At 50.5% G+C, this 57,671-nt stretch carries 53 protein-coding genes and 1 pseudogene (1 of these 54 running past the window's edge); 18 read left to right on the top strand and 36 right to left on the bottom strand.

Annotation, left to right across the window (positions count from 1 at the left end; genetic code table 11):
• Positions 1-167, bottom strand: the start of a protein-coding gene (locus tag KI379_RS04130; RefSeq protein ID WP_212982858.1) for a helix-turn-helix domain-containing protein. 2,077 nt of this gene lie to the left of the window's left edge; the window shows 167 of its 2,244 coding nt (coding positions 1-167); its start codon is at positions 165-167; its stop codon lies beyond the left edge, outside the window.
• 160 nt (positions 168-327) lie between these two features.
• Here KI379_RS04130 and KI379_RS04125 point away from each other — a divergent pair, with 160 nt between their 5' ends.
• The 5 genes from KI379_RS04125 to KI379_RS04105 all read left to right on the top strand — a co-directional run bounded on the left by KI379_RS04125 (position 328) and on the right by KI379_RS04105 (position 6,636).
• Positions 328-1,326, top strand: a complete 999-nt coding sequence (locus KI379_RS04125) for a LacI family DNA-binding transcriptional regulator (protein WP_076170338.1) — start codon at positions 328-330, stop codon at positions 1,324-1,326.
• A 119-nt stretch (positions 1,327-1,445) separates the two neighbouring features.
• Positions 1,446-2,855, top strand: coding sequence for a tagaturonate reductase (locus tag KI379_RS04120; protein WP_212982857.1), 1,410 nt, complete (start codon positions 1,446-1,448; stop codon positions 2,853-2,855).
• 11 nt (positions 2,856-2,866) lie between these two features.
• Complete coding sequence (locus KI379_RS04115) at positions 2,867-4,354, top strand: UxaA family hydrolase (RefSeq protein WP_145025062.1); 1,488 nt, start codon at positions 2,867-2,869, stop codon at positions 4,352-4,354.
• Between the two features lie 53 nt (positions 4,355-4,407).
• Positions 4,408-5,829, top strand: a complete 1,422-nt coding sequence (uxaC, locus tag KI379_RS04110) for a glucuronate isomerase (protein ID WP_212982856.1) — start codon at positions 4,408-4,410, stop codon at positions 5,827-5,829.
• A 96-nt stretch (positions 5,830-5,925) separates the two neighbouring features.
• A complete protein-coding gene (locus KI379_RS04105) occupies positions 5,926-6,636 on the top strand; it encodes a rhamnogalacturonan acetylesterase (RefSeq protein WP_212982855.1) in 711 nt (236 codons plus the stop codon).
• 203 nt (positions 6,637-6,839) lie between these two features.
• Here the strand turns inward: KI379_RS04105 and KI379_RS04100 are convergent, their stop codons facing one another.
• The 4 genes from KI379_RS04100 to sigZ all read right to left on the bottom strand — a co-directional run bounded on the left by KI379_RS04100 (position 6,840) and on the right by sigZ (position 11,803).
• Entirely contained in the window at positions 6,840-8,048 is a 1,209-nt protein-coding gene (locus KI379_RS04100) for an MFS transporter (RefSeq protein ID WP_076170343.1), read from the bottom strand.
• An 84-nt stretch (positions 8,049-8,132) separates the two neighbouring features.
• Positions 8,133-8,744, bottom strand: coding sequence for a TetR/AcrR family transcriptional regulator (locus KI379_RS04095; protein WP_089545931.1), 612 nt, complete (start codon positions 8,742-8,744; stop codon positions 8,133-8,135).
• Positions 8,745-8,927: 183 nt separating this feature from the next.
• Entirely contained in the window at positions 8,928-10,910 is a 1,983-nt protein-coding gene (locus KI379_RS04090) for a stalk domain-containing protein (RefSeq protein ID WP_244879186.1), read from the bottom strand.
• 155 nt (positions 10,911-11,065) lie between these two features.
• On the bottom strand, positions 11,066-11,803 hold the full coding sequence (sigZ, locus tag KI379_RS04085) for an RNA polymerase sigma factor SigZ (RefSeq protein WP_089545929.1): 738 nt from the start codon (positions 11,801-11,803) through the stop codon (positions 11,066-11,068).
• Between the two features lie 370 nt (positions 11,804-12,173).
• Between sigZ and KI379_RS04080 the strand changes: the two genes are divergently transcribed.
• Complete coding sequence (locus KI379_RS04080; protein WP_212982854.1) at positions 12,174-13,193, top strand: aldo/keto reductase; 1,020 nt, start codon at positions 12,174-12,176, stop codon at positions 13,191-13,193.
• Positions 13,194-13,420: 227 nt separating this feature from the next.
• Here the strand turns inward: KI379_RS04080 and KI379_RS04075 are convergent, their stop codons facing one another.
• The 3 genes from KI379_RS04075 to KI379_RS04065 form a co-directional block, all read right to left on the bottom strand.
• The gene (locus KI379_RS04075; protein ID WP_212982853.1) at positions 13,421-14,185 is read right to left on the bottom strand and encodes a class I SAM-dependent methyltransferase; all 765 of its coding nucleotides are present in this window, start codon (positions 14,183-14,185) and stop codon (positions 13,421-13,423) included.
• A 352-nt stretch (positions 14,186-14,537) separates the two neighbouring features.
• Positions 14,538-15,761, bottom strand: coding sequence for an amidohydrolase (locus tag KI379_RS04070; RefSeq protein WP_212982852.1), 1,224 nt, complete (start codon positions 15,759-15,761; stop codon positions 14,538-14,540).
• A 104-nt stretch (positions 15,762-15,865) separates the two neighbouring features.
• Positions 15,866-17,089, bottom strand: a complete 1,224-nt coding sequence (locus KI379_RS04065; protein ID WP_212982851.1) for an amidohydrolase — start codon at positions 17,087-17,089, stop codon at positions 15,866-15,868.
• A gap of 161 nt (positions 17,090-17,250) precedes the next feature.
• On the opposite strand from KI379_RS04065, the gene KI379_RS04060 reads away from it, so the two are divergent.
• The gene (locus tag KI379_RS04060) at positions 17,251-18,141 is read left to right on the top strand and encodes a LysR family transcriptional regulator (protein ID WP_212982850.1); all 891 of its coding nucleotides are present in this window, start codon (positions 17,251-17,253) and stop codon (positions 18,139-18,141) included.
• 135 nt (positions 18,142-18,276) lie between these two features.
• Here the strand turns inward: KI379_RS04060 and KI379_RS04055 are convergent, their stop codons facing one another.
• Both KI379_RS04055 and KI379_RS04050 read right to left on the bottom strand, forming a co-directional pair.
• Entirely contained in the window at positions 18,277-18,906 is a 630-nt protein-coding gene (locus KI379_RS04055) for a nitroreductase family protein (RefSeq protein WP_076170352.1), read from the bottom strand.
• A gap of 109 nt (positions 18,907-19,015) precedes the next feature.
• Entirely contained in the window at positions 19,016-19,615 is a 600-nt protein-coding gene (locus tag KI379_RS04050) for a phospholipase D-like domain-containing protein (RefSeq protein ID WP_212982849.1), read from the bottom strand.
• 438 nt (positions 19,616-20,053) lie between these two features.
• Here KI379_RS04050 and KI379_RS04045 point away from each other — a divergent pair, with 438 nt between their 5' ends.
• The 8 genes from KI379_RS04045 (at position 20,054) to KI379_RS04010 (ending at position 27,958) form a co-directional block, all read left to right on the top strand.
• Entirely contained in the window at positions 20,054-20,401 is a 348-nt protein-coding gene (locus KI379_RS04045) for a Na-translocating system protein MpsC family protein (RefSeq protein ID WP_076170354.1), read from the top strand.
• Between the two features lie 364 nt (positions 20,402-20,765).
• Positions 20,766-21,809 (top strand): ABC transporter substrate-binding protein, encoded by a 1,044-nt coding sequence (locus KI379_RS04040; protein ID WP_076170772.1) that lies wholly within the window; start codon positions 20,766-20,768, stop codon positions 21,807-21,809.
• Positions 21,810-21,941: 132 nt separating this feature from the next.
• On the top strand, positions 21,942-22,886 hold the full coding sequence (locus KI379_RS04035; protein WP_089545914.1) for a nucleoside hydrolase: 945 nt from the start codon (positions 21,942-21,944) through the stop codon (positions 22,884-22,886).
• A gap of 15 nt (positions 22,887-22,901) precedes the next feature.
• Entirely contained in the window at positions 22,902-23,723 is an 822-nt protein-coding gene (locus tag KI379_RS04030; protein WP_076170355.1) for an ABC transporter permease, read from the top strand.
• A 4-nt stretch (positions 23,724-23,727) separates the two neighbouring features.
• A complete protein-coding gene (locus KI379_RS04025; RefSeq protein WP_212982848.1) occupies positions 23,728-24,516 on the top strand; it encodes an ABC transporter permease in 789 nt (262 codons plus the stop codon).
• 16 nt (positions 24,517-24,532) lie between these two features.
• Positions 24,533-25,588, top strand: a complete 1,056-nt coding sequence (locus tag KI379_RS04020) for an ABC transporter ATP-binding protein (RefSeq protein ID WP_076170357.1) — start codon at positions 24,533-24,535, stop codon at positions 25,586-25,588.
• Positions 25,589-25,606: 18 nt separating this feature from the next.
• Positions 25,607-27,322 (top strand): adenine deaminase C-terminal domain-containing protein, encoded by a 1,716-nt coding sequence (locus KI379_RS04015; protein ID WP_076170358.1) that lies wholly within the window; start codon positions 25,607-25,609, stop codon positions 27,320-27,322.
• A 348-nt stretch (positions 27,323-27,670) separates the two neighbouring features.
• On the top strand, positions 27,671-27,958 hold the full coding sequence (locus KI379_RS04010) for a hypothetical protein (protein ID WP_212982847.1): 288 nt from the start codon (positions 27,671-27,673) through the stop codon (positions 27,956-27,958).
• Between the two features lie 31 nt (positions 27,959-27,989).
• On the opposite strand, the gene modB is transcribed toward KI379_RS04010, so the two are convergent.
• Positions 27,990-28,703 (bottom strand): molybdate ABC transporter permease subunit, encoded by a 714-nt coding sequence (gene modB, locus KI379_RS04005; RefSeq protein ID WP_212982846.1) that lies wholly within the window; start codon positions 28,701-28,703, stop codon positions 27,990-27,992.
• 3 nt (positions 28,704-28,706) lie between these two features.
• On the bottom strand, positions 28,707-29,549 hold the full coding sequence (gene modA / locus KI379_RS04000) for a molybdate ABC transporter substrate-binding protein (protein WP_244879185.1): 843 nt from the start codon (positions 29,547-29,549) through the stop codon (positions 28,707-28,709).
• A 238-nt stretch (positions 29,550-29,787) separates the two neighbouring features.
• Between modA and KI379_RS03995 the strand changes: the two genes are divergently transcribed.
• The gene (locus KI379_RS03995) at positions 29,788-30,741 is read left to right on the top strand and encodes a helix-turn-helix transcriptional regulator (protein WP_212982844.1); all 954 of its coding nucleotides are present in this window, start codon (positions 29,788-29,790) and stop codon (positions 30,739-30,741) included.
• A gap of 196 nt (positions 30,742-30,937) precedes the next feature.
• On the opposite strand, the gene KI379_RS03990 is transcribed toward KI379_RS03995, so the two are convergent.
• A complete protein-coding gene (locus KI379_RS03990; protein WP_212982843.1) occupies positions 30,938-32,170 on the bottom strand; it encodes an acyl-CoA dehydrogenase family protein in 1,233 nt (410 codons plus the stop codon).
• 351 nt (positions 32,171-32,521) lie between these two features.
• Here KI379_RS03990 and KI379_RS03985 point away from each other — a divergent pair, with 351 nt between their 5' ends.
• Positions 32,522-32,911 (top strand): MerR family transcriptional regulator, encoded by a 390-nt coding sequence (locus KI379_RS03985; RefSeq protein ID WP_212982842.1) that lies wholly within the window; start codon positions 32,522-32,524, stop codon positions 32,909-32,911.
• Between the two features lie 66 nt (positions 32,912-32,977).
• Positions 32,978-33,805: an NAD(P)-dependent oxidoreductase gene (locus KI379_RS03980; RefSeq protein WP_244879184.1), complete on the top strand. Its 828-nt coding sequence runs from the start codon at positions 32,978-32,980 to the stop codon at positions 33,803-33,805.
• A gap of 107 nt (positions 33,806-33,912) precedes the next feature.
• On the opposite strand, the gene KI379_RS03975 is transcribed toward KI379_RS03980, so the two are convergent.
• From KI379_RS03975 to KI379_RS03870, 23 genes and pseudogenes are all read right to left on the bottom strand, one after another.
• Entirely contained in the window at positions 33,913-35,721 is a 1,809-nt protein-coding gene (locus KI379_RS03975; RefSeq protein ID WP_212982841.1) for an ABC transporter ATP-binding protein, read from the bottom strand.
• 13 nt (positions 35,722-35,734) lie between these two features.
• Positions 35,735-36,229, bottom strand: a complete 495-nt coding sequence (locus tag KI379_RS03970) for a lasso peptide biosynthesis B2 protein (protein WP_089545899.1) — start codon at positions 36,227-36,229, stop codon at positions 35,735-35,737.
• The gene (locus KI379_RS03965; RefSeq protein WP_089545898.1) at positions 36,216-36,521 is read right to left on the bottom strand and encodes a lasso peptide biosynthesis PqqD family chaperone; all 306 of its coding nucleotides are present in this window, start codon (positions 36,519-36,521) and stop codon (positions 36,216-36,218) included. The genes KI379_RS03970 and KI379_RS03965 overlap by 14 nt, the downstream gene beginning before the upstream one ends.
• 18 nt (positions 36,522-36,539) lie before the next feature.
• A complete protein-coding gene (gene rfbB / locus KI379_RS03960) occupies positions 36,540-37,577 on the bottom strand; it encodes a dTDP-glucose 4,6-dehydratase (protein ID WP_244879183.1) in 1,038 nt (345 codons plus the stop codon).
• Positions 37,578-37,659: 82 nt separating this feature from the next.
• A complete protein-coding gene (locus KI379_RS03955) occupies positions 37,660-38,994 on the bottom strand; it encodes an O-antigen ligase family protein (protein ID WP_212982839.1) in 1,335 nt (444 codons plus the stop codon).
• 37 nt (positions 38,995-39,031) lie between these two features.
• Positions 39,032-40,201, bottom strand: coding sequence for a nucleotidyltransferase domain-containing protein (locus KI379_RS03950; protein WP_212982838.1), 1,170 nt, complete (start codon positions 40,199-40,201; stop codon positions 39,032-39,034).
• Positions 40,202-40,235: 34 nt separating this feature from the next.
• Entirely contained in the window at positions 40,236-41,573 is a 1,338-nt protein-coding gene (locus KI379_RS03945) for a UDP-glucose dehydrogenase family protein (RefSeq protein ID WP_212982837.1), read from the bottom strand.
• A 30-nt stretch (positions 41,574-41,603) separates the two neighbouring features.
• A complete protein-coding gene (locus KI379_RS03940) occupies positions 41,604-42,698 on the bottom strand; it encodes a glycosyltransferase (RefSeq protein WP_212982836.1) in 1,095 nt (364 codons plus the stop codon).
• Positions 42,699-42,708: 10 nt separating this feature from the next.
• Positions 42,709-44,088, bottom strand: a complete 1,380-nt coding sequence (locus tag KI379_RS03935; RefSeq protein ID WP_212982835.1) for a sugar phosphate nucleotidyltransferase — start codon at positions 44,086-44,088, stop codon at positions 42,709-42,711.
• Between the two features lie 39 nt (positions 44,089-44,127).
• Positions 44,128-45,363 carry a glycosyltransferase family 4 protein gene (locus KI379_RS03930; protein WP_212982834.1) on the bottom strand — a complete coding sequence of 412 codons (1,236 nt, stop codon included), beginning with the start codon at positions 45,361-45,363 and terminating at the stop codon, positions 44,128-44,130.
• A complete protein-coding gene (locus KI379_RS03925; RefSeq protein ID WP_212982833.1) occupies positions 45,360-45,953 on the bottom strand; it encodes a putative colanic acid biosynthesis acetyltransferase in 594 nt (197 codons plus the stop codon). Before KI379_RS03925 ends, KI379_RS03930 begins: the two co-directional genes overlap by 4 nt.
• Complete coding sequence (locus KI379_RS03920) at positions 45,943-47,133, bottom strand: glycosyltransferase (protein WP_212982832.1); 1,191 nt, start codon at positions 47,131-47,133, stop codon at positions 45,943-45,945. Before KI379_RS03920 ends, KI379_RS03925 begins: the two co-directional genes overlap by 11 nt.
• A gap of 11 nt (positions 47,134-47,144) precedes the next feature.
• The gene (locus KI379_RS03915) at positions 47,145-48,278 is read right to left on the bottom strand and encodes a glycosyltransferase family 4 protein (RefSeq protein ID WP_212982831.1); all 1,134 of its coding nucleotides are present in this window, start codon (positions 48,276-48,278) and stop codon (positions 47,145-47,147) included.
• Complete coding sequence (locus KI379_RS03910; RefSeq protein WP_212982830.1) at positions 48,250-49,431, bottom strand: glycosyltransferase family 4 protein; 1,182 nt, start codon at positions 49,429-49,431, stop codon at positions 48,250-48,252. The genes KI379_RS03915 and KI379_RS03910 overlap by 29 nt, the downstream gene beginning before the upstream one ends.
• Positions 49,432-49,458: 27 nt before the next feature.
• The gene (locus tag KI379_RS03905) at positions 49,459-50,601 is read right to left on the bottom strand and encodes a glycosyltransferase (RefSeq protein ID WP_212982829.1); all 1,143 of its coding nucleotides are present in this window, start codon (positions 50,599-50,601) and stop codon (positions 49,459-49,461) included.
• A gap of 55 nt (positions 50,602-50,656) precedes the next feature.
• A complete protein-coding gene (locus KI379_RS03900; protein ID WP_212982828.1) occupies positions 50,657-52,015 on the bottom strand; it encodes an oligosaccharide flippase family protein in 1,359 nt (452 codons plus the stop codon).
• Positions 52,016-52,105: 90 nt separating this feature from the next.
• Positions 52,106-53,098 (bottom strand): GDP-mannose 4,6-dehydratase, encoded by a 993-nt coding sequence (gene gmd / locus KI379_RS03895; RefSeq protein WP_200631859.1) that lies wholly within the window; start codon positions 53,096-53,098, stop codon positions 52,106-52,108.
• Between the two features lie 18 nt (positions 53,099-53,116).
• Positions 53,117-54,058, bottom strand: coding sequence for a GDP-L-fucose synthase (fcl, locus tag KI379_RS03890; protein WP_212982827.1), 942 nt, complete (start codon positions 54,056-54,058; stop codon positions 53,117-53,119).
• 24 nt (positions 54,059-54,082) lie between these two features.
• Positions 54,083-54,781: a sugar transferase gene (locus KI379_RS03885; protein ID WP_089550070.1), complete on the bottom strand. Its 699-nt coding sequence runs from the start codon at positions 54,779-54,781 to the stop codon at positions 54,083-54,085.
• Between the two features lie 17 nt (positions 54,782-54,798).
• The gene (galU, locus tag KI379_RS03880; RefSeq protein ID WP_212982826.1) at positions 54,799-55,689 is read right to left on the bottom strand and encodes a UTP--glucose-1-phosphate uridylyltransferase GalU; all 891 of its coding nucleotides are present in this window, start codon (positions 55,687-55,689) and stop codon (positions 54,799-54,801) included.
• 252 nt (positions 55,690-55,941) lie between these two features.
• Entirely contained in the window at positions 55,942-56,409 is a 468-nt protein-coding gene (locus tag KI379_RS03875; RefSeq protein WP_306433632.1) for a CpsD/CapB family tyrosine-protein kinase, read from the bottom strand.
• A gap of 16 nt (positions 56,410-56,425) precedes the next feature.
• Positions 56,426-56,503 (bottom strand): annotated as a pseudogene (locus KI379_RS34280) (CpsD/CapB family tyrosine-protein kinase); the annotation flags it as partial.
• Positions 56,504-56,612: 109 nt separating this feature from the next.
• The gene (locus KI379_RS03870) at positions 56,613-57,365 is read right to left on the bottom strand and encodes a YveK family protein (protein ID WP_076170381.1); all 753 of its coding nucleotides are present in this window, start codon (positions 57,363-57,365) and stop codon (positions 56,613-56,615) included.
• Positions 57,366-57,671 lie beyond the last annotated feature (306 nt).

The raw sequence follows: 57,671 nt of genomic DNA, 5'->3' as shown, positions 1-57,671 counted from the left end.
AGCGAATTTTTGGTCTGGGTAATAAAGCTCTGCTTGCTGCCCGCCACCCGGTCGATCACCGAGTGGGTCGTATTGATATAAATGTAGCTGCCAAAACTGACGACGAGTCCGATCCCAAGGACCAGAATGGGAATAAACGTTTTATAAAACATGCGGCCTTTTTTCATTGTGATGCTCCTTTAGCCCGTTCTTGTTTCCAATTATAGCGTTTTCATGATTGGGTTGACAATATGATTCACGTGTGCATTTTTCCGGAATCATATTGACTTGAACCCTGTCTGAACTTAAACTGAAACCGTTAACAAATATTTCTTGTCACGAGGTCATATGATTACGATTAAAGACATCGCGCGCGTTGCAGGGGTATCGCATACGACCGTTTCCAGAGCGCTGAACGGCAACCCGCTCATCAAGAAGGAAACCCGCGACCGCATTGAACGCATCGCCGCCGAACTCAACTACATTCCCAATTACAGCGCCAAGAGCCTGGTCATGAAGAAGTCGTACACGATCGGCCTGTTCTTCTCCAGCATCGACCAGGGAACTTCGGCCAGCTTTCTCGTGGACGCCATCAAGGGCATTCATCAGGTGCTCGACGAGAACTACAGCCTTACGGTCCACGGGATCGACAGCATCCGGCACTATGATGCTATAACACCAAGGCGTTTCGACGGCGTGCTCGTCATGAGCCAGAGCGAAGCGGACAATGCTTTCATTTATCACCTGAAGCAGACCGGCATCCCCTTCGTCGTCCTGAACCGCCAGCTGGATGACCCCGGCATTCTGAACGTGGTCGCCAATGACCGCGAAGGCGTCCGGGAAGCGCTGGATTACGGCATTGGCCTCGGCCACCGGAAGATCGCCATCATCGAAGGCAAGGCCGGCTTCAAGTCGACAACGGAGCGGAAGCAGGGATTCATGGACAGTCTGATCGCCCACCGCCTCCCGCTGGTTCCGGACTATTTCACCGCCGGGGACTACGGGGTCGAAAGCGGCTATAACGCCATGATGTCGCTGCTCTCCCTGTCCGATCCCCCGACCCTCGTCTTCTGCTCGAACGACGATATGGCCATCGGCGCGCTGAATGCCTGCTACGCGCGGGGCGTCGCGCTTCCCGGACAGCTGTCGCTGATCGGGTTCGACGATATTTTGTTCTCGCAGTATACGTACCCGCCGTTGACAACGATCCGCAAGCCGATTGCCGATATCAGCAAGCTCGGCACCACCAAGCTGATCGAGCGGCTCGAGCAGCCGGACTCGGCGCCGGAACAGCTGTTTGTCCAGACCGAGCTGATCGTGCGGCAAAGCGTTGCGGCTGTCACCTAGGAGGGACAGCTGTAATGCCCTTGATTTTTTGAAGGCGACAATTCAAACATGATTTTTTTACACCAAAATGTTAACGTGTGCATTATGTCCATCATCTCTAAAGGAGGCATGAAATACGTATGACACCACGTCTTTCCCGCAGCCTGTTTCCCGATCTCCCCGCCCTGCCCGAGCGCATGATCCAGTTTGGCGGCGGCAACTTTATGCGGGCTTTCGTGAACTGGCAGATGCAGCAGATGAATCTGAAGGGATTATTTAACGGAAGTGCCGTCGTCGTGCAGCCGACCCCACACGGCAAGAGCACTGCGCTCATGGAGCAGGACGGCTTATACACCGTGCTGCTTAAAGGGCGGCTTCAAGGACAGCTGGTCAACTCGAGTGAAGTTATCGACACCGTCAGCCGGGTCATCAATCCTTATACGGATTATGAGGCCTACTTGAAACTGGCCGAACAGGACGAACTCGAGTTCATCACCTCCAACACGACCGAAGCCGGCATTGTGTATGAGGCCGGCCTGCGCCGGGAGGACGCTCCGCATTCCAGCTTTCCCGCCAAATTGACGGAGCTGCTCTACAGGCGGTTCCAGCTCGGCAAAGCCGGCTTTATCATCCTCCCCTGCGAGCTGATCGAGGACAGCGGCGAGAAGCTGCGCCGCTTCGTGCTGCAGCATGCCGCCGACTGGCAGCTTGGCGATGCGTTTGCCGCCTGGGTCACGGAAGCCAACACGTTCTGCTCCTGCCTGGTCGACCGCATCGTTCCGGGGTACCCGCGGGATCAGGCGGACGACCTGGAGCAGAAGCTCGGCTATGAAGACCCCTTCATGGTCAGTGCCGAGCCCTATCATCTGTGGGTGATCGAAGGGCCGGCGTGGCTGCGGGAGAAGCTTCCCCTTGCCGAAGCCGGGCTGAACGTCATCGTCACGGATGACCTGTCGCCTTACCGCGAGCGCAAGGTTCACCTTCTCAACGGCCCGCATACGGCTATGGTGCCCCTGGGCCTCCTTGCCGGACTTGAAACGGTCGAGGACGTAATGAAGGATAGCGATTTGGGCCGCTTCGTCGAGGAGCTGATGGAAGACGAAATCCTGCCGGTGCTGAAGCTGCCGCGGGCCGAGCTGCTCGAATACGCGGCGGCTATCCGCGAGCGGTTCAACAACCCGCTGATCCGGCATGAGCTGGCATCGATTTCGCTGAACAGCATTTCGAAATTCACGGCGCGCCTGCTGCCGGTGCTGATCCGTTATCAGCAGGCTCAGGGGAAGCTTCCCCACCTGCTCGTCCTCTCCTTCGCTGCGCTCCTCCTGACCTACCGCGGCGACCAGGTCGCCCGCCGCGATGTGCCGGAAGTGCTGGAGGCATTTGATCGGAACTGGATCGACCTGGAATCGTTCGTTACCGGCATCCTGAAGGAAGAACGGCTGTGGGGCATGGATTTAACGGCAGTTCCGGGTCTTGAAACGCTGCTTGGGGAGCATATCGGCCTGCTGGAACGCGAAGGCGTCCGGGCCTCGCTCCATCAACTGACCTGAGGAGGATTGACATGAAATCATTGATGAAACTGAACCCGCGGGACAGCGTCGCCGTTGCCCTCCGGCCGATTCAGGCCGGGGAACCGCTGGAAGTGGACGGCGTGAAGCTGGAGTCCGCCCAGGAAATTCCGCAGGGCCACAAAATCGCCCTGACGGCGATTCCCCCCGGCGATATGGTGATCAAATACGGGTACCCGATCGGCCATGCGGTGTCCGCGATCGCTCCTGGCGATTGGGTGCATACGCATAATCTCCGGACCAACCTGGACGGTGAGGAAGAATACGAATACCAGCCGGACCTTCATCCGATCTCCTACCCGAACCGGGGCCTCACCTTTGAAGGATACCGGCGGGCCAATGGCAAGGCAGGGATCCGCAACGACCTGTACATCGTCCCGACCGTCGGCTGCGTGAACGGTGTGGCCGAGCTGATCCTGCAGGAATTCAAAGCCGTTCACCCGGACCTCGGTCCCTTTGACAACGTCACGATCCTGAAGCACCCGTACGGCTGCTCACAGCTTGGCGACGACCATCGCCAGACCCGCAGCATCCTGCTGGACGCGGTCCATCATCCCAATGCCGGCGGCGTGCTCGTGTTCGGTCTCGGGTGCGAGAACAACATCGTTACCGAGTTCCGTGAACTGCTCGGAGACTACGACGAGTCCCGCGTCAAATTCCTCGTGGCGCAGGAGGTTGGCGACGAGGTCGAAGCCGGCATGGCCCTGCTCGAAGAGCTGTATGAAGCCGCAAGCCTCGACAAGCGCGAGCCGATCCCGCTCAGCGAGCTGAACGTCGGCCTCAAATGCGGCGGCTCCGACGGCTTCTCCGGCATTACGGCCAACCCGCTGCTCGGCGCCTTCTCCGATTTTCTTATCTCGCAGGGCGGATCCACGATCCTGACCGAGGTGCCGGAAATGTTCGGAGCCGAGCGCATGCTGATGGCCCGTGCCGAGAGCCGCGAGGTCTTCGAGAGCATCACCTCGCTGATCAACGATTTCAAGCAGTATTTTATGTCCTACGGGGAGCCGGTTTACGAGAATCCGTCCCCAGGCAATAAGGCCGGCGGCATCAGCACGCTGGAGGACAAATCGCTCGGCTGTACGCAGAAGGCCGGCACCGCCCCGGTCGTCGACGTGCTGCAGTACGGCGAGAAGCTGCGCAAGAAGGGCCTCAGCCTGCTGCAGGCGCCGGGCAACGATCTGGTAGCGTCTTCCGCACTCGCCGCCGCAGACTGCCAGCTCGTGCTGTTCACGACCGGACGGGGCACACCGTTCGGCAGCTTCGTCCCGACCGTCAAAATCGCCACCAACCATGACCTCTACAACAAGAAAAAGCACTGGATGGATTTTAACGCCGGCTCGCTGCTGGACCGTCCGATGCAGGAAGTGCTGGAGGAATTTATCGCCTACCTGATCCAGGTGGCGAGCGGCCAACAAACGCGGAACGAGCAAAACGACGTACGGGAGCTGGCCATTTTTAAAACCGGGGTTACTCTGTGATGTCACTGGACTAATAAATCTATTTCGATTTTTATCCAAAGGAGCTGTGGACCATGTTCTTGAACGACGATTTTCTGCTGACGACCGATACCGCCCGCAAGCTGTTTCATCAGCATGCCAAAGACATGCCGATCATCGACTATCACTGCCACCTCGACCCCAAGGAAATCTATGACAACCAGAACTTCCGCAACCTGACCGAAGCCTGGCTCGCCGGGGACCATTACAAATGGCGGTTAATGCGGGCGAACGGCATCCCGGAATCCCATATTACCGGCGACGCTTCCGATTACGACAAGTTTCTGGCATGGGCCCGGACTGTCCCGAAAACGGTCGGCAATCCCCTGTACAGCTGGACCCATCTGGAGCTGCGCCGCTTCTTTGGCATTACCGCACTGCTGAACGAAGAATCCGCCCCGCGGATTTGGGAACAGGTGAACGCCAAACTGGCGACCGATGACTTCCGGCGGCGGAACATCATCAAGAATTCGGGCGTCAAGGTCGTCTGCACCACCGATGATCCGGCCGATTCGCTGGAATACCACCAGCTGCTGAAAAAAGAGGACACCGGCTTCCGCGTGTTCCCGGCCTTCCGCCCCGATAAGGCGCTGAACATCGACGCTCCCGGTTTTACCGATTGGCTGGAGCGCCTTGCGCAAGCCGCGGGCCAGCAGGTCACGACGTATGCCGAACTGCTGGATGCTCTGAAGCAGCGGATCGACTTTTTCCATGAGCAGGACTGCCGCCTCTCGGACCATGCGATCGACGTGCTGCGCTATCAGGAGGGCAGCGCCGAAGAGCTGGAGCGGATTTTTACGAAAAGGGTGGCCGGCGAGACGCTCTCCCTGGAGGAAATCACCGTTTACCGCACGGAGCTGCTGAGCGCGCTGATCGGACTGTATCACAGCAAAAACTGGACGATGCAGCTGCATATCCATGCCTTCCGCAACAACAATACGCCGATGTTCAAGCGTCTGGGGCCTGACACCGGGTATGACGCCCTGAACGACCTGCCGCTGGCCGGCCCGCTGTCCCGGCTGCTCGACCGTGCTGAATGCGGCCAGGGCCTGCCGAAGACGATTCTGTATTCGCTCAACCCGAACGACTATCCCGTCCTGCTGACTCTGATGGGCTGCTATCAAAAGGATACGGCCGGCAAATTCCAGCTCGGTTCCGGATGGTGGTACAACGACACGCGCAGCGGCATGCGTCATCAGCTCACCCTGCTCTCCGACAACAGCCTGCTGGCCAACTTCGTCGGCATGCTGACCGACTCCCGCAGCTTCCTTTCCTATACCCGGCACGAATACTTCCGCCGCGTGCTGTGCGAGCTGATCGGCGAGTGGGCCGAGCGCGGGGAAGCGCCTGACGATGAGGCGCTGCTCGGACAAATCGTGGAAGATATCGCCTACGGCAACGCGGAGCGGTATTTCGGCTTCAAGGAGCTCGGCATTCCCGAAGCGCTTCGTTCCTAAGCATAAGCGTGAGGCAATGCTGAGCGATAACCACCCCAAGCCATGCCAGCAGACCACTTTTGGGTCTCTGGTAAAAGAAAGGGAGGACTCCGTTCTATGACCATGACGCTGTATATCGTCGGCGATTCCACGGCCGCCCTGAAGGGCGCCATCGAGAAGCCCATGACCGGCTGGGGCGAATATTTCCAGCAGCACCTGGATCCGGCGATCCGGGTAGACAACCGGGCCATCAACGGGCGCAGCACCCGCTCTTTTATCGCCGAGGGCCGCTGGGCCGCCGTGGAGAACGAGCTTCAGCCTGGCGACTACGTGTTCATCCAGTTCGGCCACAACGATCAGAAGCAGGAAGATCCTTCGCGCTTCGCGGATCCTGCTCCCGGCGGGGAATACCGCGCCAACCTGAAGCGGTTTATCGAATCGGCCCGCTCGCGCGGCGCCATCCCCGTCCTGCTGACTTCCGTCAGCCGCCGCCGGTTCACAGCGGAGGGACTTCCGGATCCCGACGCTGTCGGTCCCTACCCCGAGGCAATGCGCGAAACTGCGCAGGAGGCTGGCGCGCCGCTGCTCGATCTGTTCACGGCTTCCCAGCAGCTGTATCTCCGGATGGGCCAGGAAGAGTCGAAGCATCTGTTTATGCATCTGCCCGCCGGGTCCCATCCCAATTATCCCGATGGGATCGCCGACGACACGCACTTCTCGGACCGGGGTGCCCGGGAAATCGCCGCGCTGGCAGCGGAAGCGATCCGGCAGTGCGAAGCGCTGCCCGGACTGCACCCGCTGCTGCGCAACCTTGCCCCGACAAGCTGATGCGGCGAGTGGCGGCCTGCTCATGGATGGCCGTTGTTTGCCCGCAAGCTTAAAGCCTTTGCGGATTCACAGGGACCATGGCCATGACTTGCGGCTTTATTCCGCTAATAGACGCAAAAAAAATCCTCCGGGCCCATAGGGCTCGGAGGATTTTTCATCATATTCCGGTGTTTATTTATATATCATGCTAACCCGTCCCTGAATTAACGCACCGATCTGGACTCCAGCTCATACTGCGTTTCCCGGGACTTGAAGGACAGCAGGAATCCGAATACCAACACGATGCTCGCGAGAATGTACGGATAATTCACATTCATGTCAAACAGCGCTCCCGCAATGATCGGACCGATAATGTTGCCAAGGCTCGTAAACGCGGAGTTCAGCCCCGCCACATAACCCTGCTCCTCATTGGCAAACTTGGACATCTGCGTCCCGATGGCCGGGCGCAAAATATCCATTGCCAGAAACAGAACGAAGGTCACGGCGACCATAAGCCAGAACGTATGCACAAGCAGCGTGAAAATAATAAAGAGGATCGATACGAAAATGCTGAGCGTGATGACTCTTTTCTCTCCGAACCGGTTCAGGATCCAGCCGAAGATGGTGATCTGCACCACCGCCCCGCAGACCGAGCCGAACGTAATGATAAAGGCGATATCCTTAGGCGTAAAGCCGAATTTATGATCGACAAACAGCCCAAACACCGTCTCGAAATTGGCGAGCCCGAACGAAGCGACAAACACAACGATCAGACTGATAAAATAAGGGGCCCGGTAGGCACCCGCCAGCTGGCGCAGCAATCCGGCCGGTGCCATCTTGGTATCCGATCCGTCGCTGGTCTGCGCGGCCTTCGGCACTTCCCGCAAGAAGAACGCGGTAACCGCCATGGCCAGCAGCCCGCCGACCGCGGCAGCGTAGAAAGGAACTCGAATGCCATATTCGGCAAGATAGCCGCCGATGCCAGGTCCGATGATAAAACCAGTCGTGATGGCAGCGTTGATGAAGCCCATCCCTTTCCCGCGCTCTTCCTCACTTGTGACGTCAGCGGTATAGGCCATGACGGCCGGCATAACCAGAGCCGCACTCACCCCGCCCAGCATTCTCGCCAGGAACAGAAACGGCAGCGTGCTGGAAGCGCCGAACAACCATTCCGACACGGCGAACAGCAGCAGTCCGGCCAGGATGACCTTTTTGCGGCCGATGGAGTCCGACAGCCTGCCGGCGATCGGCGAAAAGACGAGCTGCGTGATGGAAAAGGCCGCGACCAGCAGGCCCAGCACGCTTCCGTTAATGTGCAGCAGATTCATATAACTCGGCATAATTGGAATGATAAGTCCGATGCCCGTAAAAATAATGAAGTTGTTGAGCATGAGGAGCAGAATGGCTCCCCGGTTTCTAACTAGCAGCGACATAAAAAAGCCTCCGTAAGCAAATTCAGCATGTATACTGAACGTTCGTTATGTATTATGGCGTGAGATAACGAAGACCATTCTCCGCTATCGTTCTTTTGCTTGCTTATCCGTCGCCACTCCGTTCAAAAAAACAGTGACGGCATCCCGGTACAGCAGGGTCGTCTTCTCAGGGTTTAATCTGCGCGACAGCTGATTGGCGCCGAAAAAAATCGCCTCCAGCACGGCCGCGAGCCGCTCGGCATCGCCCGGCATGAATTCGCCGCGGTCGATTCCTTCCTGCAGCAGGTTCTGATTAAACGCCAAATGCTTGACCTTCATCTCGGCCATACGGGATTCCACTTCGGATGTCTTTTCTTCGTTATGAAAAAATTCATCGGCTGCCTTCGTGAGCGGATGGTTCAAGTCGTCAGCCGCCAACTGTTCCGCCACGGCATACAGCTTATCGGTAGTGGTCTTATACAAGTGCTCGTTTTGCTCCCAGTTCAGTTCCCATTCGCGGTCCCACTCTTCGAGCAGGTGAAGGAATAATCCTTCTTTGCTCTTGAAGTGATAGTAGATGTTGCCTTTGCTGCTCCCGGTCGCGGCCACGATATCTTCGATCGAAGTCGCCTTATAACCCTTTTGAACAAACAGCGTGCGGGCGGCATCTGCAATCTTCCTCTTGGTCTGTTCGCTTTGCAGCTGCTTCTGGTTCATGACGCTCACTCCAATACATATATATACCGAACGTTCAGTCAGTATTGTAGCACGGCATTTTTTTCATGGCAAGCCGCAGTTTATTTTTCCTGTGACACGATCTAAAAAAACCGGCCACCGGGGTGTACCCGGCGCCGGTTTATGTAAATGGACTGGCGGCTCAAATGATTGCTGATCCAGCCGTTACATGATGATTAATGTAACCTTGCCATCGATGAAAGAGACAACATCGTAATTGGACCAGCCCCAGGTCTCGATCTTCGTTCCGTTCACGGACTGGATATCTTTGGCGGCGGGATTTCCCCAGGACAGCAGCACCTGCTCCTTGGTCATGCCAAGCGTTACATTGCCCGCCTTGATCTGGCTCCAGACGGAAGATGACCATTTATACTTTGTATAGGGATCATATTTCAAAAAGTACGTTGAGTCGGCAAACAACTGCGTCACTTCCGACGTATTCATGGCATAGCTCTTCAGCGTTTTTCCAGCAGCCGATTTGAAAACGACGACAAAGCTTCCGGTGTCCGTGGGAAGAACATCCGTCACCGTGACTTTGGAGAACCGTTCCCAGCCATCAAAGTCGTTCACCCAATACGTTTTCCCGATGAATTTGGCCAGACTGCCCTGCATTGCTTTCTTGATCAAGCCCGCAGTGTCTTGGGAGACGATCGTCATCTTGCCCTGACCGAGTGCAACTTCGGCCTGCCGCCATTTGGCATCCCAGGTGACCTTGGCCCCCAGCGTATCGGCAAGCAGGGAGGCAGGGATGTACGTTTCGCCTTTGTCGATGATTGGCGACGCTTTTAATGTCAGATGACTGCCGTTAAATTGTGCTGCCTGACTGCCGGCCTTAAATGACAGCTTCGCATCTCCGAGAGCAGCGTTCCAATTTCCGCCCGATACCTCAGCCGTACCTCCCAGCGCCTTGAACACCGTCTTGGCTGGAAGATATACGGTTCCACTGACCTGTTTGGCATATTTCAACGGATCGCGGAGGCTGACCGTCACCGTCACGCTGGATGAGACGCTGCCAGAAGTCACCGTCAGTTTCGTCTCGCCTACGCCGGCCGCTTTCAGCTTGCCGTCAGGCTGCACCTTCAGCAGGTAAGGCTTGTCCATGTCGATCTGCGCTTCCTTCAGAGGCACCTTCAGCTTGGCCCCGTTGGTATACGTCTCTTGAATATCGACCTGTACCGTATCGCCAACATACGGCTTCTTATCGGAGACGGACATGGACACCGCCTTCACGGCAGGCACCTCCACCGGCTGGACCTCGCCGTCCTTGCTGATGACCCATGTCCCGTCGGCACGCTGCGCGTAAATGCCTTCGGTCAAGTCATCCTTATACGCATCTACCGCCGTCTTGACCACGTTGGTCAGCCCCTGAACCTGCGTGGTCAGCTTCCAGCGGTTGGAGTATTCTCCCGTCTGCCATACGGTTCCATCCTTGCGAGTCACAATCAGCACATCGGTTGGTTCTGCGGAAACATAAGAAATATGTACCGCATCAGTAGCAACGGTTACCGGGATAACCCGGCCATTGTCGTCAAAGTTCGACATTTGATAGACCACGACTTCTCCACCTGTGTACAGCAGAGCGACGCGGTCGTCATGCACGGCCATCGACTTGACCGATCCGGCATTGTTTACGGTTCCGACTTTTTTGTATTGATCGGTCTTGTACGGATCCTTGAACAACAGCTCTCCGCTCTGGGTCAATGCGGCAAAATCCTTCTCCCCGTAGCCAATCAGCGTTATGTCGCTAAGATTCTTCAGCTTGCTGTCACCGGCCCAGACGGTACCATCGGCCTGAAGCCGGTACGGCCCGGACACCTGCTTGATTCCGCTTTTCCCCTCAACCACATGAGGCTTCATGCCGATATCCCATTCAACCAACCGGCCGTCACGCGTGATACCCAAGCCTTCGTACACGTTCCCCGAAATCTCGTCGACCGAGCCTTTCGTATAGATGGTCCGGTTTCCGTCGACCATGGACCACATCGAGCCGTCACTCATCAGATACGTATTTTTGCCGGCGATGTCTTTAATCTGCAGCTGCTGAGCCCCGTCGGCAGAAGCCGTCTGATGGCCGAAAGCCGGGACGGCACCCATCATCAAGGCGCCCAGCGCAATCGTAGACAGCCTTCTTTTCCATGTTACGTTCAAGTTCATAACCCCTCTTTGTCATATTTAGGCAAATCCTTGTATGATTCGACACCATGGCAAAATATCCCTTCAAATCAAAAAACACGCCACTCATTATTGTGACGTGTTCTTTACAACGAAGGGATTAACAACATTCGCTGACCCACCCAAATACGTTAACGCTCCGCCCGGGTCGAAGCTTTTCGCCGTGCCGGCTTCTTGGCAACCCTTCCATAGACGACCGGCTTGGGCAGGTTCACACGGTAATCGATGATGCTGCCGTACTTGTCTGTTCGGATCGTACAGCAGCTGTTCATCAGCTCCCGCACCATTTCACGGCCCCGCTGGACCCTCGATTTGGCCCCCGAATAGGAAATGCCAAGCCTCTCGCTCAGTTCCTTCTGCGACATCCCTTTCAGTTCGGAGAGCTCAACCGCCTCCCGGTACTTATCCGGCAGGTAAGGAATAACGCCTTTCATCCCGCAGATCGCCTCCTGCGAGTAGTCTTCGCTTTCCTCTTCCGCAACGCTTGGCAGCTGCTCCGGAAGTTCATCCAACCGTCTCTCCTTTCGGAAGTGATCCGTCACCGCATTCCGCGCAATCTGATACAACCAGGCCCGAAGCCGATCCGGGTCCTGCAGTTCCGGCAGGTGCAGGTAAGCCTTCATGAAGACCGTCTGCACGATATCTTCGGTATCGGGGTGGCGATTCGTCCGGCGCGCTACGAAAGCGGAAATCGGCTCGTGATATTGATCCCACAGCATTTCCGGCGTGATCGCCGGCCGGCAGCCATTGGCCTTCCATCCTGCAGCATCCGTGTATCCGGCCTGATCTTCCGTCATCACGGAATGGTTCACGGCTGTGTGTACCTGCTTCGGTTCATATCCCTTTTTCTGTGCTGGTCTATCCTGCATTATGACATCTCCTTCCCCGTAGAACACGGCTTTTTTATATTTATCCTGCGTTTAATATAAATTTTTCAAAAAAATTCCCGCACTTTTGCGTCTTTGATCGGGTTTCCCCGTCTCCATCAATATAACAAAAACATTCATCGACGTACATTCTCAGATGACAGACCGCGTTTAGCGGAACTTTTTCTTGCGAGATCAGGATGTTTAGCCTCAGAGGTTTATCATTTCTAATCTTTTAACAAAAACATCTATCGACGTACATTCTCAGAAGACAGACCGCCTTTAGCGGAAGTTTTTCTTGCGAGATCAGGATGTTTGGCCACTGAAAAGCTTACATTCTGATCTCTTAAAACAAAACCTGGAGGGATAAAAAATGAAATACAATTTGTTGGGAAATACAGGCGTGCTGGTATCGGAGATCGGGCTGGGAGCCATGACGTTTGGCGGCGGCGGACAATGGGGCGTTTTCGGCGGGCTGGGAGAGCAGGACGCTGCACACCTTGTGTGGCAGGCGCTCGACGCGGGGGTCAATTTTTTTGATACCTCCAACATTTATGCCGGCGGACGCTCAGAGGAAATTCTCGGCAAAGCGCTTGGGGCGAAGCGGCAGGACGTCATCATCGCCACCAAGGTGAGGGGGCGTACGGGCAGCGGCCCGAACGACCTCGGCTTGTCCAGACTGCATATTATGCGCCAGGTCGAGGAAAGCCTGAAACGGCTCGGCACGGACTATATTGACCTGTATCAAATCCATAACCCGGACCAGCTGACCGATTGGGAAGAAACGCTGCGGGCGCTGGACGACCTGGTCCGCAGCGGCAAGGTCCGCTACATTGGCTCTTCCAATATGACCGGCTGGGAGCTGATGAAAGCCCGGGGCATTTCCAGGGAACTTGGCCTGCATGCTTTTAAAAGCAGCCAGTCCTACTATTCGCTGGCCGGCCGTGACATCGAAAGGGAGATCATTCCCGTCCTGAAGGATCAGAACATGGGCCTGCTCGTATGGAGCCCGCTTGCCGGCGGCTTCTTGTCGGGAAAATACACCCGCACGCGCACCGGAAATACCGATGACCGGCATACCAAGTTTGCTTTTCCGCCGGTAGATGTGGATAAAGCCTATTCCATCATCGACGTGTTGGAGGACATCGCGAAAACCCGCGAGTCTACCGTGGCCCGCATCGCCCTCGCCTGGGTGCTGAACCAGCCGGCGGTAACCAGCGTAATCGTCGGCGCCAAGCGCCCGGATCAGCTGCAGGATAACCTCGAAGCCAGCGGGATCGTGCTGACAGATGACGAGCTGGCCCGTCTGGATGAGGTGAGCCGGCTGCCGATCGAATATCCGGCGTGGCCCTTTATGGAAGAGGATGATTCGATTATCCGCAAGCACCCTTGAGGCTTTGAGCCGTATGCCATCTAGCTGAGTTTACATGAGTCGGGCACGCGTTCGCGTTCAGCGGGAGACTTTCCTGCAAGCAGAAATGGCTCAGCCTGACTAAGATATTTATTCATTTCTCATGATCTTGGACCGTCTCTAAATATCGCAAAAAGCCGCGGAGCCCTGCGTCTATTAGCTGGGGCATCCGCGGCTTTTGTGCTGTCCGGACCGGGACGAAACTTCCGCTACACTTCACCCCAGAATAATTCCGTTTCGTAATCGAAGCTGATCTTCCCGTCCACCTGGGTCTGCTCAAACAGCTCCTGCAGCCCCTGCTTCATCCGCTCATGGTTCGGCTCGCCCTCGGCCGGCACATAGGAAGACGACATGGCCCTGCCGATCAGCTCTTCCAGATTAAACAGCTGACGGTTGCCAAATACCGCGGTGTGCATGCCTTCATCCCGGAAAAACGGCTGCAGCTGCGCCCCGGAAATGTTTTTGTGGGTCATTTTCTCATAATCTTTGCTGTACAGACGCAGCAGCTGCTCGTATCCCTCCAGAAAAGGCGTGCCGCTCGTGAGCCGGGAGTTCCAGATCAGGACGGCTTTGCCGCCGGGCTTCAGGATCCGGTGAAACTCCGCCTTCGCGGCCGGACGGTCAAACCAATGAAACGATTGGGCGCACACGATGAAATCGACCGCGTCCGCAGGCAACCCGGTATCTTCTGCAGCGCTGGCGTGCGAGCGGTAATTCGGCGACGCGCCAAGCTCTTGCTCAGCCGCTTCCCGCATAGCTGCGTTGGGCTCCACGGCAATAACGTTGCTGCCCCGCTCCAGCAGCAGCTTGGAGAAAATGCCGGTGCCCGCACCGATATCGGCAATCATCGAATCGGCCGTCATGCCGACTACGGAATAGAGGTAATCCACCGCCTCCGCAGGGTAGCTTGGGCGGTACTTGACGTAGTTCTCCACCCGGTTTGAAAATCTTGCCTTGCTGTCACTGCTCATCATGCTTCACGCTCCTTTAGCAACATTAGATCATGCCCTCGCATCGAACCACGAACCTGCATCCTGCTGTACTTTCTCGATGATATGTTTCATAGAATGAAACACAGTTCCATTAATTTCTGTCTTGATTATAGAAAACCCTGCGTATTGTTGCAAGACCTAATTTAGAGAAGCGAAGTCATCTCACCTGTTGGCAGATCCCCTCAAGCGCCAAACCGCAAGCACAAAAATGCCGCCAACCCCTGCATCGCAGAGGCTGACGGCTTTCAAGTTTGTCCCCCGGCCCGCAGAGCCCGGCTGTCTATTGGGCTTCAGTCAGTCCAGCGGCACGGCAAGAGCCGGCCCGACCTACTGCTCAGACCAGCGCTCCGGCCACGATGTTCCCCCGGAACAATGTAGCCACCCGGGGTGATTTGCGGGCGACCGCCTCGGCCGAGCACGACGCGTCGACCAGCGCAAGGCTCGCCTCATCGCCGATCCGCGGCCAAGCCTGGCGGCCTTCGGCATCAAGCGGCGTTACTCCGCCCGTGATGTACTGCAGGCCCTGCGCGAGCGCCTGCTCGTTCACCCAGCCGGAGATTTCGGCCAGACGGCCGGCGCGCTCGAGAATGTCGCCGGTGCCAAACGGCGACCATACGTCAAAGACGTTGTCGCAGCCGACCGACACGGATACGCCCCTGCCTTGCAGCAGGCGTACGGGCGGAAACTTGCGATTCATCGGCACGCTCGTGATGATTCCGATCCCGGCTTCCGCCAGCATGTCTGCGGCCGCTTCGGCCTGCCCGGCGGGAATGTCGCCGAGGCAGAACGCATGGCTGACAGCAACCTTGCCCGCCAGACCGGCATCCCGGGTGAGGCTGGCCAGACGCTTCAGCGTAAACAACCCGAGATGATCCGGGTCGTGCAGATGCAGGTCGATCCCCGCTCCTTCGGAGGCCGCCAGCTCGACCATCGTTCGCAGGGATTGTTCCACATCCCCATCGACCGTTGCCGGATCGACCCCGCCGACGAGCGACGCCCCGCTGCGCAGCGCTTCCCGTACCAGCCTGGCAGACTGCGAGCGCAGGAGCCCCTGCTGCGGAAAAGCGACGATTTCATACGTCAGCTTGCCATCAAACGCCTGCAGCGCCTTCTGCACCTCTTCCATCTGCTTGAGACCGGCCTCTGGGTAAATGTCCACATGGGTCCGGACATGCGTGACGCCGGATCGCAGTGCCGTCTCCAAATACAGGGAGGCCCGCTCGGCGATGGAAACGGCATGCTCCGCATGCAGGCGTTTTTCCTCGTCCAGCCGGTCAAAAATATGCTTTGCTGGCGTAACCGGCCGCCACTTGGAACCGAGCAGCGTCTTGTCCAGATGGCAGTGCTTCTCGATAAAAGAAGGAAGTGCCAGATTCGACTTGGCGTCAAGCCGCGGCAAATCGTCCGTAATCGCCTGATTCGCCGGAATTTTATCCGCGATCTTGCCGTCCCGGATCAGGAGATGGCACAGCTCTGTTTCCGTGCCGGTCACCACGCCGTTGTCGGTATGGAGTCCGCTCTCCAGGCGGACGTTGGTAAGCCAAAGAGCTGATTGCATCGATATCAACATCCTTTCTATTCTATAGATTGAACTAAAAGTTTCACATTGTATTTAGTTCATTCTATGGTGAAAAAAATTCACAAGAGGCTATGCCCTCATTTCTATTTCACGCCGAAAACGGGCTTGCCCCGATGCAGCAGAGCTTTCCGCGCTGCCCGCCTTGCTACGGCTTCCGCCGAGCAGCTGGCGTCCACAAAGACGGCGCTGGCCTCGTCCCCCGGCATCGGCCACACCCGGCGGCCTTCCCCGTCCAGCGGTGTCCGTCCGCCGGTCACAAAGCCGAGGCTGGCGCCAAGCGCCGCCTCACTGCCCCAGCCGAAACGCTCGGCAAGCATTCCGGCCTTCTCCAGGCTGTCCCCTTTGCCGAACGGGGACCAATGATCGGTGATGCTGTCATGCCCCAGCTCCACCCGAACCCCCTGCTTTGCCAGCATCGGGATCGGAATCGTCCGCCCGAGCGGTACGGACGACGTGACCGAGATGCCAAGGTCCGCCAGCCGGGCGGCTACCGCAGCCGCCTCCTCCGGCGGAATGTCCGCCAGCGCCAGTGCGTGGCTGACCGTGACTCTGCCCTGCCATCCGGCCTGCTCGGTCAGATCCGCGAGGCGCTGGATCGTAAACACGCCCAGGTGGCCCGGATCGTGCAGATGCAGGTCGACCCCGGCGTCCGCCTCCACGGCGAGCTCCATCATCGTGTTGAGCGACTTCTCGATGTCGCCGTCCACCGTGGCCGGATCGACACCGCCTGCCAGGGAGGCCCCGCTGCGCAGCGCCTCCCGCACCAGGCCGGCCGCTTGGCTGCGCAGCAGCCCGTGCTGCGGAAACGCCACGATCTCGAAGGTGGCGCGGTCCTTATAGGTCTCGGCCGCACGCAGCGTCGCTTCCAGATTGTTCAGCCCGACAACCGGATCGATGTTGCAGTGGGTGCGAAAATGCGTCGTCCCGGACACAAGCAGCAGCTCGATAAGCCGCTCCGCTCGATGCTGCGCCGTCGGCAGCAGCTTGGGCAGCAGCTTCTCCTCCTCCTCGATCCGGGAAAAGATGCCTTTGGGCGCAGGTCCCGGTGCTTTCCATGGGCCGCCGTAATACGTTTTGTCCAAATGAATATGCATGTCCCGCATCGCCGGAAGCATCAACGCCCCGCCCATGTCCGTGTGGGGGAAGCCGTCCTCCGGCAGCGCATCCGCCGGCCGGATTTCAGCGATGCTCCCCTCGGAAATGCGGATATGGTACAATGCGGTTTCCGTACCGCTGACGGCGTCTCCTTCGTAACGCCAGCCGGTCTCCAGCCGGACATGGGTCAGCCATAATGATGAATGTTCCATCAAGCCCTTCCTCCTTTGGTGGTCCTGTGATAGAAGCGCAGACTTCCCTGCCTCATATCCCGTATGCTAACATGGGATTTGATATATGAAAAATATTTATAATATTTGAAATGCAAAGGTTTTATATATACATTGAACAGAATTGACTGGAGGGATGACCCATGGATATCAGACAGCTGAGGTATTTTACGATCATCGTAGAGGAAAAGCAGATTTCCGCCGCAGCCCGAAGGCTGCACATGTCACAGCCTCCACTGAGCCAGCAGCTAAAAGCACTGGAGGACGAGCTTGGATCGGCTCTTGTGGAGCGGAGCGGCAAACATCTGGAGCTGACCGAAGCGGGCAAGGCACTGTACAGCTACGCCCTGAAGCTGCTGCAGCTGATGGACGAAGCCAAGACCGAAGTTCAGGAGATCGGCAGCGGCTTTAAAGGGGTACTCCGCATCGGCATCAATACCCTGTCGTCGGTGGATCTCCCCGATACGCTGATGCGGTTCAAGGAGAACTATCCGCAGGTCACCTACAAAATCCAGCAGAACGAATCCGCCCAACTGTGCAGCATGGTCAAGAGCAGGGTGCTTGAGCTCGCGATCATCCGCCTTCCGCTTGCGCTGGACGAGTTCTCGGTGCTTCATTTGAATACAGAGCCCTTTTATCTGATGGCATCCAGGCAGCTTATCCCAGAGCCTCTTGCTCCGGAGATCCCGCTTGAGCAGATTCGAAACTACCCCCTAATCCTTCCAAGCACAGAAGGACTAGGCGTCCACTACACCGTCCTGATGGCCTGCGCGAAGCACCGTTTCGAACCCAGGATCATCGCCGAATGCTCGGACATTCCCCTGCTGCTATCTTTAGTGTCCAGCGGCTTCGGGGCGGCGGTCGTCCCTGAGACGATCGTAAAGCTTCATACCCGTCATGATGTTCAGGTTGCGAGAATCGCGGACCCGGACTTAACATCGCCGTATGCCTTGATCTGGCTGAAGGAGCACCACCTGTCCCAGGCGGCGCGGCATTTTATCGACATGATCTCCCCCCCTGCATCAAGGGAATGACAGCGTATAAGCAAAGGATTGCAAACGAAAAAGCCCTCCCGCATATCGGAGAGGGCTTTGGCTTGACACTACGTTATGAATAATTGCATGGACTTACCGTAAAAAACGTTGGAACGGCAGCTGCTTCTTTTTTAATCAGTTAAACCCGTCATATGTCACAAACTCCGCCACCGGCTTCCGGTAGCCGCGCGGTCTCTGTCTGCCCGCATCCTCCTTGCCGATCGTAATCAGCATGGCGGGCACATACCGGTCCGGAATGTTCAGCACCTTCCGCAGCGCTTCCGGATCAAATCCGATCATCGGACAGGTGTCCCAGCCCCGGTCCTTGGCGATCAGCATGAACAGCATCGCGGACAAGCTGGCGTTCCGGATGGCCTCATCCCGCTTGAACGTGTCGCCCCTGCTTTCATACATGTCTGTTACGCTGCTGACCGTCTCCTCAAATTCGCGCTGGTCGATAACGCCAAGGCTGAGCAGCCCTTCGTTGATTGGTCCCACATTGTGATAGGCTTCAAGATCGCCCAATACGGCGATGACGGCCGAGCTCGTTAACACTTTGTACTGCTTGAATGCTGCTTCATGCACCTGTTCCTTCTTCGTTTGATCGATGACGGGAACGTAGTGAGCGTGCTGCAGGTTGAAGGCCGAGGGTGCAAATTTGACGAGGTTGAACATGTCGTCCAGCTCCTGCGGGCTGATGGTTACGCTCGGGTCGAATTTATTGGCGGATCTTCTTGCTTTGACAAGGTCTGTAAAGGACGTCATGCTGTTCGCCTCCGTATGTATAAATTTCCAACTGGCTATGAAGTTATCATATCACACTAACTGTAAAAAAGTAAGTTACAATTCAAAAAAAGTTCTGACCTCTGACATATCACCCGCTCCAGTCCGTGAAACGATCGGCATCGTCCCACAGATGGCTGAACGCTTGCTCAAACTTGGCGGCAACGGCCGCATCCTTGATAATCAGAACGACGTCGTCATTTTCCTGGGCAGAAGACTCCAAATAATTAATCGATCCAGCCTCCACCCGGCATTGATCCGCAATCAGCATTTTCAGATGCATCTTCCCTTCATGCGCATTCACCTTGACCGGAACGCCGGCTTCCCGGATCCGCTTCAGCGCTTTCTTCTGTTTCCCTTTTTCTTCGGCATGCGCCCGGTCCGTAATCAGCCGTACCTGAACCCCGCGGTCCGCCGCATCGATGATGGCCGTCACAACCGGTTCGTAGCTGATGCTGTACACGGCAATATCCAGCGAGGATTTGGCCCCCTTGATGAGCTGTACGATCGCTTTCTCCGGACGTTCGCCTTCGCTCGTGAACAGGGCTTGAACGTCAGCGGCAGAGCCTTCCGTTACTGCACCGTTATGAGCAGAGCTTCCTCGCCCTTGTTGTTCATCCGACGCAGCGGAGCAGCCGGTAACGGCAGCACAGAGCAGAATGGCGGACACGGAGCTGTTGATGACTTTCATCGGATGACCTCCTTCAAAACATGGAAATTTTGGCGTACAGGTAGAATAACATTCTTTTCCATCGATTCAAAATTTCTGAGCAAGCACGGCATACAGCCCGATTTCATCTTTCGAAGAGCATTCTCGGGCCTTACGTTGACAAAAACGGAACCGAAATGAAAAACGGCGGCGCGTCGGTCATCGACAGCGGAAACAGCGGCTGGCCGTATTATCATTGATGCTTTCTTAACTGTATTTTTCGTTTCGGAGCAGCCAACCAAACCTGACATGGGTTGGAAAGTTCGTGAATGGATTCAATTCAAATCATTTATGACATTAATTTATCATCAAAAATCGACAAAACCCGAACGATGGTCTTGCAAAAAACTCTTTTTTTATGTAATATAGACCTATCTGAACTCCTCATCACCAAAATAATCAACCGTTTGTAGGTGACCAATGGTTCATTTAGATTCCAACGAATTCAAGCAGAAGCTGAGTCAGGTATATAATGAAGTTTCCAAGGAGCTGTTCGGCTTTGGTACTTCTTTATTGAAGACAAGCATTCAGTCCGATGCGATTACCTTGTATGCCAGACACCGTCGGTCTCCCCGCTCCACTGTGCTCGAGGGCGAGGTTCCGGCTTTGAAATACGAGGTCGATTTTTACATGTCGATGATTTACAAGAAGAAGCTGAAATCTCGGCTGGAAGAGGAACTGGGACTGAACATCGAGGTTCTCCTTCGGGACTATGATCCCGCCACGCAGTGGGCAGTCACGAACATCATAATGTCACAACCTGAATGATACGGCCCTTTTCTTTTGATTTATCTTAAGGACTGGCCGAACCGTAACAAGAACGGATGCCGCTATTCTTTGTTTACATTGAAAAGCGCTCTAGTTAGAGATTTTCTTCTATCTAGAGTGCTTTTCTTTTTTAGTTTATAGATTTAGTTATAGAATTTGTTTGATTTTTCTTGTGACATGCCAAAATGTCTATTCAAAAGGGGGATATAACAACCGTCCAGTAGGGAAAAACAATCATATACAGCAGAGAAAAAAATTTCCCAGCGGCGGAAGCCCGGCATACGGCCTGCAGCAGAAAAACAAATAAAAAATAAACCATTACAGGAGTGAATCGATTGTGAAGAAACCATGGATTAAGGGACTCATGACTTGTACGCTGGCAGCGCTGGTACTTGCGGGATGCGGAAACGGAGGCAGCGAAGACAGCAGCTCCGGCGGATCTTCCGGCGGTCAGAAGAAGCTGGTCGTCTCGACTTGGGGATTTGCTGAGGATTTCTACAATAAAGAAGTGTATGCCCCATTCGAAAAAGAGCACAATGTGAAAATCGTCCTGGAGACCGGCAACAACGCCGACCGCCTGAGCAAAATTTTGCAGGGCAGCTCCGACGTCGATGTCGTCTATCTGTCGGATTACTACGCACAGCAGGGCATTGAAGCGGGAGCCTTCGAAAAGATCGACCGCAGCCGGCTGAGCAACCTTGACTCGCTCTATGATATCGCCAAAGCACCAAACGGCGAAGAGTATGGTCCGGCCTACACGATTGGCCAATTGGGCATCGCTTATGACCAGAAGGCAGCCGGAACGACGATATCCTCTTGGGCTGACTTGTGGAAGCCGGAGCTGAAAGGCAAAGTGACCATGCCGAGCATTACGTCCACCAGCGGTCCGATGATGGTCGACGCCGCCTCCAAGGTAGCTGGAAGCACGGAATTCAATGAAGACAAGGCATTTGGCAAACTGGCCGAGCTCAATCCGAGCGTCGTGAAATACTACAGCCAGACGTCCGAGTTCATCAACATGTTCACGCAGGGCGAAGCCGCTGCAGGACCGATCATGCAAATGTATCTCGGCGACCTGAAGAAGGCCGACCCGAACGTCGAATTCGTAACGCCGTCGGAAGGTGCGTACGCCATCGTCAATACGCTGAACGTCGTCAAAGGAAGCAAAAACAAAGAACTTGCCGAAGACTTCATCAACTGGCAGCTTAGCCAAGAAGTTCAGGAAAAAGCGGCTAAAGCCAAGGTCGACTCTCCTGCCAACCGCAATGTCAGCCTCAGCGCAGAGGAAGCTGCTGCCGTAACGTACGGCTCCAGCGTCGTTGAGAAGCTGCAAAAGCTGGACATGGCGTTCGTCAACAAAAACCTGAAGAGCTGGACGGACCGTTTCAACCGTGAAGTGACGAAGTAACGCCAAGCCTTTTTTGTAAATATAAGCAGCCTTACGGGGTTATGATTCAGCAGGGGCTGCCCGCCCCTGCTTTTTATTCACCGCTGCCTGGATACAAGGCGGCACATCCTTCATTTTGAAAGGGGAATCCATGTGAAGAAAGCCATCCTGGATGTCGATACCGGCATTGACGACGCGCTCGGAATTATGCTGGCTGTCCGCAGCGGCGAGCTGGACGTGCTCGGGATTTCGACAGTCAACGGCAACGTGTCACTGACGACTGCAACCCTGAACACTTGCAAAATATTGGACTTCATCAAGGCGCCGGCGTCCATCTCGGTCTATCCCGGGGCATCCCGGCCGCTCCTGCGGGACCGTCTCTTTGAGCACCGCGTGCACGGCGAGGACGGATTGGGCGGCGCACTCTTGGACATGCAGCCTGCCGACCGGACCGACCCGGATATGTTCGGGCCCGATTTCATTGTAGAGCAGGCCAAGCGCTATCCCGGCGAAATTACGCTGATCGCTACCGGACCGCTCACGAATGTGGCTCTTGCACTCGCCAAGCATCCGGGCCTGGTCCACGATATCAAGGAGCTGGTCGTCATGGGCGGTGCGGTCCGTACGCACGGCAACATTACGCCGACAGCGGAATACAACATCCATGTCGATCCGGAAGCGGCACGCCTGGTCTTTCAGGCCGGATTCCCGTCCTTGACGCTGGTCGGACTCGACGTGACACGCAAAGCGCTGCTGACCAGCGCGCACATTGATGCGCTCGGCTCCTCGGAGATCGCCGGTTACGTGCGCCAGAGCACATCGGATTACATGGAGCGCTACTATGAGCGCAACGGGGTCCGGGCCTGCGCCATGCACGACCCTTTGGCGGTCGGCGCCGCCATTTGGCCCGAGCTGGTTCGGACGGAGCGTCTATACGTCGATGTGGAGACCCGGAGCGAGCTGTGCGACGGGCAGACGGTGTGCGATTTCCAAAACCGTTTGCAGCGCCAGCCGAACCTGGACGTATGCCTTGATGCCGATTCAGACGCATTTTTGAACCGCTTTATCGCCGTGCTGCGCGGTGGATCCTACCAATAACAGGAGATTACATTCATGAAAAAGCGATACTTGTACCTGCTGCTCGCACCCGGGCTGCTGTTTCTGACCTTGTTCATGATCGTTCCGCTGATCCTCACGGTCGGCTCGACGCTGTTCAAGGACGGGAGCTTCACGTTCGGCATCTACTTACAATTTTTCAAGGACTCGTATTTCCTTGATATTTTGGGAACGACGCTGCTCGTCAGCGTCGCGACCACCCTGCTGTGCATCCTGATCGGATTCCCGGTCGCCTACTATTTGTCCATGATGCCTCCGCGCAAAAAGGGCATTTTGCTGGCGCTGGCGATTTTCCCGCTGCTCACGAGCTCGGTCGTCCGCTCCTTCAGCTGGATGATCATTCTCGGCAAAAACGGTCTGGTCAACAATGTGCTGATCAAGCTGGGGATCATTCACGATCCGCTTAGCATTCTCTATACACCGACGGCGATGATTATCGGTCTGGTCCATCTGTTCCTCCCCTTGATTCTGATTACGCTGGTCGGGGTGCTCGAGTCCATCGACCACGATCTGGTCCGGGCGGCGCAGAGCCTGGGTGCGTCCAAGCTGACGGCTTTCCGTAAAATTGTCATCCCGCTCAGTATACCGGGATTGATCGTCGGCAGCATTCTCGTGTTCGTAGGCAGCCTGACCGCTTACACCACGCCTGCCCTGCTGGGCGGGAAAAAGCGTGTCGTCGCGACCTTCCTGTACCAGAACGCCATTACGCTGAATGACTGGCAGGCGGCTTCGGCCATTGCCACCATCATGATGATCATTACGTTCATCGTCATCGGGCTGATGAATAAAGCAGCGGCCAAATTCAATCCGAAGGGGTAGAACTATGAAGATCAAAAATCCGGGGCTCGCCCTCTTTTCCTTTATCGTTTACTTGTTCCTGCTCGGGCCGCTCCTGATCATCGCGGTGACGTCCTTCGAGCCTGGAACGGTGCTGAAATTTCCGCCGACCGGTTTTTCGCTGAAATGGTACCAGAATATTTTTGACGTGGAGATGTTTATGTCGACCTTCAAAACGTCGATCATCGTCTCGCTGATCGGCAACGTGATTGCGATTCTGCTCGGCGTTCCGGCCGCTTACGCCTTGAACCGGGTGACGTTCCGGGGCAAAGACACGCTGAATGCGGTGTTCCTGTCCCCCCTGCTCATTCCGGGGATCGTGCTGGGCTTTACGCTGCTCAAGTACGTCGTCATCACGTTCCATTTCCCGATTTATACGTCGCTTCTGATCGGCCATACGATCATTATGCTGCCGTTTATTATCCGGGTCATCGGCTCCAGTCTCGCCAACTTCGATTTCGCGGTCGAGGAAGCGGCGCTCAGCCTTGGATCCAGCCGGCTTGCGACCTTTTTCAAAGTCGTCCTGCCGAACATTAAATCCGGCATCATCGCTTCGGTGCTGCTCGCGTTCCTCGAATCGTTCAACAACGTGGATATTTCGCTGTTTATGACCGGTCCGGGCGTCAGCACGCTGCCGATCCAAATGCTGACCTACGTCGAAAACTATTTTGACCCGACCATCGCAGCCATCTCGGTCCTGCTCATGCTGATCACGGCCGTGTTCATGTTCGTCATCGAAAGGCTGCTCGGACTAACCTATTTCACCAAACAATAACGAAAGGCGTGAGACGATGGCACTACTACAACTTGAAAACGTATCGGTCGCCTATGACCAGCAGTATATTCTGAAAGACTTCAACCTTTCCATTGAGAAAGGCCACCTGATCTCCCTGCTGGGTCCCAGCGGCTGCGGCAAAACGACCACCCTTCGGCTCATCGCCGGCTTCCTCGAAGCGACGGACGGAGCCTTCAAATTCAGCGGCAAGGACTATACGCGCGTGCCGATCAACAAGCGGAATTTCGGCTTCGTTTTCCAGAGCTACGCCTTGTTCCCGCATCTGTCCGTATTTGACAACGTCGCCTTCGGACTGCGCCAGCGCAAAGTCAAGGAAGACGAGATCAAGAAGCGGGTCATGAACATGCTGGAGATCGTCAACCTCGGCGGATTTGAAAAAAGATTCCCGCAGGCGCTCTCCGGCGGCCAGAAGCAGCGCGTCGCCATCGCACGGGCCCTCGTCATTGAGCCGGATTTGCTCCTGTTCGATGAGCCGCTCTCTAATCTGGACGCCAACCTCAGGGTAAACATGCGCGTGGAAATCCGCCGCATCCAGCAGGAGCTCGGCATCACGACCGTGTACGTATCCCACGACCAGGAGGAGTGCTTCTCCATTTCGGACCGGGTCGCCGTCATGAACAAAGGGATCATCGAGCAGTTGGATCAGCCGTCGGTCATTTTCCAGTATCCGAAATCCGAATTTGTCGCCCGCTTCATCGGCTTCAACAACTTCATCCATTTTGACGAGCGGGACAGCGAAGGCTCCTTCTTCACCCTGCGCAAGGGAGACTACCACTTTCATGCCGCCAAGGCCGATGGCATGCCTGTCACCATGAAGGGCGCCATCCGCCCCGACGACCTCATTGCCGGTACGCTGCAGGAGATCAATTCCGGCGACAATGTACTGACCGGCAAGGTCAAAGTCAGCACGTATCTTGGACGCAGCTACCAATACGTCGTCGATACGCCGCTGGGCGAATTTACGGTCAACCAGGAAATGCAGCAGCCCTATGCGAACGGGCAGGAAATCCGTCTGTTGTTTCCATCGGATAAGCTCGTTCTTGTCGAATAACCATAGGGGGAACAACGTATGCATGCAGATTTGCTATTTCTTCAAGCCAAGGTGTACAACAGTTACTTTAAGCAGTGGTCTACCAACAACGTCGCCGTCAAGGACGGCAAGTTTTTCTATATCGGCCTGAGAGGCGAAGATACGTTCCAGGCCAAGCAGGTCATTAACGCGGAGGGACTCTATATGGTCCCCGGCTTCATCGATATCCATCTGCACATCGAAAGCACGATGGTGACGCCTGAATCCTTCTCGGCGGGTCTCCTGCGAAACGGCGTCACTACGATCGTACCCGAGCCGCATGAGATGGCCAACGTGTTCGGCCTCGACGGCGTTCTTGAGATGATTAAGGCGAGCCGGAACTGTCCGGTGGACATGTTCTACGCCATTCCAAGCTCGGTCCCGTCCACCTCAATGGAAACGACGGGCGGATCGATCGAAATCGAGGACATGGATGCCCTCCTGTCCACAGGGGACGTCATCTGCCTCGGCGAGATCATGAACTACGTCGACATCATTACCGACCCGGACTGCAAAACGAACCGCATCCTGGAGCATATTCGCTCGCATTATCCTGAGCTCGTCATTGAAGGCCACGTGCCGAAGCTGCTGGATCTGGACCTGCAGCGCGTCATTTATGCCGGCGTCAACTCGGACCATACGCATCAGACGCTGCAGGGTCTGGAGGAGCGGATTGCGGCCGGCATGTTCATTGAAATCCAGGAGAAGTCGATGACGCCGGAAGTGATGGACTACCTGATCCGCCACGACGTTTCCGAGCATTTCTGCTTCGTGACCGATGACGTCATGGCGGATTCGTTCCGCGCCCGCGGCCACCTGAACCAGATCGTCCGCAAGGCCATCGGCATGGGGATGTCTCCGGAGCGGGCGATCTACGCCGCGACCTTCTCCCCGTCCCGCCGCATGCGGATGTACGATCGGGGCTCCATCGCACCGGGCAAAGTCGCCGACTTCCAGCTGATCTCGGATTTGTCCGAGCTGAAGCTGGAATCGGTGTACAAAAACGGCGCGGAGGTGTACTCCGCCGCCAAAGCCTTTGAGCCGCAGTCGAGCGGCTACCGGTTCCCGGAGCACTTCTACCACAGCGTCCAGCTGGACGAGCTGAGCGCCGCCGATTTTGAAGCGGCGGCCGGCGTAGAGGACGGCATCTACCGGTGCCGGGTGATGACGATCCAGGATGGCTCGACCTTTACCAAGGAGAGCCAGGTGGACGTGCCGGCCGCGAATGGCCGGCTGCTGTGGGAGGACAGCGGCTGCGGCATGATCGCCACATTTGAACGGTACGGCAAAGGACGCCAAAAAGCGTTCGGCTTTATCGCAGGCGATACGATCCAGCGCGGCGCCGTGGCGACGACCTACTCCCACGACAACCACAACCTGCTCGTGATCGGTCACAACGTCGAGGACATGGTCCTCGCCGCCAACACCGTCATCCGCCAGCAGGGCGGCTTCTGCGTCACCCTGGACGGCGAGATCAAAGCCAACATGCACCTGCCGGTCGGCGGCATCCTAACCGAGGATCCGCTCGATCTGGCCGCCGAGTCCGTCCAACAGGTTCGCGAGGCGATGGAAGAGCTCGGGTATAAGCACTACAACCCGATCATGTCGATCGCGACGCATTCGCTGCCGGTAAGCCCGTACCTCAAAATCACCGATCACGGACTGATCGACGTCAACGCCGGCAAAGTCGTGCCGCTCATTATTGAGCAGGTGTAAGTTACTGGCCAGGTATAACATTTAACCGTTAGGTTTGGCATTGCCGTAAGGTTTGACCTTTTATAAATAGCCTTGCCATAAATATCACAAAGGGCTGTCCCCGCCATTTTGGCGTGGGGACAGCCCTTTTTTTGTATGACATAATCGATCAAGCACAAGTATACCTATCTTCGCCCTCAAGCCGTTTTATGGGCCAAAATCACATCACTTATTCCAGATTATTTCTATAGGCATATAGCGACCTTATGCTTTACAATATCCTACGGACTTTAGGCGAGATACCGTACAAACATTAGTCTCAGCGTAATCCGCCCGTTTATAATACTGCTACATAGAAGGGAATTGCACATGAAGTGGTGGAAGCTCATACTCGTTGGCCTTATATGGATTGTATCGTTTATGGCGATTAGATCTGGCCTTGCCATTAAACGTGAAAAATATAAAGGCAGTGTTACGGATGTGATGAATGTATGGCCCCTTGCCGATACGATATCAGGAAATATCGCAGCAATAATCTGCAGCTTTATTGCAGGGTTGATCTATAAGCATTTTCCATGGTGGCTGAGAAAAACAGTTCTCTATTTGATATCAGCTATACTGTTTTGCCTGGGGCTGTATATTCTTATCGATGCATGATCAACAAACAGCCCGAAACCAATACTCCTCGTTATCCCCGGCTTTCTCTCGATACCTCTGTGCCCGCTCGCGGCCGCTCCGCTTCCGGTGCTTTCCTTCCGGTCAGCAGCAGCATGACAAAAGACATCGCGACGATCGCCAGCGTCCACGCCCAGGCCATCGGCATGTTGCCGGCGTCAACCGCCACGTAAATGGCCGTCGGGACCGTCTGCGTCTTGCCGGGAATGTTCCCGGCAACCATGAGCGTAGCGCCGAACTCGCCGAGCGCCCTGGCAAATCCGAGCACGAGCGCGGTCAGCAGCGAAGAATAAGTGAGCGGCAGCGTAATGGAACGGAACACCCTCCACTCGCCTGCCCCGTCGGAGCGGGCCGCCTTTTCCAGATCCGGATCAACGGCGGCAAAGCCGTTCTTCATCGTCTGATAGACGAGCGGGAATGCCACGACGATGGTCGCCACAACAGCGGCCCACCAGGAAAAAATAATCGGCGCATCCCACAGCCATTCGATCAGCTGCCCCACCCAACTGCGGCGGCCAAGCAGCATCAGCAGCAGAAATCCCACCACGGTCGGCGGCAGAACCAGAGGCAGCATAAACAGCGTCTCCAAGACGATTTTTCCCGGGAAATGATGCCTTGCCATCCACCAGGCAGCTCCCGTACCCAGGATGATCACGATCAGACTCGAGAGCAGGGCAACCTGTAAGGACAGTCTGACCGGATCCCAAAATGCCTGCCAGTCCATCATCTGTTAACCCTGCTTCGGCACGGAAAATCCGTACTTTTTAAAAATGTCCACGGCCGAATCCGTCTGGAGGTACTCGTAAAAATCCACCGCCTCCTGGCTGTGCTTCGTCGCCTTAACGATTCCGACCGGGTAAACGACCGGCGTATAGGCAGACGGGTCGACAGTAAACGCCACTTTGACCTGATCCGAAGTCAATGCATCCGTTTTATACACAAAACCCGCATCCGCATTGCCAGTTTCCACGTACTGCAGCACCTGCCGCACATCCTTGGCCTGCACCAGCTTCGGCTGGAGTGTGTCCCACAGCTTGGCGTTCGTCAGTGCTTCCTTGGCGTAGTTCCCTGCCGGAACGCTTTCCGGAATGCCGATGGCGATTTTTTTCAAGCCGGTTCCTTTCAGGTCCTCCATGCCCGAGACTTGGGCCGGTTCTTTGGCGTTCACCACGGCCACAAGCTCATTGGCGAGAAGGTCTTTCTCATGCGAAGAATCGATGAGCTGCTTGTCCTCCAGCGCCTTCATGTTCTTCACGGCAGCCGAGAGGAACAGATCCGCCGGTGCGCCCTGCTCGATCTGCTGCTGCAGCGCCCCCGAAGCGCCAAAGTTAAAGTTCAGTTTGACGTTCGCATGCTCCGCCTCGTACGCTTGTTGAATCTCCTGCAGCGCATCCGTCATGCTGGCCGCAGCGGAGATGGTCAGTTCTACCTGCTGTGCAGCCTCTCTATTAGAAGTTTCCGCAGCGGCTCCTGAGTCGGCCGATTTCGGGTCTGCAGCCGAACCGGAATTCGATCCGCAGCCTGCCAGCATCAGAACGAAGGCGGCGAGGATCAGCCAAACACCTGGTTTCATACCCCTTTTGATCATCCGTAATCTCCAATCCTTAATCGTTATATTTAGTTATAATTAGATATAATTAATTATATCCAGTGGGCCGCGAGGTTGTAAATACGGTTTGCACAATTTTCACATCCGGGTGTGATACAATAGAAGACACTATGTTCACAGGGTTCAGACCTAAGCCATTACAAGAAAAGATAACATATAACGAAACGTTCAGCGAAACATACAACGTACAAGGAGGAAGCTCATGTCCAGCGACATTTCGTATACGACCGAGGAGATTGCCAAGCTCCTGAAAATATCCAAGCTCACCGTCTACGACCTGATCAAAAAAGGGGAGCTGCCTTCGTATCGGGTGGGCAAGCAAATGCGCGTCGATGCCGCAGATTTGGAAGCCTACAAGCAAAGGGCTAAAGGACTGCAGGCGGCCGAACACCGCCCGGCTCCAGCGGAGCCGGTTTCCTTTCAACCTGCCGCTGTCGGAGCCGGCGGAACCCGTTCGGTAGTCATTACCGGGCAGGATATCAGCCTTGACATTCTCGTTAAGCATATGGAAAAGCATACGCCCGGCATCCGTCCGCTCCGCGCATATGTCGGGAGTCTGGACAGTCTGATTGCGATGTACCGCGGAGAGTCCGACATCGTGAGCACCCATCTGCTCGACGGCGATACGGGCGAATACAATTTGCCGTACATTAAGCGGATTTTGGTCGGCTTTCCGTATTTGGTCGTCAACCTGCTATCCCGGAAGGCGGGACTCTATGTCCAAAAAGGGAATCCCCTTGGGTTAAAAGACTGGGCCGATCTGTCCCGCACGGGGCTGCGGCTCGTCAATCGCGAAAAAGGGTCGGGTGCCCGCGTTCTGCTGGATGAACAGCTGCGGCTGCACGGGATCCGGCGGGATCAGCTGCAGGGCTACGGCGAGGAGCAGACCAATCATATTGCGGTCGCCGGCACCGTCGCCGCCGGGGAGGCCGATGTCGGGGTTGGCATCGAAAAAGCGGCAGCAATCGTAGGCGGCGTGGATTTTATCCCGCTGATCGAGGAACGCTACGACCTGGTCGTGCTCAAATCGGCGGAGAATATGCCTTGGATCGAGTCGCTGATGGGCATTTTGCGTTCGGAGGAGTTCCGCCGCGAGCTGCAGAGCATCGCAGGGTATGATCTGTCCCGTACCGGGGAGATCCTGCTTGAGACATAGACGTATATAGCGGAAACGGCTCCGTATCTCCCGGTGCCCCCTCAAATCGAGGTGAGCACCCATAACCGTTGCCGTACATTAGAGGGTAGAAGTACATTATCTTAAAAAAAGAAAAAGGCAGCCGGAATCATTCCGGCTGCCTTTTATGCTGTTTCGAAGTCCTGCGATCCTACGAGCATGAGCCTACAAGCCGATCTTACCGGTTGGTTCCCGAGTTCCCTTCTCCGTTCGCTTCTCCGGCTGCGGATACGTCCGCGATCGCCCGGCGGGCGAGCATCGATGTGACCGTATCGTCCATCGGCGGGTTGTGCAGACCCGCCCGCACGTCGCGGTACATCCGCTCCAGCGGAAGCTGGCGCGACAGGCTGGCCCCGCCCACAATGCGCATCGCCAGATCGACGATGCGCAGGGCCGCATGGGTCGCCGTCGTCTTCACGAGCCCGAGATCGGGCCTCATGCCCGGCCGCAGCTCCGGGTGGCGGTCCCAGCGGTCCGCCACACTGTACATGAGCGTGCGGGCGGTGATCAGCTCGGACTCCATCTCCCCGATCTTCTGCTGAATATGCGGCAGGTCGGCAATGGGCCCCGGCAGGCTGTTTGGCCGGTAATTGGCGGCGTAACGCACCGCAAAATCCCGGGCAGCCCAGGCGATGCCGATATAACATGCCGGGATATGCAGCAGCGCCCCTCCGTGGTCGGACATCTTACCTGCCGGCTGTCCTCCTAAAGGATCCTCACTATCGATCCTTTCCCCGTCCGGCACGAACACTTCTTCCATCACCAGGTCGTGGCTGCCGGTCGCCCGCATGCCCATCGTATTCCACGTTTCGTCAATGCTGACACCCGGACCCTTCCGCACCAAAAACGTTCCGGTCTTGTCTTCTTCCTCCACAAATGCAGTGACCGTAAACTGATCCAGCACCGGGATGAGCGAGCTGAATGTTTTGCGGCCGGTCAGCAACCAGCCCCCATCCGTACGCTCCGCTTTCGTTCCCGGACGGCCGCCCCGGCTCGGACTGCCGGTCGACGGTTCGCTGGCAAACTGGTTGATCATCGCCCCGTCATGGACGATTTGCCTGCAGAAGTCGGCATACAGCTCGCGCGGCCACGACTGGCCGATGCGCATCTGCAGCACCTGGCTCACATGCCAGCCGACCGCGAGCGTCGTCGAGCCGTCCCCTTTTCCCAGCCGTTCCTGGGCAAGGATCATTTCGTACAGCGACGCTTCCTCACCGCCAAACTCCGTCGGCACCGTCAGCTTTAAATAACCCGACTCCTTCAGGTCAGCAAAATTTTCAAACGGGAACGATCCTTCCCGATCATGTTCCGCAGCCCTCTCCGCAAATACCGCCGCAAGCCGCTCGGACCTGGACGCGATTTCGGCCTCCCGATTATTTCGTATAAACGGATCCGTTTGCATGGAATTCATCCTGCACTCTCCCCTCGCCTGTATCTTTTCTCCTAACGAAATCAGTAAGCATCAAAATGGACGCCTGTATACTGACTTCCCGAGAAAACGAACCCGCCAAACGCGGTCCGTCTTCTGTCAGGTTATTTCGAAAGATGTTTTCTTCATTGTATAATGCGGGGGCTGTGTTGTCCAAAGCAGAACCTGTTTCATTTTATAAAGGCTGGACGAATAAGCTTTTTGCGATCATTTTGCTCAACACCGCACCGGATACGGGATGCAGCCGGCACAATATACTTACGCGCTTTACATAGCCGGATAAAGGTGATATGTTATAAACACGACGTAAACGTCATGTTTGGAGGGCAAGATATGAAGGATCGCATGCGCATAGGGGATTTATCGGAACGAGCGGGGGTTACTCAGCGAACGGTTCGATATTACGAAAAAATGGGGCTGATCCCTCCAGGCGAGCGTGAAGGCAATGGGCAGCATTACTATACAGAAGAGACCGTTGCCCGGCTGCGCAAAATCGACCAATTAAAGAAGCTTGGGCTCAGCTTGGAGGAAATACGGGACGTGATCGATCTCTATTTTATGGATCCCACTGGTGTACAACCTAAACAGAAAGTGCTCGGCATCTTGAAGCAGCATCTCGCAGAGGCGGATCAGAAGATCGAGGGGTTACAACAATTCCGGACCGATTTGCTGACCCATATCGAACGCTTTGAGCAATGGCTCAAGGACGCAGAGCAGCATTAATTTTTTTTGCCGCAAACATGACGTTAACGTAATGTTTATAACATTCACATTTCCAGGAGGAAAAACATGATGAACGAGACGATTGGATTTATCGGACTTGGCAGCCTAGGTCTGCCGCTGGCTAAGAATCTCCTCGATGCAGGGTATCCTTTGGTGGTGCATAACAGGACGGCCAGCAAAGCCGAACCTTTGATTGTTCAAGGCGCCCGGCTGGCATCCAGACCCGATGAGGCCGTAACCGCTGGCGGAATCGTCGTCACCATTTTGTGGGATGATGCGTCTGTGGAGAGCATCGTCATGAGCGATAGCTTTTTAGAGAAGCTTGGCAAAGGGGGGATTCATATCTCGATGAGCACGATATCGCCGGATACATCCAAAAAGCTGGCCGCTGTTCACGCCGAGCATGGCAGCACCCTGGTCGAAGCCCCCATCTTTGGAGTCCCGGAGGCTGCGGCAGCACGTCAGCTCTCCATCCCCATGGCTGGGCCGCAGCAGGCGAAAGACCGAGTCCGCCCGGTTTTGGAGGCTATGGGAGGGCTGAATATTTTCGATTTTGGTGAAAAAGCCGGGGCAGCGAATCAAGTGAAACTGGTTGGAAACTTCATGATTACTTCCGCCGTGTACACCATTCGGGAAGCTCTCTCGATGGTCGAAAAGAGCGGTGGCGATCCCAAGCCCGTGATGGATATGCTGACCCAAACGCTGTTTAACGCCCCGATTTATAAGCGTTACGGCCAGATGGCTGCCGAGAACATGGATCATCTCTTTACACAAAGCCATATTCCGTTAAAGGATGTGGGCATTTTTAAACAAGCGTCCCAGCGGGCCGGGGCCCCCGCACCTTTGTCGAATCTGTTGTATGACCTGTTAAGCAGCGAGCATAAACAAGCCTAATATCGATAAAATCTTATCCAATATACGTTCATGACCATCTCACATGAAATAAAACAGCAGCCCCCGCAGAAGCGCGAACGCCTCCCGGGGGCTGCTTTTCATCCGAATCATACCTGCATTTGAGCCCCGCTCTGGTAGCTCAGCAGTTTGCTGAAGGAACCTTTGCTCTCCTGAGAGAGCTGCAAATAACCGCCCTGCTGAATCACCTCGCCCTGCTCCATCACGATCACATGGTCCGCGTTCCGGATGGTGGACAGCCGGTGGGCGATCACGATCATCGTCATGCTTCCTTTGAGGCGTTCCAGCGTCTGCTGAATCAGAAGCTCATTTTCGCTGTCGAGCGCGCTGGTCGCTTCATCCAGGACAAGGATGCTCGGCCGCTTCAAAATCGCGCGGGCCAGCACGAGCCGCTGGCGCTCTCCGCCCGACAAGCGAACGCCCCGGTCCCCGATGACCGTGTCCAATCCCTGCGGCAGCTTGCGGACGAATTCGGCCGAGGCCGAGAACTCCAGCGCCTGCCATAGATCGTCATCCTGCGCATTGGGGTCTACCAGCTGCAAATTGTAGCGGATGCTCTCGTTGAACAGGAACGGATCCTGCGCCACGTATCCGATCGAGCCGCGCAGCGCCAGCAGCTGGCGTTCGCGCTGGAGCGAAACACCGTCCGCTCGCACTTCTCCCTCTTCCGGATGGATCAGCCCCATCAGCAGGTCGACCAGGGTGCTTTTCCCGGCGCCGGACTTGCCGACGATAGCGGTCATGCGGTTAGCCGGAATATGGACATTGATATCGCGCAGCGCGTATTGCGGCTCCTTGGGGTTGTACCGGTAGCTGACATGGGTGCAGCCGATTCCGTCTATCAAGGCAAGCTTCGAAGCCCCCGCCGCTTCCGGGCTGATCAGCTCCTGCTCCGCTTCGTACTCCTGCTGCAGCTTCCGCATGTCATGAAACGCCGGCAGATTCGAGCTGAGCTGCTCCATATTCGACTGAATGCCGATAAACCTCGGCCACAGCCGGGTAAAAATGAGCACAACCGTAATCAGCTGTTCCGGCGGAGTATGCAGCACGGCAATCGCCACGTACATAAATGCCGCGATCAGCACGACGGAGGACAGGCGGTAAATGACCTGCGACATGGAGTTCACCCGGCCGAACTCGAGGAAGTTATGCTCCATTTGGTCGGTCAGCTTACGGAACCAATGGATGTGGGACGCTTCCAGCCGGTTGCTTTTGATATCCTTAATGCCGCCGAAATGGTCGCTGATTCCCGCAAAATAATGCTTGGACAGCTCGGTGGTCTCCTCCCCGATCCGCTTGGACCTGCGCACAAACCTCCGTGCGAACAAAGCAAGCAGCCCTCCGCTGACCAGCACCATCACTGTCAATGCCGGCGACAGCCACAGGGCCAAGGCAATTTGAAGCACCGTAAAGATCAGCGACGTCACCATCTGTAAAAATAACGTCGTTCCGTAATTGACCCGCCCCAGCTCGTTGGACATCACGTGGTTAAAATCCGACCGGCGTTTGCGCAGGTAAAACTCCCACTTGGCCCGCAGCAGCCCTTCATACGTCTCGGTCCGCAGCGTCCGGATAAAGGATTGTATAATCCTTGCGTTCAGGAGGGTCTGGCTTCGCTGCAGCAGCGCTTGTCCACCAAGGATGAGGACATAGACCGCCAGGACCAGCGGCAGGCTGAGCTGCAGGGACCAGGAATGGATCAGCCCGGTAAGCGGGGCCAAAAACGGCAGGCTCCCCGAATCCATTTGCAGCAGGCCGATCATGCCCAGCAGCGGAACGATCAAATACATGCCGATGCCGTCCAACAGGCTGATGAGAAGGGTCATGGACATGTTCAAGTACAGCTTGCCTCCGGCGACCCGCTGGATTTTGCGAATATAGTAGAATAAATCCTTCATTGTACGTAGCTCCTTATCCGGATTGCCGCGTCATGAGCCCGGCCTCTCGGTCGGCTGCCGCTCCGTTGCCGAAAATGCCCACAACCGTATACTTCTCGTGTCCTTCCCTTCCCGTCACGATGTACGACCCGCAGCGCAGCCAGGCGTGAGCCGCCAGCCGCCCCTGCTCGTCCCTGCCGCTTCCCAAATACAGCGTGCTCGACAGGCCGCGGCGCTCCAGCATTTTCATGGCGGCGATCGCCTTGACCAGGCATTGGCTCTCCCACCACGTGTATCGGCTCATCCCGTGAACGGCTTTGGAGACTTGACGGATGGTCAGCAGTTCCTGCCGGCTAAGCTCCTCCTCCGGAGTCTCCTTCATATAGCTCCCCAGGGAAGGGGCGACTTTGGCGAACGGGAGTGCCTTCAGCACTCTTCCCCATGCCAGGAGCACGTAGGCTTCAGCATACATCATCTTCTGGGTCCATGGAAAACGGACAAACGCGCGCAGCTGCCTACTCCAGCTCATGCCCGTTTCTCACCTGGATCAGGCCCTCCGCCGCAAGCTTGTTCAGAAACGGATGCACTTGCTGCTCGCAGGCTTCCGGCCCGATATCATACTCTTCGACCAATTGGCCCACCAGATCCGTCAGGCTGGTCGGCGCAGCAATCAGCTCCCAGATCCGCCCGCCGATCTGCCCCAGGTTGTAATACTTGCCGGTCTCGATGCTCAGCATGACTTTCTCCCCATCCATGTCGCTGACGAGATAACCAGGGGATTGGGAGATGATGTTGGCTGCGGCGATTTCTGCTGTACTCATGATTGACCTACCTCTTTCTCATATAATTTGTTGAGAACCCATCGGGATGTTAGATTCATAGCTACGACTATTCGGCTCTTGCCACCATTCTGCGTGCTCGACGTACCATTCCACGGTTTGTTTCAACCCTTCGGTAAACCTGTATTCGGGTCTCCATCCAAGCTCATTCATAATTTTTGCCGGATTGTTGGCATATCGGTAATCCTGCCCCGGCCTGTCCGGGATGAACTCAATGAGGCTTCGAGGCTTTCCGAGCATATCCAGAATAAAATGCGTGACGTCAATCGTCTTCACTTCCTGATGTGAACCGATGTTGTATACCTCTCCACTGCGCCCCAGGTGCAGAACACGGTCGATTGCCGTATTGTTATCGCGGACATAGACCCAGTCGCGAATGCTGAGACCCTCGCCGTGGATCGGAATCTTCCTGTCCTGCAAAGCGTTCATAATGACCATAGGAATGAGCTTCTCCGGGTGCTGTGCAGGGCCGTATGTGTTGCCGAACCGGACGATATTGAACGGTAATCCATACGTATTGCTGTAGGAATGAATCAGCATATCGGCTCCAGCTTTACTGGCAGAATACGGATTGTTAGGGGCGATCGGGGAGTTTTCCGTAAAATAGCCCGTGTCATCCAAAGAACCATAAACCTCGTCGGTTGAGATCTGGAGAAACAGCCCAATGTCATAGCGGATTGCGGCATCAAGCAGAGATTGCGTTCCATTGATATTCGTGGCGACGAATGTCACCGGATCCACTATACTCCGGTCCACGTGGGATTCGCCGGCAAAATTGATGATAACATCGATCTGGTACTCCCTGATGACGGCATCTACCAGGTCCCGGTCGCAAATATCGCCTTGAATAAAGGTATAGTGGTCATAGTCTGACAAGGCGGCGATATTTTGTATATTTCCCGAATAGGTCAACTTATCGAGATTAATGAAGCGGTATGAAGGATACTTCGGAAGCATCAGCCTCAGAAAGTTCCCCCCTACGAACCCCGCACCGCCTGTAACCAAAATGGCGGGGTTGTCCTTAAACCGTCGATTCACTTGCATGCCTCTCCTCTTTTCTACACAAAATTTTCTCTTGATTTATATATTTTGTTTAGTCAAGTTTTGTTATTTAAATTTTTCAAATATTGGGAGACTTTACAGTACGCAAAAATTTCTTTGAATTATATTTTTCTAAGTTGTATATTCTACTTTCTATTGGAGGTTTTTCTGACTTCTTTTGAGCCAACATAACGGATACTAATAGTCCACAGAATAGAAAAAACCACTTGTGCATCCATAAAGTGAAACTAAACTGCATTTCAACCATATTAAGAACAACTAGTGAAGCAATAAGAAGGGTGAGACCATTTTGCCTTATCATAATTTTCAATAATATTGAGCTAATTACTAGAAACACTAGTCCGAGTGTGATACCTCCAATAAGTCCATTTTCACTGATAATCTCTAAGAATGCATTGTGTGCATAGTCTATTTGGGAATACTTTTTAAATCCAGCAGTTCCAACACCAAACATTATATGATCGTTAAACAACTTTAAAGCATCACTATGAGCCATTGAACGTTCGTTAATAGACACACCATGATCTGAGCTTACAATCAACTCTAGATTTTTTTTAACTGTCTCAGTAGTGTCTGGCAGAATATTTGCTATTAAATAAAGAACTCCAAACAAAGAAATGATTCCAATTAAAAATTGTCTAAGCTTTACTTTTTTCTGAATTAGAGAGGCTAAAAACATAAAGAGAAGCGATACTGCTAGAGATATAATTGTTCCTCTGGTATTCGCCGAAATAAATATCACCAACAGAACAAAAAACGTAACGAACAATATAACTCTCTGTAGTTTGCTTGGCCGTGGTTTAAATAACCAATAAACATTAATTAAAATACCTGAGGCAATAAGCAAACTGAACGGAATGGGGTGCGCATTTCCAATTGTTAATCTGAAATAGTCGATTCCATAAGATTTAATATAAGCATAAGATCCAAGAATAATAGCTAATATCCAAGTAGTTATCATAAAATTGACCGCAGCTTTTGTAACGTCTTCATGCTTAGAGAAATACAATCTTCCGAAATAATAATAGCTGATACCAAGCACAAAAAATTTAAGAGTCACAAGTATTGCGTCATATTTAAATGGTGAATACAAAGCTCCGAACAGTAGAACAGCTCCAAGCACAAAAAATAAAGAATCCAGCAATCTTATATTAAATCGAAGGTGTTCATTTTTTCTCTGAAGCATTTTGATTATGATTACCCCAAAAATAATAGCTGGCAGAACTACACTTAAAATTGGATCATCACTTGTATTATTAGTTTGATCTGAGTAGACAGCAGGGTTTAAAGCAGATCTAATTAGGTAGGATTGCACGGAGACTGCCAATCCTACTTCTGGTCTCCACCATGAAAGAATGAAAACTAAAATAATTATTCCTATTGTATATATCAAATCAAAACGACCTCCGTATAAAAGGTACTGCAAATTTTTAGGAATTAGAGTTTTTAACTTGTGGTGGTATTGTTTTTAATTTTCGAATAACCCAGAGAAATGGCCTGAACAAAAAATATAAAAAGAAAAGCTGTTTAGGGAGGTGCAGTAAATTTCTATCTAGTGAATCAGGATGCATTCTTCTTATTAAAAAATTGACCTTTTGGAGCCAGGTTTTTAGGGACAACTGATACTTGGCTGATGGCTCGGAATTCTCCATGACTACCATGTTATTAATAAAATCAAAGGCATATCTTGCTAAGCGACGAGAATGATTATTCTGCATTAATGGTTCAAATTTGCCTGAAATGGATCTATTAAAAAAAAGTGATAATAAAATCAACGCTTGACCCGCAAGCTGCCTGGATTTATATTTATTCAAAAGTAAAATCAGGTTGTCTTCGTTTATTCCCTTTATAAGCATTTTGTCAATATCAACAAGCCACCGTAATCTATACCAACCATGACGTGCTCCATGGGTTATTAAGTACATAAAGAGGTCCTCGCTTCCCAGGAAATAAACAGGGCTTCTGGTCTGCGTGCTACGCCTTTTTCGAGACCATAATTCATCAAAAGATGGTTCATTGCCGGAATCATGACTTAATCTCCAATGAACTTCAATTTGGATACCATTTTGTTGATGAATTCCAGAGATATGGTGCCATCTCCACTTCCATTCATTTAACACCGGTGGTAAATCCTGTTTAAATGAATACCCTAGTTTTATTAAACTCTCTCTGACATGGTCCAATTCATCAATTGGAATTAAAATATCCAAATCTTTAGAAGTCCTCATTGATAAGTCTCCATATAGACTCTCAGATAAAACAGGGCCCTTTAACATTAATGTCCGAATCCCTTCGAGCTCTAGTGCATGGATAACACGTTCCATTTCAGAGCAAAAATTAAGCATTCGAAATGTGTTTTGTTGATACTTATTCTTAAGTTCTTCCAATACGCTCCCCGGAACGGCGTAACCTATTTTTTTCAAATTAACATATACTAAAGGGTACAATCGATGATGATAAACAAGCTGCAGAAAATAATCCCAATCAAAATCGGTATAGTAGACTTTATCTTCAAGTGATCGATGATTATCGCATTGAATCAAAAAAAGCAAAAATTGCAATTCCTTCGCAAGACAATTTTTATCAAGAATATTTTTCAATTCCTGCCACACCCTCCATTTCAAAAGTATATTTCTAAAGTAACAATACTGGCTCAATCTCCTTAACACCCTTATTCAAATTGGGGCGACCAATAGAATAGTAATTGAGCTTAGTTTTTGCGAGATCTTCTTGACTATATATATTTCTGCCATCTATAAGGTTTGGTTCTGTTAACCAAGATTCAATCATCTCAGGTGAAATATTTTTAAACTCGCTCCATTCAGTAAGAATGCATAATGCATCTGCCTGAACAGCTGCCTCTTGAGCGCCTAGGCAGTACTGCACTTCTTCCCTAGTAAAGCACTTTTTAAAATTCTCAGTTGCTATTGGGTCATAAGCTCTGACTTTAGCCCCCCTTTGTAAAAGGGCATTAATAATTTCAAAAGCAGGTGCGTCTCTCACATCGTCAGTTTCAGGTTTAAAAGAAAGTCCCCAAATAGCGATAGTCCTTTCCGACAAATCTCCTAATAAAGCTTCAAGCTTACGAATAATGTTAAATCGTTGTTCATGATTTACCTCTACAACTGATTTTAACAACTTAAAATCATAGTCCATCTGGCCAGCAATTTGTATCAATGCCTGTGTGTCTTTAGGAAAACATGAACCACCATAACCGATCCCTGCCTTTAAAAATGACGATCCGATACGTTTATCGTAGCCCATGCCTGATGCAACCTGAGTGATGTCAGCACCTACTTTTTCACAGATATTAGCTATTTCATTAATGAATGATATTTTCGTTGCCAGAAAAGCATTGGAAGCATACTTGATCATCTCAGCACTCCGAATATCAGTCACCAATATATTTTCAGATAGTGGAGAGTGTAGTTTAATTAATTTCTCTTTAGCATAATCGCTTGTAGCCCCTATAATTATTCTGTCCGGATGGAGCGTATCTTGAACAGCGGTTCCTTCTCTTAAAAATTCCGGTACTGAGGCGATCTCGAATGGAAATTGTGAGTACTTAGAAATGATTTGTTTTATTTTCTCGTTGGTTCCGACGGGGACTGTACTTTTAGTAACAATAATTTTAAAATTGTTTAATGATTGGCCTATTTCTTTTGCAGCATCCTCAATAAAAGATAAATTTGCCTGTCCGTTAGGTAAAGAAGGTGTTCCCACTGCAATAATAATGATTTCTGATTTTTGGACCGCTTCAGCCAGATTTGTTGTGAAATTTAGGCGTCCCTGTTCTTTGTTTTTATGTATGAGTTCTTCTAGTCCTGGTTCATATATTGGAGAAATACCCTGCAAAAGCATGTCAACTTTATTTTCAAGTTTATCAACGCATACTACATCATTGCCAAGGTCAGAAAAGCATACACCGGATACCAAACCTACATAACCCGTCCCAATAACAGCTAATCTCATCCTATAATCTCCTCTCGTAAAACAGACCATTCATGCATTCGCGATATTTTCAAGGTACCTGATAATTTTTTTTATATTGATATCATTTTCTATTTCTTGCTGCGGTTTGGGATTCATAACTTTAAACACTGCTTTTAAATCTAGTTCTTGTAACTCCTCCCACATCGCCAGCTTATATGAATGTCTGCAGTTAATCTCCTCAAGCGTATTCTGATCTTCATTCATCAAGTCTCTGTTCAGCAAAATTAACGGCTTATTAAGAATAACTCCTTCTGCTACCGTCCCCCACCCCGGCTTCGATACGATAATATCCGCTGCAGCAACATAATTTTGTGACTCAGTATAATTAGAGGGAATATGATGTATATTCTTCCCTTCAATTTTCAAGTTACTAGAAACGACAAATAAGCATGAATCTTCCTCCCACATCTTGAATTTATCTAGATGATCGGCTTGGATACTCATACCGAGAGCTACATATACAATTTTTGAGTGACTATGTGGTTTCAATAAGTTTGTTAAACGATTTGTTTCTTCCTTAACAGGAGCCCGGCAAAAAAAACCTGATTTCATCAGACTTCCTCTTCCCCAATGGGGCTCTGCCGATCCAGATAAGTGGATAAAATAATCAATATGAGAATATATGTCGAATAAAGGTTGGAGATACTCGCGCTCGATGAATCCCTTGTAAGCCGTATACCAAGTAAAATTAGAAATACCTATCGATTGAATTTTAGCAATCTTTGCTGCGCCAATTGGAATCGGAGAAATGTCTGTGACAATAAGATCTACCTTCTCCTTTAAAATAAAATCAGCTTCTCTCTGGATTTCTAACGGCATTGTCTTTATATAGTCCACATATTTAAATTCAAACATCTTCAGATCTGGCTCAACAGAGCCTTGCTTTAGTATATAACCAAGATCTGAGGCACATTTCCGAAAGTAAATATCCCCAAAGCCAGCTGATCCAAGTAAAGAACGTTGTATAAAACCGATTGTTTTACCAGAGCAGACAATAATCCTGTAACGATGCGGAGCCTGAACCATTAAAGCTCTTATAATCGCAATACTTCGAGTCGCATGACCGTATCCGTAATCAGAAATGTAGTAGCAAATTGTCTTCAAGAGTACTCCTTTAAACCTTAATACAATGCGCTGCGATTTCGCCCCAACTTTGATAAAGCTCTATTAATTGGTTAGGATCCTGTTTAATTCCGCTCTGTACTACAATGATTTCAAGTTCAGTTAGAGCACGAATACTATGCAGTGTTTTCATAGGAATATGTAGAACATTACCAGCACTAACATCCATAAAGTTGCCGTTTTGGACGAATTCTCCTCTTCCTTTCACAATTGTCCATACCTCTTCACGACCGACTTGCATTCGATAGCTTAGGTTTTTGCCTTGTTGAATGCTTACCCTCTTAGTAATAACACAGCGGCCGTCTTCATAATATTGATCATCTAATATTCGAACCCATCCCCACTTTCTTTCCTCATACATTGGCCCCTGATCAAAATTAATGAAGTTTTTTATTTTAGGACTTGCACTTTTATCTGTTACTAGGATTCCGTCAGGGCTTACAGCGACCACAATATTTGATAAGCCCAGGATTGAGACTGGGATGTCAATTTCGTTTATAAGGTGAGTATTATCACAGTCATCACTTATAATGCCCTTGCCAATCTGTCTGTTTTTCATCTCTTCTGTTAACGTATTCCATGTTCCAAGATCCTTCCAATATCCTTCGTACGGAAGAACAACAATATCTGTTGCTTTCTCCAATACTTCGTAGTCAAAGCTGGTTCTTGGTATATCATGGTAGTTGGTTGACAGTTCACCATATTCGATAGGGAGCCCTTTACGTTTTAATAATTCTACGATGTACCCAAGTTTGAACGCAAAGACTCCACAGTTCCAAAGTGCATTTTTGGAGATCAGGTATTCAGCCACTTCCTCCGTTGGCTTCTCCATAAAACTGCTAACATGTAAATATTCAGGTTCATTTGGGCGTTGACTTTCTGAATCAGTTGGTATGATATAACCATACTTGGTTGATGGATAAGTCGGGTTTACACCGATTAATGCGATATCTGCATTAGAGTCAAGCAGTACCGACTCCATATTTTTAATAGTGTCAAAAAAATGATTCTCAACATAAGGATCTACAGGTAAAACAACGACCACTTCATCTAGCCCAACAGATGCTTGAGAATATAAATATGATGCGGATAATGTAACTGCAGCAAAAGTATCCCTACGCTCAGGCTCAATGATAAGAGGAACATTTTCTCCTACTTGACTCAACATAATTTCGATTTGCGATTTGCTTGTAGCGATGTAACTATCATCGGCTAACCCGTTAGCTGTAATCTGCCCCCAAACCCGTTGAACCATGGAAATTAGCTCATTATTTTCGTTCTCAAGCACCTTTAGAAATTGTTTGGACCTCGCATCATTGGATAACGGCCACAATCTTTTCCCAGACCCTCCCGAAAGCAAAATGATTTTCACTACTATTACCCTCCCTTTATTTCACCAGATATAAGATACTTAAATTGATAATAGAAGATTTCGATATTTATCCAACGATTGATCTTTTCTTAGATGCTGCTCTAAATACTTCCTTCCCCGTATTCCCTTATCTTTTAAAACATCACTATCAAGTGTATACATATTCATCAATTCCTTTGTTACATCTGAATAGTTTTGTGGTTCAACCACTACTCCACAACCACTGTTTTCAATCAACAAACAAGCTTCGCTACCTTTTTCAAGAACGCCTAAAACAGGTTTGCCTGCAGCCATCACACCGTAAATTTTGCTGGGGACAGAGACTCCTTTAATCCCCTTTTGATTGACAACCAAATGAATATCGGCCGCATTTAAAGTATATTTAATTTCCGATTTTGGTTGAAATGGTAAAAAGAAAACATTCCCTTGCTTATTATTTTTTACATATGTCTCCATTTCTGATTTGACTGCTCCATCACCTATAAATACAAATATAATTTCATCCATACTGGATAGATCCTTCGTAATTTTTATTAAGTTTTCTAAGTCATAATAGAGCCCTAAATTTCCTGAATACATTACAATGAATTTATTCTCCCAACCATTATTCTTAATGAATTCATGTACTTTGGGATGATCCTTTGTTAAGGGTATGATTTCTTGCTCATCTGTCCAATTGTTAATAACGGTACTCCTTGTAATTTCCTTATTGGCAAATCTTTTGTTTAGGGTTTCCTGCATATCATGACCTACAGTAATAATATGATCTGCATACTTGCAATTCATGGTATCCAACCATTTCGCGGCACGATAAAGAAATTTATTTCTCATAAAACTAACAGCCTCTGCTTGTTCTGGGTTAAAATCTTGTATATTGTAAATATGTTTTGCGTGTTTGAAAAATTTTCCTATCGAGCCGATCACCCCCCCTAGAATAGGAGGTGTGGAGACTGTATAAAGAATCTGAATATTTTTTTGTTTTAGAAGTAAAAAGTTAGCATAAAAAAAATAAGCTGCCATATAACGCAACCTACTCCATTTGTTCCGTTTATTTTGTTTGGGCAGCCTGATTCTTAAAATATCAATATTCTCCAATTTATCTGCTAAAAACCTTGTTTTGGAATGTTCCTCTGTCGCAATATCTTCAGGTTGTGCCGCAATCACAATAATGTGAAAATCTTTTTGAATGTGGAGACATAGCTCGGTTAGCAGTTGCCCCGTTGATGCATAATCCGGATAAAAATAATTAATCACAAAAACAATCTTAGGTTTCATAGCCCAATCCCTTTCAATTGTCTCTTTTCTCGACTCTCATCAAATCTATATTTCTTAAATTGCGCAGGCGTACCCGCATGAATTTCATTTGCCGGCACATCGCGAGTAACCGTACTTCTTGCGGCAACTACTGCCATGACACCGACAGTGATACCCGGATTAATGAAAACATCACTTGCTACCCAGGCCCCATCCATAACTACTACGGGCTTAGTAATCAACCCGAATTTAGGGTCGGAGATATCATGGGTTCCTGTGCACAGATAGGAGCGCTGTGATATAACGCAATGTTCCCCAATTTCAATACGATCCAAACTGTAAAATTCCACTTGATCACCAATCCATGAGTAATCACCGATACTCACTTTCCATGGGTATGTAAATTTGGCTGAAGCCCTGATTTGAACACCTTTACCAATATGGGCACCAAATAAGCGCAGCAGAAAATTTCGCCATTTATACATGGGATGAAGAGAAAAGCGAAAAAGACTTCCTTGAACGAGCCACCAAAGCAGCACATACCAACCGCTTCTCCCTCTGGAATATCCTTCTTGATGATATTGATCCAATCGAATACGGTTACTGATCATGGACAATCGTGCTCCCATTCGAAATTGGTTTATTTTGCAGCAAGGTGTCATACACTTGGACCGTAGATTTAATGTAATGCTCTCTGGTAAAACTTCTCATCAAACGTTTTCTGCTGTTCATTCCAAGTTCATCTTTATTTTCTTTGCTGAAAATTTCCGTGATCGCATCAGCAATTGCTTCTCCATTCTTTGCGGGGACCAGTTTCCCTATATCAGTTGTGACCATCTCCGGGACTCCACCCACATCAGTAGCTACAATAGGCAGCGAAGCAGCCATCGCTTCCAAAATTACTGTAGGAAAGATATCATAGACGGAAGGCAAGACAAAGAGATCCGCCTGCGACAATAATTCAGGAATGTCTCTGCGCAATCCCAAAAAGAAGACATTATCCAGTTCCAGTTCATCTGCCAAGCTCATTAATGAATCTTTATAATGTAAGTCGGAATCAAAAGCAACATCTCCTACGATAATATACTTTAGCGATGGATCTGTTTTTTTTGTTAGATGAGCTGCCTTAAGCAGATACTCTATTCCTTTCATTGGCGATAAACGAGCAACAGTGATGATAATTTTATCCTGGTCTTTTAAATCAAGTTCCTTTTTTAAAGGATGAACCGTCTTGTTGTGAACCGCTAACTGTTCCACATGAATTCCGTTATAAATTTTGATCAGCTTACTAGAATGCTGCTTTCCCCACTTGAACATCGTCTTGCTCCGGTCACATAAAACAATGACTTTGTCATTAAAGCAATGATTCAAATAACCAACAAATTTATAAGCGAACAGCGGTTTTCTAGGCAACTCGTGAACGGTTTGCAAAGTAGGTATTCCCATCAGCTTGCCGACTATGTTGCCTCCAATGAGTTCCATCTTATGAGAATGAATTAAATCGATATTGTACTTTGATGCGATCTGCCGGATAGATCGAATACTTCGAAATAAATTAACGAAATTACGAGCGAAATACATCGGATCCGTCGGCTTGCCAAAAACAGCGAGAACACTGAACAACACAGTAGCTCCAGCAGCTTCATACTTTTCTACATAGGGACTGTGACCAGGAAGAACGACAAATGGTTTATATTTGGTTTTATCCAGTCCCTGAACAAGTTGAAGAAGGACTGTATCAACGCCCCCAACATGGCTGGCATACGGTTGAATGTAAAGGATATTGATCATTTTCAAACACCTCATGAAATTGCTGTTTTGATTGCTTCAGAAACGGCCTTGGCATAGGAATGAGGATGTAGTTTTCTCCATAACTGAAAACTCATTTTCCATTGGGAGCGTACGTAATCCTGATGGTCCATTAACCACCGGAATGCCTGTAACAGGTCATTAACATCCAATGGGTCAATAATCAGACCGTTCTGTTGGTTGATGATAATATCCTTCGTAGCACCAGCGTATTTGGATGCCAGTACAAAGGTGTTCGTGGCCAAAGCCTCGTTAACGACAAGCCCCCATACTTCGATCAAAGAAGGAAATAACAAGCAGTCGCTTTGAATAAGGTAATCTGTCAATTCTTCTTTTTGTTTGTAGCCTTCAAAATGGATCTGACTTTGTAAACCATAGTTGCTGACCCTTTGGGCTAATTTTTGTTCATCGGGACCCGACCCGACGATCTTTAATTCCCAGGAGGAATCCCCAAGTAAATTCAATGCATCGATGATTTGCACTAATCCTTTTCGTTCAATTAACTGGCCTATAAACAGTAACTTCAATTTATTCTGCTTTTTATAATCGGAATCAGCTCGATTTAAATACTCTTTGTATTTGTTTCTGAAAAATCGAATATCAACTGTGTTGTAACCGACCACGATTTTTTCCTGTTCGACTCCGTAATGCTTTAAGCAGTTGGCTGATTCCGTTCCGTACGTAATAAAAGCATCCGCAGAATGAAAAAAAAGTTTCCTTGCCCGATTGACTAATCCATTATTGACTCTGCTGCTTTCCAGAGTGCTTCCCCACCAGACAATAAATTTCTTTCTGAACATTTTGCTATAATAAAGTGCCGACCAGTAGCCTAAAGAGTCGTAACCTGAAGTAATAATAACGTCTGGATTTTCCTTTACAAGCCTAAAAAAAATGCCTGGATTAATATGCACCCCCATATCCAACCTTTGGATGTAAGTGTGAATTCCAGGCAAACAAGTATAGTTATAATTAATGTCTTGGTGATTAATATTCCACTGCCGGTTCTTTTCTCGTTCTTCCAAGTACCATACCTTTAATTCGATGTCATTTTGTTCTTTTAATCTATTCAGTACAGGAATTCGGTAAGGAGCAATTGTATTAGTAAGTAAAAGTGTTTTTATCATCATTGCTTACCTCATATGAATCAAATTTTTTGTGCAGTGTACTAATGAGCCTATCTCCATACTTTTCCCAAGTATATTCTTTAGCTTTGTTAATAGCGTTATGCTCCATCCGTTTAATTTCCGACGGATTATCCATCAAGTGCAGTATCGCGTTTTCAAGGGCAACGGTATCTCTGGGCGGAATTATGATGCCTTCTTCATTGTTTGATATTACACTTCCAGCATTAAATGTAACAATTTGAGGCAACCCACTTCCCAATGCCTCATAAGTTACAACAGCACTTCCTTCACATAGACTCGGAAAAACAAAAATATGAGAACTATTATATAATTCCACAAGTTTCCTTTGGGGGACGAAATCGATATGCCTGTATAAATTAGAGTATTGATTTAAATAAGGAACAAAATCATTATCGATTCCACCGACAAGAACAAGATCAAGAGGTGCGTCTGGACGTTTCTGCTTTATATTCTTTACAGCGTCTAATAAATACTTCAATCCTTTTCTATGCCCTATCTGGCCTACAAATAAAAGTCTTAAGCAATCATCAGGCTTCTTTATTTGCGTATCCCTCTTAAATAATTTTGCGTCATAGCCATAGGGTACTAGAAGCAGCTTCTTTTCAGAAATTCCGTTACTTATCATAGATTGATAAACAAATTCGCTAGGTACTAGTATGTAGTCCGCCATGTCATATTCTTGTAATTTCCGCTTTACCATCAAGGGATGCAAATTCGCAGGGACTCTTCCAAATTCATCATTATAAATCTGAATCTCCGTTAAGACATGAGCGATTCTTTGCTCTAAAAATAGGGTGGATTTTTGTTTTTTTAGTTTCTTCATTTGCATCAGGGAGTAATTGTTAAATCCAATAATGAAATCCGCTTTTTTTAGCTTAATGGATACCATACAGTCAAATAAAATATCCGACAATAAATTATAGGGAATGTACTGTCCTATTAATGGCATTTTACGCAACGCATAACCCACCATTAGAGGCAATGAAATACGAGTTATATGCTGATCTGGTATGGTTTGGCTGTTAACCTTTTTACCGGTATAGAATGTTTTTAACATCCCGCCTCTTTCTAACGACTCCGCTGTAAACGTAGCATGGAATTTAGATCCCACGGACACTATTCCTTGTTTCAACATTTTACTCACCTATAATTTTTAATATGATTATTCAATTACATTGAAAAAGAGTCGGTAATTGTTCCAAAAAGATATCTCCGACACCATGGATTTATATTGGCTTATTCCATTCTGATTGACCAAACATCCTCCGCTTCCAAATTCATCAATATACCTTTGTAGGGTATTTGCTAGATCATCGGTATCTTCAACTAAAAAAGTGTAACCTAATTCAAACTTATCAATCGTATACCCTAGTTCACCGTGATTTGGACCAATAATAAATTTCCCGTTTGCAACTCCTTCTGTTAACGGACCACTTTGGCCTGTGAATATTTTCCTGTATGGCAACACAACTGCATTCGTCATTCCGAAATAATAGGAAACGGACTCATCTGGTACATATCCCAATTTTAGGATAGTATTATTTTCTAAGAAGCTTCCTTCAATTTGTTTCTCAATAAATGGCCGATCAAAATGCTCCTCTTTTCCAACAATAAATAGCGTAAATGTACGATTACTAACCTTCTTTAACGATTCAATTAACAAGTCGAGTCCTTTATCATAACGCAAGCCGCCAAAGGCCAAAAGAAAAGGCCTCTTTAAATTCTGGATGTTTATCTCCTCATATACTGTAGTTATATCTTTATTCCTTACGTCAACTGAATTATGGAGATTGGGGTAAGGAACAGAAAATATCCTGTTGCTTTTTGTTGTGGGGCCTAACAACTTTAAAACTTTTTCCTTCGTATAATCCCCATGAACAACAACTTTATCTAGAACCTTTCCCTTAATTAGTCCATATAACAGTATTTTCTTAATGGTCTTATTAGGATACCAGTGCAATGTCCCGGTTACCCTGAACCCGAAGAGGTAAATGATTGGCATGATCAGCATAACTAAAACAAGAATACTATCCAGATAAAGCAGATGAATATGTTTTATTTTCTGTCTTTTTGCGATCCATAACATTTGAAATAACAATTCTAAATCGTGAATTAAATGATGTTTTCTTTTAGTCAAAATACTCTTGTATTTGATACCCTCATTATTTAATGAAGACTGTAATTGAGAAGATGCCTTCGTTACAAATAAAACTTCTCTTTCTTTAGAAATCCCCTTAATAAGAGAAAGATCATAACTCGATCGATGACCACTGCTTGTTGTATCAAAAAATAGAATTCTATCCATCTTTCCCTCTATTCCAAGAAACTAATTTCGATAAATTAGTTTACTTATTGTTGCTTCATTGAGTTTTCATATGAAATTCCTTTACATTTACATTAGGTTCTTGTTCTGAATTGAGCCTAAATATTTTTCTTTGAACAAGATATATTGAGAATACAACCAATGGAACAGACACCAATTTAGCCACTCCAGTTCCAATGTCCCCCATATGCGGAATTAGAAAATATAATAAGATTAAGGCCGATAGCGAGGTAGTTAGTGAAATTACCGTATTTATTTTTACGTATCCGGTACCGTTCAAACAATAATAAGGAATAATACCAAAAGCTCCAATCGAAGTTGACACAGCTAGTACTCGAAATAATTTTACGTGTTGATGTGCAAACTCACTGTTGATCCAAATCGATAATATCGGACTTGCGAATATATAAGCTACGGAGAATGATAAAACAATGAATATAGACTTATATAAAAAAGCTTTTGAATACACTTCTCGGATTTTCGCTAAATTTCTACTTTCATAGAGTGAACTAAATTTGGGTAAAAGAAACGCTGCTGCTGCAGTTGGTATTTCATGAATCTTTACAACTAGTTGCATGCAAACCGAATAATATCCAAGAACAGCTGGGCCGAGCAAAAATCCTATAACAAGTTTATCTGCTTGGGCATTCAAGGCGCTAATAATCAGTTGAAACCAGGAATAAATTCCATAACTAAAAATTTTTTTGAAAATAATCTTGTTAAACAGATAAGGTTTGAAAGAAAGGTTTGAGTTTATTTTTTTTGCTATACAAATATTGAAAAAAAGAAATAATACAGTGAATATAAACATAGATATAACGAGAATTTTAATATCTTTATAAAACAGAGCCAATACCGTGAAAGTTATTGATGTAATCAAATTGAATGCGATATTAACTTTACTATTAATATCATATCGTTGTTTTGCCATGTACGAACCGGACACAACACTATTGATAATTCTTATACCTACGATACCACCAACTAAATAGGTTACTGACATTATTTCCGTCATCCCTGTGCTGCCAAAAAAAAGTGGAAATAGATAGCCTCCAAACAAGAAAGTAAATAAATTAACAGTTATTGCTAGAATAACTGAACATGTTATGGATATTGAAAACAACTGGTTAAACATTGCATTGTTTGCCGTAGCCTCGTATTCAGATCCAATCTTAATAAATGCGTTCCCTAATCCGAAATTAGACACACCCAATACATTAATTAGTGAATTAATTAGAACCCAGATACCATAATTCGAGCTTCCCAAATTGGATAACAACATCGGGGTGGATATAACTAGTATCATTGGAGTAATGACATAAGATAAGACGCTGTAGAGCACATTTTTACTATCACTGTTTTTAGTAAAAGAGACAAACTTTGTTTTTAGCTTCATTAAAGATGCTCCACTCTATTAGGAAGATATTCTGAAGCAATTAAATAAAGCAGGACTGCAGACAGCCCCGCTTATTTATAATGACTTATTTTAAATAGGAAGCACAGATTCCCTATAATTTGTCTGTGCCTGAACTCTCCTCAAATCCTCATCAACCATCATCTGAATCAACTGTTTAAAGCCTACTTCCAGTTGCCAACCCAGCTTTTCCTTGGCCTTCGAACAATCGCCCAGCAATAGATCCACTTCTGCGGGGCGAACAAATTCGGGATCAATTACGACGTAATCTCTGTAATCCAAACCAACGTAAGAAAAAGCTACTTCGAGAAGCTCCTTAACGCTGTGCATTTCGCCTGTAGAAATAACATAGTCATCCGGCTCGTCTTGCTGCAGCATCAGCCACATGGCCTTCACATAATCCCCGGCAAATCCCCAGTCCCGAAGAGAATCGAGATTCCCCATTCTCAGCTCATGCTCCAGACCCAGCTTAATTCTGGCTACACCGTCCGTTACTTTTCTGGTCACAAACTCAAGTCCGCGCCGCGGGGACTCGTGATTAAATAGGATTCCGGAACAAGCAAACATATTAAAGCTTTCACGATAGTTGACCGTGATCCAATGTCCATATACTTTCGCAACGCCGTAAGGGCTTCGCGGATAGAATGGAGTCGTTTCCTTTTGCGGTGTTTCGACGACCTTTCCAAACATTTCGGAGCTGGAAGCCTGGTAGACTTTAGCCTGCGGCTTTATAATGCGCACAGCTTCCAACATGTTGGTTACCGAAATCGCGGTCATTTGTCCTGTTGCCAAAGGCTGGGGCCAGGATGCGGCAACAAACGATTGGGCAGCGAGGTTATATACCTCGTCAGGATCGGATAAGCGTACCGCTTCAATCAAGGAAGCCAAGTCCGTCAGGTCCCCGGAAATCCATTTAATCTGGTCTTTGATGTGTTGAATATTTTCGTAGTTTGGCGTGCTCGTCCGTCTCCGCAGTCCAAACACTTCATAGCCTTTTGCCAACAATAGCTCCGCCAAATAGGAACCGTCTTGTCCTGTAACCCCTGTAATCAGCGCTCTTTTCATATTATCCTCCGATATTCTCTATACTTGTTTGATTAAAAGGTCGTCCCGGTAAGCCTTATAAACCGATTCCAGACCTTCCTGAAGTGTAACTTTGGCTTTCCAGCCGAGCTTGTTGATTTTCGTAACGTCTACCAGTTTTCTAGGGGTACCATCCGGCACAGTCGAGTTGAACACAATCTCCCCTTCATAACCAACCACCGACTGGATGAGCTCTGCCAGTTCCCTGATTGAAATATCCTGACCAACGCCGACGTTAATAATGTCGCTGTCATCATACTGATCCATAAGGAACAAACAGGCTTCAGCTAAATCATCCGAATGGAGGAACTCCCGTCTGGGGTTTCCAGTCCCCCATACCTCGACCGAGCTGAGATGGTTTTGCTTCGCCTCATGGAATTTGCGGATTAATGCCGGCAGAACATGGGACGTTTGTAAGTCAAAATTGTCGTTAGGGCCGTACATATTTGTCGGCATCACCGATATGTAATTCGTTCCGTATTGGCGGTTGTACGACTGGCACATGTTGATGCCTGCAATTTTGGCAATGGCATAGGGCTGATTGGTCGGTTCAAGCTCACCGGTGAGCAAGTATTCTTCCTTTAGCGGTTGCGGGGCAAACTTCGGATAGATACAGGTGGAACCAAGGAATAACAGCTTCTTCACTTGGTTTTGGTACGCAGCGTCAATGACATTCGTTTGGATGAGTAAATTATCCCTGATGAAATCCGCCGGGTAATCATTGTTCGCCGTAATCCCCCCAACCTTGGCAGCCGCTAAAAAAACGTATTCGATCTGTTCCTGTTCAAAAAAACGATCGACCTCGGCCTTATTTCTCAAATCCAGTTCCGTGCTTGTGCGGGTAATTAAATGGTGGAACCCCCGCTGTTGGAGAGCCCGCAGAATCGCAGACCCCACTAATCCTCGATGTCCAGCCACATAAATTCTCGAATTCAAATCCATAAACCATCAGCTCCTGCCCGATCTTTAATAAGCATTCTTTGAACCAGCAAACATCCGGATCGTCATAAAAATAATCTTCCAATCCATCATCACGCCGCGCTGCTCGATATACCGCAAATCCAGCTCCACCATCTCGCTGAAGCTCAGCTCGTTTCGTCCGCTCACCTGCCAGAGGCCGGTGCACCCGGGGATGACCCTCAAGCGCAGCTTATCGTAGCTGCTGTATTCCGCGACCTCCCGCGGAAGGGCCGGCCGGGGGCCGACAAGCGACATGTCACCGCGCACAACGTTCCAGAGCTGCGGCAGCTCGTCGATGCTCGTTTTGCGTATGAAGGCGCCCACCCGGGTGATGCGCGGGTCCTTTTTCATTTTGAACATGGCGCCGCTGATTTCGTTTTGCTCCAGAAGTCCATCCAGCAGCTCCTCGGCATTGGATACCATAGAGCGGAACTTGTACATCCGGAACGGCTTTTCTTCTTTACCGACACGGGTTTGTCCAAAAAAAACGGACCCTTTCGGGTCCTCCAGTTTAATCAGAATCGCAACGATCAGAAACAGCGGTGAGAGCACGACAAGGCCGATCAGCGCAAGGACGATATCCGTCGCTCTTTTAAACGCTTGATAAATGACCCGGGGATTGTCGTTCTCCAGAACATATGGCGAGTACGCCGGCGTACCCTCGAATGCGACATCCGACTCGTTTCTTTGCGGTGTGGGAGAGATCACCACCTATCACCTCACTAGCGATTTATTTTGCCGAGCTGTTCCCGCTCGAGAATATGCTCCATCCCCTGCAGCAGCGGGGTGCGCAGTTCTTCGTACTGCAGCGCAAAATCCAGTGTCGTCATGATGAAGCCCAGCTTCTCGCCGACATCGTAACGCGTGCCTTCGAAATCGTAAGCATAGACACCCTGGCTCTCGTTCAGCTTCTGAATGGCGTCGGTCAGCTGAATTTCCCCGCCGGCTCCCTCTTCCTGCAGCCCCAGGTAGCTGAAAATTTCCGGCGTCAGAACATACCTGCCCATAATGGCCAGGTTCGACGGAGCCTGTCCTGCCGGCGGTTTCTCCACAAAATAGCTCACTTCGTGCAAACGTCCGAACTTCTCCAAAGGCGCAACCACCCCATACCGGTGCGTCTGTTCGCTCGGAACGGTCTGCACGCCGATGACGGACTTTTCAACTTGCTCGTACTGCTCCACCAACTGGCGGATGCAGGGCACCTCGGACTGTACGATGTCATCCCCAAGCAGCACTGCAAAGGGCTCATTGCCAATAAAGTTGCGGGCGCACCACACGGCATGCCCCAGCCCTTTGGCTTCCTTCTGGCGTATGTAGTGAATCTCCACGTTGGAGGACCGGCGGACTTCGTCCAAAAGGTCAAACTTCCCCTTGCTGAACAGATTGTTCTCCAGCTCAAACGCATGATCGAAATGGTCCTCGATGGAGCGCTTGCCTTTGCCGGTCACGATAATAATGTCCTCGATTCCGGACGCCACCGCTTCTTCTACGATGTACTGAATCGTCGGCTTGTCGACGATCGGCAGCATTTCCTTCGGCATCGCTTTGGTCGCGGGTAAGAACCGGGTTCCAAGCCCCGCTGCGGGAATAATCGCTTTTTTCACTTTCCTCATCTCATTCACTACCCATCTTTTATATTTTTCTTTGTACCCCAGATGCATGCTGTGTATGTAGAAAACCTAGCTATATGCTCTTCGCAAACAGGGAAAAGACCATAGCTCCATTTTCTAAAAAACAGGGCATTCAACCCGTCCTCACATCACACCCTCGACAATGAATGTCTAAGGTCCATAGGACCCACAGCGTGACCGAGTGCCTCCAGTGATAAAGGTGCAGTAGGCATTACCTTCTTGAAAAACAAGTCTTTATTGAGCCTGCATACCGTAATGGTCCGCAGCAAATGCCTGCTGGTCGCGGCTGCTCCGGTTAAGCACCAGCCCCAGCATGTTGGCCTTCACATGATCCAGCTGTTCCTTGGCCGCCCTCAGGTGGCTCCGTTTGACCTTGCCTGCGGCAACCACCATGATGACGCCGTCGCATAACGCACTCGTAATGACACCGTCCGACACCGCAAGCACCGGCGGCGTATCGATGAGGATAACGTCGTACTCCTGCCGAAGCTGCACCAGCATGTCCCGCATGGCGGCCGAGTCCATCAGCTCCGCCGGATTGGCTGGCACGGGCCCGGCCGTCAGCAGGGATAAATGGTTGATGCCCGTCTCCTGAACGGCCTGCTGCACCAGCACGTCCCCGGCCAGTACCGTACTCCAACCCGTGCCGGTTGGAAAGGGAATAGATGTCATGCAGCGCTGGCTTACGCATGTCCGCGTCAATCAGCAGCACCTTCCGGCCTTCCATTGCGTAGGTCACCGCCAAATTGCTGACCGTTGTCGTTTTGCCTTCGGAAGAACGCGTCGATGTGACCATGATGACCTGATGCGCCGCGTCTTTGGGGGAAAAATGAATTTTGGTCCGGAGCAGCCGGTATGCCTCGGATACCCGGGAGGTTGGATTCCCGGATACGACCAGGGCTTCTTTATTGATTGAGCGTCGCATACTTGCCTTCACCTACTTTTTGATTTGGTATACTCGTGCCGCTTCGGGTTTTCAAATCCGCCCGGTTCATTTCGCTGATGACCGCAAGCACTGGCATGTCCAAAATTTCCGCAGCCTCGGCCTCCGTTCTCACCGTATCGTCCAGATAGTCAAGCAGGAAAACCAGTCCGATGGCGAGCATCAGGGAAACGACAAAGCTGATCAGCATGTTCATGACCGGGTTAATGTTGATCGGTCCAGGGGAGGCCTTGGTGTCGGCTTCGCTAAGAATCGTAATGTTGTCCACGTTCATAATGCGGGGAATCTGTTCCTTAAACACCATGGAGACGGCATTAACGATTTTGGCCGCCCGGGTATAGGACGGGTCCTGATACACCAGGTTCATGACCTGCGAATCATTGGCTGAAGTGACCGAGATCATCGCTGCAAGTTCACCGGGCGATGCTTTCAGATCGGGATATTTTTGCACGACTTTGTTCATAATGGCGGACGACTTGATGATTTCTTTATAGGAGTTAATGAGGAAAATGCTGGTCTGGATCGTTCCGGCATTGAGGCTGGCCCCGCCGTCCGCGGAGGCGGATTGGTTTACGATCAGTTTGGCGTTGGCCTCATAGACCGGCGTCGTGAGGTAGAGGCTTTTGACTCCGGTAGCCGCAACGGCAATAACGACAATCGCCGCGATTAACCACCACTTTTTTACAATGATTCGAAAATACTGTTTAAGCTCCATAAACACGCTACCCCCGCTAATCATTTTTCAACTGCAGTTGTGGGTCACACCTTACCGATACAGTATGTATTATTCATCCTACACTTTAAGATACAAAATGTATCATGTCAAGCAAATGACTCTAATTTTTTTCGAAAAGCGACATGATTATGCAGCGAAAAACCGCTTTCATCCGCATTTCCATGCATATTCAGACAGTTAAAATCCGCATTCCCTTTCCGGGCGTTAAAAAAATTGACGGCCAGCAAACTTGAAATCCGAAAAATGCTGCTATATACTTGCCGAAAAAAGTTACAACTTGTATCG

The sequence above is a fragment of the Paenibacillus cineris genome, assembly GCF_018333335.1.
Taxonomy (GTDB): Bacteria; Bacillota; Bacilli; order Paenibacillales; family Paenibacillaceae; genus Paenibacillus_AQ; species Paenibacillus_AQ favisporus.
Note: the sequence above shows the minus strand (reverse complement) of the source record. Positions and strands in the feature narration are given on the sequence as shown.

Coding starts and splice junctions, on each gene's coding strand:
- KI379_RS03975 (WP_212982841.1), bottom strand. CDS start 35,721: ATGAAGGATTTATTCTACTATATTCGCAAAATCCAGCGGGTCGCCGGA.
- KI379_RS04070 (WP_212982852.1), bottom strand. CDS start 15,761: ATGCAATCAGCTCTTTGGCTTACCAACGTCCGCCTGGAGAGCGGACTC.
- sigZ (WP_089545929.1), bottom strand. CDS start 11,803: ATGCAGGATAGACCAGCACAGAAAAAGGGATATGAACCGAAGCAGGTA.
- modB (WP_212982846.1), bottom strand. CDS start 28,703: ATGATGGACTGGCAGGCATTTTGGGATCCGGTCAGACTGTCCTTACAG.
- KI379_RS04105 (WP_212982855.1), top strand. CDS start 5,926: ATGACCATGACGCTGTATATCGTCGGCGATTCCACGGCCGCCCTGAAG.
- KI379_RS03970 (WP_089545899.1), bottom strand. CDS start 36,229: ATGAGCTGGAGTAGGCAGCTGCGCGCGTTTGTCCGTTTTCCATGGACC.
- KI379_RS03905 (WP_212982829.1), bottom strand. CDS start 50,601: ATGGATAGAATTCTATTTTTTGATACAACAAGCAGTGGTCATCGATCG.
- KI379_RS04020 (WP_076170357.1), top strand. CDS start 24,533: ATGGCACTACTACAACTTGAAAACGTATCGGTCGCCTATGACCAGCAG.
- KI379_RS04115 (WP_145025062.1), top strand. CDS start 2,867: ATGAAATCATTGATGAAACTGAACCCGCGGGACAGCGTCGCCGTTGCC.
- KI379_RS04010 (WP_212982847.1), top strand. CDS start 27,671: ATGAAGTGGTGGAAGCTCATACTCGTTGGCCTTATATGGATTGTATCG.
- KI379_RS03930 (WP_212982834.1), bottom strand. CDS start 45,363: ATGAAACCTAAGATTGTTTTTGTGATTAATTATTTTTATCCGGATTAT.
- KI379_RS03915 (WP_212982831.1), bottom strand. CDS start 48,278: ATGATGATAAAAACACTTTTACTTACTAATACAATTGCTCCTTACCGA.
- KI379_RS03990 (WP_212982843.1), bottom strand. CDS start 32,170: ATGAATTCCATGCAAACGGATCCGTTTATACGAAATAATCGGGAGGCC.
- KI379_RS04100 (WP_076170343.1), bottom strand. CDS start 8,048: ATGTCGCTGCTAGTTAGAAACCGGGGAGCCATTCTGCTCCTCATGCTC.
- KI379_RS04055 (WP_076170352.1), bottom strand. CDS start 18,906: ATGACGTCCTTTACAGACCTTGTCAAAGCAAGAAGATCCGCCAATAAA.
- KI379_RS03900 (WP_212982828.1), bottom strand. CDS start 52,015: ATGAAGCTAAAAACAAAGTTTGTCTCTTTTACTAAAAACAGTGATAGT.
- KI379_RS04060 (WP_212982850.1), top strand. CDS start 17,251: ATGGATATCAGACAGCTGAGGTATTTTACGATCATCGTAGAGGAAAAG.
- KI379_RS04045 (WP_076170354.1), top strand. CDS start 20,054: ATGGTTCATTTAGATTCCAACGAATTCAAGCAGAAGCTGAGTCAGGTA.
- KI379_RS04040 (WP_076170772.1), top strand. CDS start 20,766: ATGACTTGTACGCTGGCAGCGCTGGTACTTGCGGGATGCGGAAACGGA.
- fcl (WP_212982827.1), bottom strand. CDS start 54,058: ATGGATTTGAATTCGAGAATTTATGTGGCTGGACATCGAGGATTAGTG.
- KI379_RS04030 (WP_076170355.1), top strand. CDS start 22,902: ATGAAAAAGCGATACTTGTACCTGCTGCTCGCACCCGGGCTGCTGTTT.
- KI379_RS04025 (WP_212982848.1), top strand. CDS start 23,728: ATGAAGATCAAAAATCCGGGGCTCGCCCTCTTTTCCTTTATCGTTTAC.
- KI379_RS04080 (WP_212982854.1), top strand. CDS start 12,174: ATGAAATACAATTTGTTGGGAAATACAGGCGTGCTGGTATCGGAGATC.
- modA (WP_244879185.1), bottom strand. CDS start 29,549: ATGAAACCAGGTGTTTGGCTGATCCTCGCCGCCTTCGTTCTGATGCTG.
- KI379_RS04050 (WP_212982849.1), bottom strand. CDS start 19,615: ATGAAAGTCATCAACAGCTCCGTGTCCGCCATTCTGCTCTGTGCTGCC.
- gmd (WP_200631859.1), bottom strand. CDS start 53,098: ATGAAAAGAGCGCTGATTACAGGGGTTACAGGACAAGACGGTTCCTAT.
- KI379_RS03910 (WP_212982830.1), bottom strand. CDS start 49,431: ATGTTGAAACAAGGAATAGTGTCCGTGGGATCTAAATTCCATGCTACG.
- uxaC (WP_212982856.1), top strand. CDS start 4,408: ATGTTCTTGAACGACGATTTTCTGCTGACGACCGATACCGCCCGCAAG.
- KI379_RS03945 (WP_212982837.1), bottom strand. CDS start 41,573: ATGAGATTAGCTGTTATTGGGACGGGTTATGTAGGTTTGGTATCCGGT.
- KI379_RS03995 (WP_212982844.1), top strand. CDS start 29,788: ATGTCCAGCGACATTTCGTATACGACCGAGGAGATTGCCAAGCTCCTG.
- KI379_RS04095 (WP_089545931.1), bottom strand. CDS start 8,744: ATGAACCAGAAGCAGCTGCAAAGCGAACAGACCAAGAGGAAGATTGCA.
- KI379_RS03985 (WP_212982842.1), top strand. CDS start 32,522: ATGAAGGATCGCATGCGCATAGGGGATTTATCGGAACGAGCGGGGGTT.
- KI379_RS03980 (WP_244879184.1), top strand. CDS start 32,978: ATGATGAACGAGACGATTGGATTTATCGGACTTGGCAGCCTAGGTCTG.
- KI379_RS04065 (WP_212982851.1), bottom strand. CDS start 17,089: ATGGAACATTCATCATTATGGCTGACCCATGTCCGGCTGGAGACCGGC.
- galU (WP_212982826.1), bottom strand. CDS start 55,689: ATGAGGAAAGTGAAAAAAGCGATTATTCCCGCAGCGGGGCTTGGAACC.
- KI379_RS03965 (WP_089545898.1), bottom strand. CDS start 36,521: ATGAGTACAGCAGAAATCGCCGCAGCCAACATCATCTCCCAATCCCCT.
- KI379_RS04015 (WP_076170358.1), top strand. CDS start 25,607: ATGCATGCAGATTTGCTATTTCTTCAAGCCAAGGTGTACAACAGTTAC.
- KI379_RS03925 (WP_212982833.1), bottom strand. CDS start 45,953: ATGATCAGTAACCGTATTCGATTGGATCAATATCATCAAGAAGGATAT.
- KI379_RS04125 (WP_076170338.1), top strand. CDS start 328: ATGATTACGATTAAAGACATCGCGCGCGTTGCAGGGGTATCGCATACG.
- KI379_RS03920 (WP_212982832.1), bottom strand. CDS start 47,133: ATGATCAATATCCTTTACATTCAACCGTATGCCAGCCATGTTGGGGGC.
- KI379_RS04120 (WP_212982857.1), top strand. CDS start 1,446: ATGACACCACGTCTTTCCCGCAGCCTGTTTCCCGATCTCCCCGCCCTG.
- KI379_RS04075 (WP_212982853.1), bottom strand. CDS start 14,185: ATGATGAGCAGTGACAGCAAGGCAAGATTTTCAAACCGGGTGGAGAAC.
- KI379_RS03870 (WP_076170381.1), bottom strand. CDS start 57,365: ATGGAGCTTAAACAGTATTTTCGAATCATTGTAAAAAAGTGGTGGTTA.